Annotated in this window: 54 protein-coding genes and 4 pseudogenes (1 of these 58 only partly in view); 49 read left to right on the top strand and 9 right to left on the bottom strand. The window is 60.2% G+C overall.

What is annotated here, in order from left to right; genetic code table 11:
* Window positions 1-260: 260 nt before the first annotated feature.
* From QZ648_RS17980 to QZ648_RS17945, 9 genes are all read left to right on the top strand, one after another.
* Window positions 261-911, top strand: a complete 651-nt coding sequence (locus QZ648_RS17980; protein ID WP_291997869.1) for a hypothetical protein — start codon at window positions 261-263, stop codon at window positions 909-911.
* Window positions 912-1,849: 938 nt separating this feature from the next.
* Complete coding sequence (locus QZ648_RS17975) at window positions 1,850-2,101, top strand: DUF47 family protein (protein WP_291997868.1); 252 nt, start codon at window positions 1,850-1,852, stop codon at window positions 2,099-2,101.
* A gap of 598 nt (window positions 2,102-2,699) precedes the next feature.
* On the top strand, window positions 2,700-3,482 hold the full coding sequence (locus QZ648_RS25120; protein WP_366144181.1) for an inorganic phosphate transporter: 783 nt from the start codon (window positions 2,700-2,702) through the stop codon (window positions 3,480-3,482).
* A gap of 67 nt (window positions 3,483-3,549) precedes the next feature.
* The gene (locus QZ648_RS25115) at window positions 3,550-3,960 is read left to right on the top strand and encodes an inorganic phosphate transporter (RefSeq protein ID WP_366144180.1); all 411 of its coding nucleotides are present in this window, start codon (window positions 3,550-3,552) and stop codon (window positions 3,958-3,960) included.
* Window positions 3,961-4,078: 118 nt separating this feature from the next.
* Window positions 4,079-4,468 carry a hypothetical protein gene (locus QZ648_RS17965; protein ID WP_291997867.1) on the top strand — a complete coding sequence of 130 codons (390 nt, stop codon included), beginning with the start codon at window positions 4,079-4,081 and terminating at the stop codon, window positions 4,466-4,468.
* A gap of 790 nt (window positions 4,469-5,258) precedes the next feature.
* Window positions 5,259-6,368 (top strand): metallophosphoesterase, encoded by a 1,110-nt coding sequence (locus tag QZ648_RS17960; protein ID WP_366144183.1) that lies wholly within the window; start codon window positions 5,259-5,261, stop codon window positions 6,366-6,368.
* 587 nt (window positions 6,369-6,955) lie between these two features.
* Window positions 6,956-7,159, top strand: coding sequence for a SlyX family protein (locus tag QZ648_RS17955; protein WP_169067475.1), 204 nt, complete (start codon window positions 6,956-6,958; stop codon window positions 7,157-7,159).
* Window positions 7,160-7,395: 236 nt separating this feature from the next.
* Window positions 7,396-7,683, top strand: coding sequence for a hypothetical protein (locus tag QZ648_RS17950; RefSeq protein WP_169067476.1), 288 nt, complete (start codon window positions 7,396-7,398; stop codon window positions 7,681-7,683).
* Between the two features lie 305 nt (window positions 7,684-7,988).
* Entirely contained in the window at window positions 7,989-8,144 is a 156-nt protein-coding gene (locus tag QZ648_RS17945; protein ID WP_291997625.1) for a hypothetical protein, read from the top strand.
* Between the two features lie 206 nt (window positions 8,145-8,350).
* On the opposite strand, the pseudogene QZ648_RS17940 reads toward QZ648_RS17945, so the two are convergent.
* A pseudogene (locus QZ648_RS17940) lies at window positions 8,351-8,597 on the bottom strand (prevent-host-death protein).
* Window positions 8,598-8,784: 187 nt separating this feature from the next.
* Here QZ648_RS17940 and QZ648_RS17935 point away from each other — a divergent pair.
* Complete coding sequence (locus tag QZ648_RS17935; protein WP_291997626.1) at window positions 8,785-9,807, top strand: DUF4351 domain-containing protein; 1,023 nt, start codon at window positions 8,785-8,787, stop codon at window positions 9,805-9,807.
* A gap of 311 nt (window positions 9,808-10,118) precedes the next feature.
* A complete protein-coding gene (locus tag QZ648_RS17930) occupies window positions 10,119-10,619 on the top strand; it encodes a DUF4351 domain-containing protein (RefSeq protein WP_291997627.1) in 501 nt (166 codons plus the stop codon).
* 535 nt (window positions 10,620-11,154) lie between these two features.
* On the opposite strand, the gene QZ648_RS17925 is transcribed toward QZ648_RS17930, so the two are convergent.
* Together QZ648_RS17925 and QZ648_RS17920 are read right to left on the bottom strand one after the other, a co-directional pair.
* Window positions 11,155-11,541, bottom strand: coding sequence for a type II toxin-antitoxin system VapC family toxin (locus QZ648_RS17925; RefSeq protein WP_291997628.1), 387 nt, complete (start codon window positions 11,539-11,541; stop codon window positions 11,155-11,157).
* Window positions 11,538-11,786, bottom strand: coding sequence for a type II toxin-antitoxin system prevent-host-death family antitoxin (locus QZ648_RS17920; RefSeq protein WP_291997866.1), 249 nt, complete (start codon window positions 11,784-11,786; stop codon window positions 11,538-11,540). The genes QZ648_RS17925 and QZ648_RS17920 overlap by 4 nt, the downstream gene beginning before the upstream one ends.
* Before the next feature lie 294 nt (window positions 11,787-12,080).
* Between QZ648_RS17920 and QZ648_RS17915 the strand changes: the two genes are divergently transcribed.
* From QZ648_RS17915 to QZ648_RS17890, 6 genes are all read left to right on the top strand, one after another.
* On the top strand, window positions 12,081-12,401 hold the full coding sequence (locus QZ648_RS17915; RefSeq protein WP_291997629.1) for a DUF4351 domain-containing protein: 321 nt from the start codon (window positions 12,081-12,083) through the stop codon (window positions 12,399-12,401).
* Window positions 12,402-13,091: 690 nt separating this feature from the next.
* Window positions 13,092-14,054: a DUF4351 domain-containing protein gene (locus QZ648_RS17910; RefSeq protein WP_291997865.1), complete on the top strand. Its 963-nt coding sequence runs from the start codon at window positions 13,092-13,094 to the stop codon at window positions 14,052-14,054.
* Between the two features lie 246 nt (window positions 14,055-14,300).
* On the top strand, window positions 14,301-14,441 hold the full coding sequence (locus QZ648_RS17905) for a hypothetical protein (RefSeq protein WP_291997630.1): 141 nt from the start codon (window positions 14,301-14,303) through the stop codon (window positions 14,439-14,441).
* Between the two features lie 15 nt (window positions 14,442-14,456).
* Window positions 14,457-14,888, top strand: coding sequence for a DUF4351 domain-containing protein (locus tag QZ648_RS17900; protein WP_291997631.1), 432 nt, complete (start codon window positions 14,457-14,459; stop codon window positions 14,886-14,888).
* 592 nt (window positions 14,889-15,480) lie between these two features.
* Window positions 15,481-15,888 carry a DUF4351 domain-containing protein gene (locus QZ648_RS17895; RefSeq protein WP_291997864.1) on the top strand — a complete coding sequence of 136 codons (408 nt, stop codon included), beginning with the start codon at window positions 15,481-15,483 and terminating at the stop codon, window positions 15,886-15,888.
* Between the two features lie 400 nt (window positions 15,889-16,288).
* Window positions 16,289-16,696 (top strand): DUF4351 domain-containing protein, encoded by a 408-nt coding sequence (locus QZ648_RS17890; protein WP_291997863.1) that lies wholly within the window; start codon window positions 16,289-16,291, stop codon window positions 16,694-16,696.
* Window positions 16,697-17,223: 527 nt separating this feature from the next.
* Here QZ648_RS17890 and QZ648_RS17885 read toward each other — a convergent pair.
* Both QZ648_RS17885 and QZ648_RS17880 read right to left on the bottom strand, forming a co-directional pair.
* Window positions 17,224-17,610 carry a type II toxin-antitoxin system VapC family toxin gene (locus QZ648_RS17885; protein ID WP_291997862.1) on the bottom strand — a complete coding sequence of 129 codons (387 nt, stop codon included), beginning with the start codon at window positions 17,608-17,610 and terminating at the stop codon, window positions 17,224-17,226.
* On the bottom strand, window positions 17,607-17,855 hold the full coding sequence (locus tag QZ648_RS17880; RefSeq protein ID WP_291997861.1) for a type II toxin-antitoxin system prevent-host-death family antitoxin: 249 nt from the start codon (window positions 17,853-17,855) through the stop codon (window positions 17,607-17,609). Before QZ648_RS17880 ends, QZ648_RS17885 begins: the two co-directional genes overlap by 4 nt.
* Window positions 17,856-18,086: 231 nt before the next feature.
* On the opposite strand from QZ648_RS17880, the gene QZ648_RS17875 reads away from it, so the two are divergent.
* From QZ648_RS17875 to QZ648_RS17865, 3 genes are all read left to right on the top strand, one after another.
* On the top strand, window positions 18,087-18,482 hold the full coding sequence (locus QZ648_RS17875; protein WP_291997860.1) for a DUF4351 domain-containing protein: 396 nt from the start codon (window positions 18,087-18,089) through the stop codon (window positions 18,480-18,482).
* 690 nt (window positions 18,483-19,172) lie between these two features.
* Complete coding sequence (locus tag QZ648_RS17870; protein WP_291997859.1) at window positions 19,173-20,171, top strand: DUF4351 domain-containing protein; 999 nt, start codon at window positions 19,173-19,175, stop codon at window positions 20,169-20,171.
* 448 nt (window positions 20,172-20,619) lie between these two features.
* A complete protein-coding gene (locus tag QZ648_RS17865; protein WP_291997858.1) occupies window positions 20,620-21,051 on the top strand; it encodes a DUF4351 domain-containing protein in 432 nt (143 codons plus the stop codon).
* Between the two features lie 201 nt (window positions 21,052-21,252).
* On the opposite strand, the gene QZ648_RS17860 is transcribed toward QZ648_RS17865, so the two are convergent.
* Window positions 21,253-21,468 carry a hypothetical protein gene (locus QZ648_RS17860; RefSeq protein ID WP_291997857.1) on the bottom strand — a complete coding sequence of 72 codons (216 nt, stop codon included), beginning with the start codon at window positions 21,466-21,468 and terminating at the stop codon, window positions 21,253-21,255.
* Between the two features lie 21 nt (window positions 21,469-21,489).
* Between QZ648_RS17860 and QZ648_RS17855 the strand changes: the two genes are divergently transcribed.
* The 16 genes and pseudogenes from QZ648_RS17855 (at window position 21,490) to QZ648_RS17780 (ending at window position 38,617) form a co-directional block, all read left to right on the top strand.
* Window positions 21,490-21,885 carry a DUF4351 domain-containing protein gene (locus tag QZ648_RS17855; RefSeq protein ID WP_291997856.1) on the top strand — a complete coding sequence of 132 codons (396 nt, stop codon included), beginning with the start codon at window positions 21,490-21,492 and terminating at the stop codon, window positions 21,883-21,885.
* Between the two features lie 986 nt (window positions 21,886-22,871).
* Window positions 22,872-23,210 carry a MarR family EPS-associated transcriptional regulator gene (locus QZ648_RS17850; protein WP_291997855.1) on the top strand — a complete coding sequence of 113 codons (339 nt, stop codon included), beginning with the start codon at window positions 22,872-22,874 and terminating at the stop codon, window positions 23,208-23,210.
* Between the two features lie 387 nt (window positions 23,211-23,597).
* A pseudogene (locus QZ648_RS17845) lies at window positions 23,598-24,136 on the top strand (GDP-mannose 4,6-dehydratase); the annotation flags it as partial.
* Window positions 24,116-24,325 carry a hypothetical protein gene (locus QZ648_RS17840; protein WP_291997872.1) on the top strand — a complete coding sequence of 70 codons (210 nt, stop codon included), beginning with the start codon at window positions 24,116-24,118 and terminating at the stop codon, window positions 24,323-24,325. The pseudogene QZ648_RS17845 and the gene QZ648_RS17840, both read left to right, overlap by 21 nt.
* Window positions 24,326-24,345: 20 nt before the next feature.
* Window positions 24,346-25,563 (top strand): nucleotidyltransferase family protein, encoded by a 1,218-nt coding sequence (locus QZ648_RS17835; protein WP_291997854.1) that lies wholly within the window; start codon window positions 24,346-24,348, stop codon window positions 25,561-25,563.
* Window positions 25,564-26,112: 549 nt separating this feature from the next.
* Window positions 26,113-26,367: a hypothetical protein gene (locus QZ648_RS17830; RefSeq protein WP_291997853.1), complete on the top strand. Its 255-nt coding sequence runs from the start codon at window positions 26,113-26,115 to the stop codon at window positions 26,365-26,367.
* A 152-nt stretch (window positions 26,368-26,519) separates the two neighbouring features.
* Entirely contained in the window at window positions 26,520-27,626 is a 1,107-nt protein-coding gene (locus QZ648_RS17825) for a DegT/DnrJ/EryC1/StrS family aminotransferase (protein WP_291997852.1), read from the top strand.
* Between the two features lies 1 nt (window position 27,627).
* The gene (locus tag QZ648_RS17820) at window positions 27,628-28,197 is read left to right on the top strand and encodes an acyltransferase (protein ID WP_291997851.1); all 570 of its coding nucleotides are present in this window, start codon (window positions 27,628-27,630) and stop codon (window positions 28,195-28,197) included.
* A 709-nt stretch (window positions 28,198-28,906) separates the two neighbouring features.
* Window positions 28,907-30,409 (top strand): oligosaccharide flippase family protein, encoded by a 1,503-nt coding sequence (locus tag QZ648_RS17815; protein WP_291997850.1) that lies wholly within the window; start codon window positions 28,907-28,909, stop codon window positions 30,407-30,409.
* On the top strand, window positions 30,410-31,372 hold the full coding sequence (locus tag QZ648_RS17810; RefSeq protein ID WP_291997849.1) for a glycosyltransferase: 963 nt from the start codon (window positions 30,410-30,412) through the stop codon (window positions 31,370-31,372).
* Between the two features lie 75 nt (window positions 31,373-31,447).
* Window positions 31,448-32,500: an EpsG family protein gene (locus QZ648_RS17805; protein WP_291997848.1), complete on the top strand. Its 1,053-nt coding sequence runs from the start codon at window positions 31,448-31,450 to the stop codon at window positions 32,498-32,500.
* 40 nt (window positions 32,501-32,540) lie between these two features.
* Window positions 32,541-33,653, top strand: a complete 1,113-nt coding sequence (locus QZ648_RS17800) for a glycosyltransferase family 4 protein (protein WP_366144178.1) — start codon at window positions 32,541-32,543, stop codon at window positions 33,651-33,653.
* Complete coding sequence (locus QZ648_RS17795) at window positions 33,650-34,789, top strand: glycosyltransferase (protein WP_291997846.1); 1,140 nt, start codon at window positions 33,650-33,652, stop codon at window positions 34,787-34,789. Before QZ648_RS17800 ends, QZ648_RS17795 begins: the two co-directional genes overlap by 4 nt.
* Window positions 34,790-34,809: 20 nt before the next feature.
* A complete protein-coding gene (gene asnB, locus QZ648_RS17790; RefSeq protein WP_291997845.1) occupies window positions 34,810-36,798 on the top strand; it encodes an asparagine synthase (glutamine-hydrolyzing) in 1,989 nt (662 codons plus the stop codon).
* Window positions 36,795-37,925, top strand: a complete 1,131-nt coding sequence (locus QZ648_RS17785; RefSeq protein ID WP_291997844.1) for a glycosyltransferase family 4 protein — start codon at window positions 36,795-36,797, stop codon at window positions 37,923-37,925. Before asnB ends, QZ648_RS17785 begins: the two co-directional genes overlap by 4 nt.
* Window positions 37,922-38,617 (top strand): NAD-dependent epimerase/dehydratase family protein, encoded by a 696-nt coding sequence (locus tag QZ648_RS17780; RefSeq protein WP_291997843.1) that lies wholly within the window; start codon window positions 37,922-37,924, stop codon window positions 38,615-38,617. The genes QZ648_RS17785 and QZ648_RS17780 overlap by 4 nt, the downstream gene beginning before the upstream one ends.
* Window positions 38,618-39,145: 528 nt before the next feature.
* On the opposite strand, the gene QZ648_RS17775 is transcribed toward QZ648_RS17780, so the two are convergent.
* Entirely contained in the window at window positions 39,146-39,427 is a 282-nt protein-coding gene (locus tag QZ648_RS17775) for a hypothetical protein (RefSeq protein WP_291997842.1), read from the bottom strand.
* 101 nt (window positions 39,428-39,528) lie between these two features.
* Complete coding sequence (locus tag QZ648_RS17770) at window positions 39,529-39,996, bottom strand: hypothetical protein (RefSeq protein ID WP_291997841.1); 468 nt, start codon at window positions 39,994-39,996, stop codon at window positions 39,529-39,531.
* 1,352 nt (window positions 39,997-41,348) lie between these two features.
* On the opposite strand from QZ648_RS17770, the gene wecB reads away from it, so the two are divergent.
* The 10 genes and pseudogenes from wecB to QZ648_RS17720 all read left to right on the top strand — a co-directional run bounded on the left by wecB (window position 41,349) and on the right by QZ648_RS17720 (window position 51,241).
* Complete coding sequence (gene wecB, locus QZ648_RS17765) at window positions 41,349-42,443, top strand: UDP-N-acetylglucosamine 2-epimerase (non-hydrolyzing) (protein WP_291997840.1); 1,095 nt, start codon at window positions 41,349-41,351, stop codon at window positions 42,441-42,443.
* Between the two features lie 740 nt (window positions 42,444-43,183).
* A complete protein-coding gene (locus QZ648_RS17760; RefSeq protein ID WP_291997839.1) occupies window positions 43,184-45,394 on the top strand; it encodes a helix-turn-helix domain-containing protein in 2,211 nt (736 codons plus the stop codon).
* A gap of 70 nt (window positions 45,395-45,464) precedes the next feature.
* On the top strand, window positions 45,465-45,701 hold the full coding sequence (locus QZ648_RS17755; protein WP_291997838.1) for a hypothetical protein: 237 nt from the start codon (window positions 45,465-45,467) through the stop codon (window positions 45,699-45,701).
* A complete protein-coding gene (locus QZ648_RS17750; protein WP_291997837.1) occupies window positions 45,701-46,144 on the top strand; it encodes a TA system VapC family ribonuclease toxin in 444 nt (147 codons plus the stop codon). Before QZ648_RS17755 ends, QZ648_RS17750 begins: the two co-directional genes overlap by 1 nt.
* A gap of 106 nt (window positions 46,145-46,250) precedes the next feature.
* A pseudogene (locus QZ648_RS17745) lies at window positions 46,251-46,697 on the top strand (recombinase family protein); the annotation flags it as partial.
* A gap of 111 nt (window positions 46,698-46,808) precedes the next feature.
* A pseudogene (locus tag QZ648_RS17740) lies at window positions 46,809-46,940 on the top strand (nucleotidyltransferase); the annotation flags it as partial.
* A gap of 160 nt (window positions 46,941-47,100) precedes the next feature.
* Entirely contained in the window at window positions 47,101-47,667 is a 567-nt protein-coding gene (locus QZ648_RS17735; protein WP_291997836.1) for a recombinase family protein, read from the top strand.
* Window positions 47,668-47,844: 177 nt separating this feature from the next.
* Complete coding sequence (locus tag QZ648_RS17730) at window positions 47,845-48,852, top strand: NAD-dependent epimerase (protein ID WP_291997835.1); 1,008 nt, start codon at window positions 47,845-47,847, stop codon at window positions 48,850-48,852.
* Window positions 48,853-49,240: 388 nt separating this feature from the next.
* Window positions 49,241-50,563 (top strand): UDP-glucose/GDP-mannose dehydrogenase family protein, encoded by a 1,323-nt coding sequence (locus tag QZ648_RS17725; protein ID WP_291997834.1) that lies wholly within the window; start codon window positions 49,241-49,243, stop codon window positions 50,561-50,563.
* 387 nt (window positions 50,564-50,950) lie between these two features.
* On the top strand, window positions 50,951-51,241 hold the full coding sequence (locus QZ648_RS17720) for a GIY-YIG nuclease family protein (RefSeq protein WP_291997833.1): 291 nt from the start codon (window positions 50,951-50,953) through the stop codon (window positions 51,239-51,241).
* Between the two features lie 508 nt (window positions 51,242-51,749).
* Here QZ648_RS17720 and QZ648_RS17715 read toward each other — a convergent pair.
* Window positions 51,750-52,730, bottom strand: coding sequence for a hypothetical protein (locus QZ648_RS17715; protein ID WP_291997832.1), 981 nt, complete (start codon window positions 52,728-52,730; stop codon window positions 51,750-51,752).
* 422 nt (window positions 52,731-53,152) lie between these two features.
* On the opposite strand from QZ648_RS17715, the gene urtA reads away from it, so the two are divergent.
* The 3 genes from urtA to urtC all read left to right on the top strand — a co-directional run.
* Complete coding sequence (urtA, locus tag QZ648_RS17710; RefSeq protein ID WP_291997831.1) at window positions 53,153-54,421, top strand: urea ABC transporter substrate-binding protein; 1,269 nt, start codon at window positions 53,153-53,155, stop codon at window positions 54,419-54,421.
* Window positions 54,422-54,513: 92 nt separating this feature from the next.
* Window positions 54,514-56,112 carry an urea ABC transporter permease subunit UrtB gene (gene urtB / locus QZ648_RS17705; protein ID WP_291997830.1) on the top strand — a complete coding sequence of 533 codons (1,599 nt, stop codon included), beginning with the start codon at window positions 54,514-54,516 and terminating at the stop codon, window positions 56,110-56,112.
* Between the two features lie 10 nt (window positions 56,113-56,122).
* Window positions 56,123-56,140: the 5' portion of an urea ABC transporter permease subunit UrtC gene (gene urtC, locus QZ648_RS17700; RefSeq protein WP_291997829.1), read on the top strand. It continues 1,200 nt past the right edge of the window; 18 of the gene's 1,218 nt are visible here — the first part of the coding sequence; its start codon is at window positions 56,123-56,125; its stop codon lies beyond the right edge, outside the window.

Below are 56,140 nucleotides of genomic sequence, written 5' to 3'. Positions count from 1 at the left end.
CCCCGGCGCCCACGAATCAGCCGACACTACCGATCTCGATCTGCCCACCAGCGCCGCGGCCACTGCTTCGGCCACTCCCAGCGCTCCGGCGCGGCCGCCTGCTGTGAAGCGCCCTGTCACCGCCAGAAAAACGCCAGTGCAGGCGTCGGCGGTCGAGCCTGCCGCGGCGCCAGAGGCGCAGCCAGCTGGCGGCAGGAAAGGCGCCGCGACGGGTGCTGAGCCAAAGGCAAAGGGCTGCCAAGCCCGTGGGAACGGTCGAGATGCTCGAAAAAGTGGCCAAGCAGAAAGGCGACAAGCTGGTCAGCTACTCGGTGAAGTTGTTGAAGAGTGAGGAAGCAGCGATCGACGCCTTGCGCGATGAGCTGTCCAGGGTTGCCGGTTGGGCGGCGACCAAGTCTGATATTCTGCGCGCTGGCGGTGCAGGTCTTCGCGGAGCAGAAGTTGGAGCAAATGCAGGCCTTGCTCGGCTCGCTGGCCATCGCTGTGGATGCCAAGACGGCGAAAAAGCCAAGAGAAAGACAAGAAGAAAAAGAAGCGCTGACAGTCAGGCGTGGGTCTTGAAAAAGGCGGTGAGGCTCACCGCCTTTTTGTGCGTGCTGTTGTCTGCGCCTGGGGCGGCGGAGTGGCTGCGTGGTGGCCAGGCGGTAGGTTTCATGAATGAGTGGCAGGACGATGATGGAACGTTTCGTAGTCGGGAAAGAGGAAAAGCGTCGGCGTTTGGCTCAACGTTGGCTGGGGCTTGCTGTTCAGCGGGGCGATGGTCATCGCCATCACCGTCGGGCACGAACAGGATCCACAACGCTATAGCAGCTTTCTGTGGTGGTCGGTGGTCTGGATTTTCGGTGCGGCAAATCTTGGCAATTTATTGTTTTTGTGCGTTATTTGCGTACTGTCGACGATCACTGTATTGAGTTGGCACCTGGCAAGTTGCGCTTTCTGAGTGCCGGGAACTGGTCGGAGCTGGAGTTCGACGCAGGTTTCTGCGTTGCGTTTGTTCCGCAGCCGCGGGAAACTGCGGCACATCCAGTTGCTGCTCAAGAATCGTCGGGCATCCGCCTCCGATGTGTATCGATCTGACCTCCTGGTGGCCAGTGTTTGCAGGACCCGCAGCCTGACTGCCCGGGCAAGCTGATGTCCTAACGGTCGGCGGGTTAAAACTCGGTCGTTGCAGGCGCTGCAGTGTCGGCCGGCAGGCTTCGCTGTCGCTTGGCTCTGACGGCTGTGGCTTCTTTGCAGCGTGCGGCCCGGTTGAGCCAACGATCTCGCGTCCCACGGCCCTTGTCAATGTCTGTTTTCCCGCATTTTCGGCGTCTTCTGGTGGGCTGATTCGAACGGGCTGCGGAAATTGGTGCGAGATTCTTCGCACAATAAATCCTCTTTTTTCGCCCCGCCGCGCCGGCAAGTGGCGCTCTTTTTTCGTCCCGGTATCGTGCTGTCGCCATGCGCCGCCGCCGCTTAGTGACACACCGCTCCTTCGCATCTGCGGCTTGTATGGGCCGCTTGCATGTCATCCGTGCCGCCGTACTGTGGCTGTGCGCGCTTGTCTGTCGCTAAGACGCCCGACTTGCTCCGTTTGAATCAAAAAAGGTTTGAAAATTACTTGTACTTCTTCCGAACGGCCCCTGACACTGCCGCTTTTTGAGTATTTTAAGGACTGCCAAGTTGCCCAAAGTTCAGAGTTCAGAGTTTCAGAGTCAGAGTTCAGAGTTCAGAGTTCATAGTTCTAGGCGCGGAGAGGCGCTTCATCGGGGGCAGGGGTAGCTGTTTTTCGCTGTGCTCCCGAAAACTCGTGGAGCTGCTCGGTAGTGGTTTTGTTTCGTCTTATTTTCACAACCACACCGGATGACAAATGTTATCCACCAACCCGATTGCAGCTTTGTTCGGTAAGTCGCCGTTCAAGCCAATGCAGCAACACATGCGCATCGTCTGCGAGTGCGTGGCAGAAGTGCCTGGCCTGTTCAAAGCCGTAATTGCGCAGGACGCGGCGCAGGTCGAAGCGCAGAAAGACAAGATCTTCGTCAAGGAGGGTGAGGCAGACGCGCTGAAGAACGACCTTCGCGACCACATGTTTGCCGAAGAGTCGATGCTTTTGGCGACTTGAACCGTCGCGACCTGCTGGTCATTGCTGGCGATGCTGGTTTTCGATTGACCGAACCCGTGCTCAGGATACTCCTTGGCCCTTCTGGTCGAGACGCAATCATGAGTATTTTCCGCCGACATGGCCGATGCGCCTTAATGCTTTCGTGAATCGCGTTGCCGTCCGAACTCTGCGAGCAACGCGCACAAGCCATTACCTAGAGGTCCTCTCTCTTGGACGGACCTCCTGGGTGCTCGCTCCTTGGGGTTTTCCGGGGGGGGCGGCGGGAAACACAGTGACGCTCGGACCGGGTCAACGCGATGGTCCTCGAACTGGGCCAGATGGAAAGCGATACCGACCTGATGGGATTGCGCTCAGCGCTGTTCTTTTCGCTCAGGAAGACAATCAAACCGGTGTCGGTGATGTTCTGTACCAGCTGATCCAGTGGGTTGGCAATCTCGCTGACAACGCCGAGAAGGTCGGTGACCGCCTCCGTCTGCTGATCGCTCGCTGACCATAGAAGGTCGAGCGCGTGCGCAAGCCACTCAGTCAGACCAGCCTTCCCGATGCGGGGATTCAGGGCGCGTGGTCAACTGGCAAACTCTACAGTTAAGGTTATTCAATGGAAATTATTGAGCAGCATCAGACTATCTTCTTAATCATGGCCTTCGGTTTCGGCCTCTACATGACCTGGGGTATCGGCGCCAACGACGTCGCCAACGCCATGGGCACCTCGTCGGTTTCCGGCGCCCTGACCGTCAAGCAGGCAATCATCATCGCCGCGATCATGGAGTTCGCCGGCGCCTATCTGGCCGGGGGCGGTGTCGCGTCGACGATTTCGAAGGGGATCATCGATGGCAAGGCCTTCGAGCCGGTGCCGGAATTGCTGGTCATGGGCATGTTGTCCGCGCTGCTGGCCGCTGGTATCTGGTTGATGCTTGGCCACATGCGTGGATGGCCGGTGTCCACCACGCATACCATCATCGGTGCCGTCGTCGGCGTTGGTGTCGGCGGCAATTGGCACGGACGCCGTCAATGGAGCAAACTCGGCGAGATCGTCGCCAGCTGGTTCGTTTCCCCGGTGCTCGGCGGCTTTTTCGCCTTGCTGCTGACGCTCAGCATCCGCAAGCTGATTCTCAACACCGAAGACCCGATCGGCCAGGCGCGCAAGTGGGGACCGTTCTATGCATTCCTGGTTGGCTGGCTGGTGTCGCTGGTGACCATCACCAAAGGCCTCAAGCACATCAAGATCAATCTCAGTGACGTCGAGGGGCAGATCCTCGCGGTGATCATCGGGGTTGTCCTGGCCGGCGTCGCCAGGTACATGATGAACCGCATCAAGACCGACGAACGTGCGGACAAGGACTTCCACTACGCCAGCGTCGAGAACTGTTCATTCCGCTGATGGTGTTCACCGGCGCGGCCATGGCCTTTGCGCACGGGTCTATGACGTTGCCAACGGCATCGGCCCGATGGCCGCCGTGATTCAGCTGATCGAGACCAAGGCGGTATCGGCGAAGTCAGCGGTGACGCCCTTCATGCTGTTCATCGGTGGTATCGGCATCGTCGTCGGTCTGGCGACTTACGGCTACAAGGTCATGGCCACCATCGGCAACAAGATTACCGAACTGACGCCGACTCGCGGTTACTGCGCGACCATCGCCGCTTCGTTCGTGGTCGTGCTGGCTTCGGGTCTTGGCTTGCCGGTGTCGACCACCCATATCGCGGTGGGTGCCGTGATGGGAGTGGGCCTGGCGCGTGGAATTGGCGCCCTCGACCTGCGCGTCATCGGCGGCATCATTCTCTCGTGGTTCATCACCGTGCCCGTCGGGGCGATCCTGGCGGCGCTCATTTTCTACGTCATGAGGGCCATTTTCGTCTAGCCTAACGACGAAACACTCCCGGCGGCGCTCCCTTCCTTTTGGGGCGCCGCCTGTTCGTTTTTCGTCCTGGATACTTGTCTCTTTCCACTCCTGATCCTTGCCTTTCGAGCGCTGATTGATGCCGGATCTGCCTATACAGCCCGTAGAGTCCTTGCAGCACTTCAAGGGAGTCGCTTTCCCCAGCGATGTCCGTTTTCGCCAGATCCTGGTGACCGGCCCTCCCGGCGCCGGCAAGAGCACCATGATCCGCCGTCTCGGCGGTTGGTCCGAGGAAGGCTACCTCGACATCAGCCGCAAGTACTGGTGGCGCTCCGAACTGCTTTCCATCCGGCCGCGCGAGATTCATCTGGGGCTGCCGATGCTCGGACTGGCCGACGCGGTTGTCGGTCTACGATGCTGCGTTTCTCGACTGCGATCCCTTGCCGACGGTCGACCTGGCGCGCATCGCACTGCCGCCCCGGCAACTCTTCTTCCTCTCCGTCGACTGGTATCGACGCTATATTTTTGATTTTCTGCTGCCTCCGGCAGAGCTGGTTTTTCAGCGCCGCAGCGAACGCGCACGGCACAGTACGCATCCGGTAGACGCTCGGCTCAGCCTGCAGATCTGTACGGCACAGATCGAAGCCTTCCGCCAGGTGGCCGAGTACCTGCACCGCAAGGGCTTCAACGTCTACGTACGCGAGGCGCTGGAAAGCGCGCCGCAACGGTTTGTCGATCCCTCGGGAGTTCCCGCCGCGGCAAGTCCCAGGCGTCGACGCTTCACCTTGGCGAACCTGCTGGCCCGCCTGAAGGCAGCCTCGGCGCGATTGGGCTTCGGCGTCGGCCGTCACCTCCGCTTGCGCGGTGCCTATCGCCTGGGAGACAGCAAAGTCCGCGTGACGCTCGACGGTCTGCCCATCGAAATCACCCTGGGTCTGGATGACAAACGCCTTCGACTCTACCCCGAGACGCGCATCAACCACTTGGGCGAGGCGATCAAGGTCGGCAGTTTCGTCCTTGTCGACCCCGCCACCCACTTCCGCCAGATTGGTGGGTTTCTGCGTTTGAGCCCCAAGAACTGGCTGGTCCTCGGTTCCGACGACCGCATCCAGCAAGCAATCTTCGACTACCCGGAACCTGTTGATGGGCATCATCTGGCCTTGATCCACGGCCGCGACGGTTTGGTATTCCGCAACCTCAGCGACGCCGGTACGACCATCGCGCCGATCGTCGAGCAGCCGCAAGTGGTCCGCCTGAAGCGCTTGCGGCGGCTGCGCAAGCGTAGCCGGTTGCTGGACCAGGGTATCCCGATAGCGCCGATGCTCGACAAAGCCAGGGCGCTGCGCATGAACAGGTTGCAGCGCTTGCGCACGATCTTCGGCGGGCCGATCACCCTGGTGCCTCGGGACGAGGCGCTGGACCTCATCAATGAGGTCAATCGGCTGATGCACAACGAGGTCTATCGGGCCAGGGACGATAGAGGCTTGCCTGGCGGATTGCTCGTGCTGCCGCGCGGCTTGATTCCGATTGTGATCGCCGACATGCATGCGCAGATCGATAACCTGCTCACTGTCTTGACCCAGAACGCGTTCCTGGAAGCGCTGGAGGATGGAACTGGCGCCCTGGTGATTCTCGGCGATGCCGTGCATTGCGAGGTCGACGGTCAGCTGCGGGCGATGGAAAGCTCGATGATCCTGATGGACCTCATCTTTCGCCTCAAGCTGCGTTTTCCGGAGCAGGTGTTCTACGTCCGCGGCAACCATGATTCGTTTTCAGAGGAACTGGCCAAGGATGGGGTTCCGCAAGGCCTGCTGTGGGCCAGGGAGCTGAGCGAACTGCGCGGCGCGGTCTATCAAAGGGCCATGGGCGACTTTTACCGCCTGTTGCCCTACGTGGTCATGTCCCCGGATTTTTTCGCCTGCCATGCCGCTGCGCCAAAGAGCAAGGTCAGCAAAAGAATCCTGGTGCAGCTCTACCAGCGACCCGAACTCATCCTCGAACTGATCAACAACCGTTTGCAAAAGGCCAGTCGACCGCAAGGCTACAGCCGGCGCGATGTCAAGCGCTTCAGAAAAAACCTGAACCTTGACCGGGAGACTCCCTTCATCGTCGGCCACACGCCAATGGACCGTGAGGACACCCTGTGGCTGAATGTCGATGGTATTGACAATCACCATGTACTCTTCAGTGCCAACCCCCAACAGGTCGGCGTGTTCACCCTCGTCGGGGAGGTCATGGTGCCATTGACCTATCCGGTGGACGAATTGACCCCGATCCTGAACGCCATGGCATTCAGGAAGGCCGCCGAAACGACCGAGGCCAATGAGGCCAACGATGCCAACGATGCCAAGGTCGCGCCTGACGGCTCAGATCAGGAAGCAGCAGTAAAGCCGCAAGCCGTTGCCAAACGATGGCGGCGCGGTACCTAGTGTAGCGTTGCATTCTTGATGAGACTTTCGGCAAGCATCTCCCACCCTCCGTCATTGCGAGGAGGCGAAGCCGACGCGGCAATCCAGAGGTTTTGCTTTTTGCGTGCTCACGATGTCAATGCGACGGAAAATAGTGAGAGGTTGGAACTGGATTGCCACGTCGGCTGCGCCTCCTCGCAATGACGTTGGGGCTGCTGGTAGCGCCGCATTCACCATTCACCATTCACCATTCACGACGAGGCTTTCAGCAAGCCTGACAGGGGCGAGAAGCCCACGCGGTAGCCAGAATTTATAGGTTCCAGGCTGCGTGCAACACTACACTGCTAGTCAGTGGTGTAGAGCCGCCTCTCTGGCTGGCCATGCGTGCCGCGAAGGGCTAAGGCGATTTCTGTCAAATGCCTGGCATCTTGCTTGTCTTTTCGCCCGTCTTCCGTGTTGCGACAAGCGTTACATAGTTCGACTATGCGCCTGTTGTCGCGCCTTGAAGTCGACCGAAAATCCGGCGCAATCTGGTACGTTCTTTTCCGGCAATCGCCTAATCGTTTGTCAACTACCCGTCCGGGCCCACAGAATCAGCGGAGTCAAACTTGGAACATCGCCTTGCCGAGCTGGAAGTACGGCTAAACCTTACCGAAGAGCTGGTCGAGGCGCTGAACCTGACTGTCTATCGACAGCAGCAGCAGATCGATCTCTTGCAGCAGCAGTTGCGCCACCTTTACCGGCAAATACAGGAGGCTCCGCCTGCTGTCGAGAAGCGCGGTGCGGACCAGGAAATCCCGCCGCACTACTGATTGAAAGCTGCTCTTCCGGCTTGCCAGCAGGTGTCCGAGGCTTGCCTGTCCCGTTTTTTGAGGGCCGAGAAGGCCTTGCCAGAACTTGCTGCTGCCGTTCTATCCCTACCCGAGCGCTGCTGTGCCCGTGAGATGGCCGGTTTCTTGTTGATTCGTGTCAACCGCACTTCGACGCAAGCGTTATGCGCTGCATGGACAGGAAGCAAGAACGAACCTTCTACAGGAGAGAGAACAAAATGGGCAGCGTAAGCAACGAGTCTTTTGACCAGTTCCTGGATTCACTGAAAGAGGCTGGGGTTGAAATCAGCAACGAGCGTGAGTTGCGTGAGCGCCTCGCAGAAGCCCAGCGCTGGCGTTTCGCGTTCGCTACGCTGGCTGCCAATGGCCGCCAATTGGGGATTCGCTTTCAGGACGCCAGCAGCAGCGGCGTCAACGACGCCGACATCCACAACGCCTTCGCCCGCTTCGAGTTCCCGGCAAATCTGGAAACCTCCTTTGCCGCCAGCCTTCGGGCAGAGCACTAGCCGCCCGTTCTTGCCACGCTCAAGCCCGTGCTGGCCGTCTACCGAGCGCTGAGCAAGGCTGGTGTGAGGACGAAAGAAAGACCCGCTTCGGCGGACTTTTTTTTTCTTGGCGGCTATTCGCACAGCCGACACTGAGAGGCTGCGCAAGCAGCCCTGAAACATGAACGCTGCCGCCCCGTATTTCCAAGGCCCGGCGGTGCGTCGCAAGAAAAAACCTTCGCGCAAGGGGGGGCTAAACCGCCGCGCGGACTTCTGGCAGGATAGGTGGAGCGTAATCAATCGGCGCTGCAGCCGGAGGTTTTGCGATGCTTGCAACGAGTGCGGGGGAATGGGTGCACTGTGGTCGCGTGTTCAGCGCTACGCAGATTGCCGAGCTCTGCGCGACGGTCGCGTGGCTGCCGGGATTGGCACGCAAGGAGTTGGCAGCGACGGTTTGCGAACACCTGGTGTGGTCCCCCTGACGGGGACGGCGAAGATCAGCGCCTGCCTGGAGTTCCTGGCCGGTTTGCAGGCGGCCGGGCTCACCTCACCTCGGCACAGGCTGGATTTGATGCTGATTTCCCATACCGTCACGGCACTGCCCCGATCGCGCTGGCGGGAGCGAGGATCGCTTCGCCGGGATGATCGGTGCTGGCCCACGAGGCGACGTGGGTGTCGAGCAGCCGCCTCAAGATTCGGGCACCTGCAGAAATAGCCGAGCCACCTCGTCATTACTGGTTTTCGATGTTCTCTGGAACGTCGCAAGCCCCCTTGGCGACGCCGATGCGTCGCTCGGGCGGTTGCTCGGCGATCGGAACCCGGTGCGCAGCCGGCCGGCCGTTCCTGGCAATGGCCATCTCGTGTTCCTTCCCCTGTTCTATCGCTTCCACCAGGCGCCCGCCTAGGCTCACGATATCGCCCCCGATTTCTGCCACTCGATCAGCCTGCCAGACGGCTGGTCGATTGCGGTCTATTCCCGAATGCGGAGATCGCCAGCGAGGGCTCCTGATGTGTCGATGGCATTCACTCAGGGTCGAAGTCTGCGATGTCGATTTTCACCCACCGGATTCCCGCGCGCGGTATCGTGACCTTCCTGCGCAGAACAGGTGACAAGGCACAGCCATGGAAAACCAGACCTCAGCCAACGACGACTACGACACCCCGTGGAAAGACGCGATCACGCGCTACTTCCCCGAGTTCATGGCCTTCTACTTCCCGTCGGCGCACGCCGAGATCGACTGGCAGCAAGCGCACGTCTTCCTCGACCAGGAGCTCGCCCAGATCGTCCAGGACGCCGAACTCGGCAAACGCCTGGTGGACCGTCTGGTGCAGGTGGCGACGCGGGACGGAGGCGAACAATGGGTCTACATCCACGTCGAAGTCCAGGGCCAGCGCGACGCCAATTTTCCCGAGCGCCTGTTCACCTATAATTACCGCCTCTATGATCGCTATCGTCGCCCGGTCGCCAGTCTCGCGGTGCTCGCGGACGAAGGCGAAGACTGGAAACCCACCCACTTCGGCTACCAGCTATTTGGCTGTGAAGTCGGCATCCGCTTCCCGACGGTCAAGATTCTTGACTACGCCGACCAGGCCGAAGCCCTCCTGGCTGATCCCAACCCCTTCGCCCTGGTCACCGCGGCGCACCTGTTCACCCGCCAGACAAAAGGTGACCCCGAGCAACGCTATGCGGCAAAATGGCGCTTGGCCAAGCTACTCTACGAACGGAAGTGGGACAAACAGCGCATCATTGACCTGTTCAGCGTCATCGACTGGTTGATGCGCCTGCCGACTGAACTGGAAAAGCGGCTGATGCACGAGGTCTACACATTGGAAAGGAAGGTCACCATGCCCTACGTTACCTCTGCCGAACGCTTCGGCATCGAAAAAGGATTGTTGCAAGGTCGGCAGGAAGGCCGGCAGGAAGGTCGGCAGGAAGGTCGGCAGGAAGGTCGGCAGGAAGGTCGGCAGGAAGGTCGGCAGGAAGGGGAGTCTGCCCTCCTGCAGAGCCAACTCGCCCGACGCTTCGGCACTTTGCCGGATGCCGTCCGCGCCCGACTGGCCGGCGCCACAGTTGAGCAGCTCGAAAGCTGGGCGCTCAGGATTTTTGACGCCAAATCGCTGGACGAAGTCTTCGATCGGGACTGAGCGGCGAATTCCTGCCACATTGCCGGGCTTGGCGCACGGGCAAGGGCACTGGCCAATGGTAATGGCCCTCGCGATGGCGGTGACGCAGCGGGGTGATTGCAGTTGGCGTCGCCACTACAAACATAGCGTTTCCCAGCCCCCTTCGCCGTCATTGCGAGGAGGCGAAGCCGACGCGGCAATCCAGGGGTTTGGCTTTTCGCGTTGTCAAGAGGCCAATGCGGCGGCAAATAGTGAGAGGATGGAACTGGATTGCCGCGTCGGCTGCGCCTCCTCGCAATGACCAACTTGCCACGTCACAGCGCCTCCTCGCAATGACCAACGTCGTCGCCCTGGTCACCGCGGCGCACCTGTTCAACCGCCAGACAAAAGGTGACCCCGAGCAACGCTATGCGGCAAAATGGCGCTTGGCCAAGCTGCTCTACGAACGGAAGTGGGACAAACAGCGCATCGTTGACCTATTCAGCGTCATCGACTGGCTGATGCGCCTGCCGACCGAACTGGAAAAGCGGCTGATGCACGAGGTCTACACATTGGAAAGGAAGGTCACCATGCCCTACGTTACCTCTGCCGAACGCTTCGGCATCGAAAAAGGATTGTTGCAAGGTCGGCAGGAAGGTCGGCAGGAAGGTCGGCAGGAAGGTCGGCAGGAAGGGGAGTCTGCCCTCCTGCAGAGCCAACTCGCCCGACGCTTCGGCACTTTGCCGGATGCCGTCCGCGCCCGACTGGCCGGCGCCACAGTTGAGCAGCTCGAAAGCTGGGCGCTCAAGATTCTTGACGCCAAATCGCTGGACGAAGTCTTCGATCGGGACTGAGCGGCAAATTCCTGCCACATTGCCGGGCTTGGCGCACGGGCACGGGCACTGGCCAATGGCCAATGGCCAATGCCAATGGCCCTCGCGATGGCGGTGACGCAGCGGGGTGATTGCAGCTGGCGTCGCCACTACGAACGTCGTAGCGTTCCCCAGCTCCCTTCGCCGTCATTGCGAGGAGGCGCAGCCGACGTGGCAATCCAGAGGTTTGGCTTTTCGCGTCGTCAATAGGCCAATGCGGCGGCAAATAGTGAGAGGATGGAACTGGATTGCCGCGTCGGCTGCGCCTCCTCGCAATGACGTACGTGCCGGCTGATGTGGCGCCGCATTCCCCGCATTCCCCGCATTCCCTGCATTTCCCTTATTCGCCATTCCCGACGAGGCGCTTAGCAAGCCTGGCAGTGGCGCGAAACCCCTCGCCGTGGCCGGGATTCATAAGTCCCTACTGCGTGCAAGCCTACCCCGGGTACCCCTTCCTTGGACGGCCGCGTCGCGACGCCCGCGGCTGTGCCGATGAGGGCGTGAAGTCGCCGCCAGATCAGACGCAAACAACCGCGTCCCCGTAGCGAGCGACCCTGCTGTCGTGAGTGAGCAGGCGCATGCCTTCGCTCAGCGCTTGCGCCACCAGCAGCCGGTCAAAGGGGTCCTGGTGGTGCCCGGGAAGCTCCTCCACTGCCGCTGCATGTTCCGGCTCGACGGCAAGCAGTCGGTATCCCGCCTGGCGAAAGTGCTCCAGAGCACGCTTTCCGGAAACCGGCATGTCACCTCGGCCCAGACTCGATTTGATGCTGATTTCCCATACCGTCACGGCGCTGACCCAGATCGTGCTGGCGGGAGCGAGGATCAATTCTCTGGCTTTCGCCGACAAGCCTGGATGATCGGTGATGGCCCACAAGGCGACGTGGGTGTCGAGCAGCAGCCTCAAGATCCGTGCCGCCCCAGAAACAAACGAGCGACGTCTTCATTGCTGCCGTCGATGCTATCGGGAACCTCGAAAGCCCCCTTGGCGACGCCGATGCGTCGCTCGGGCGCTTGCTCCGCGATCGGCACCAGGCGTGCAGCGGGCCGGCCGTTCCGGGCAATGACGATCTCGCGTTCCTTCCCCTGTTCGATCGCTTCCACCAGGCGTGACAAGTTGGACTTCGCCTCGAGCATATTCACGGTTTGCATCGTCGCCTCCAATGTACGATTCGGTTAGTCTGGTCTGGCCAGAGTGCTATCTTACTCCGGCTGACGACGGGAGACCTGCTCGCATGCGTGCCACTGACTGTGCCGGCCAGGCGCAGTTGCGCGAGCACGGGGACAGCAAAGCCCGTCGCAAGCTCGCCAGCTCTCGCCACCCGCCGGCCCTTGAGCAACTCCCCGCCGCCCCCGCCGCCCCCGCCGTCATTGCGAGGAGGCGCAGCCGACGCGGCAATCCAGTTCCATCGCTGGGAGCGCCAGCGCATCCTCGACCTCTTTGCCGTGCTCGACTGGATGATGCGCCTGCCGGAAGGCCTGGAAGATAAGCTGTGGCAAGATATCGAACAAATTGAAGGAGAGCGCAAAATGCCCTACGTCACCAGCGTCGAACGCCGTGCCACCGAACGCGGCATCCAGCAAGGCATCCAGCAAGGCATCCAGCAAGGCGAAGAAAAGGTGCTCGAACGGCTACTTACCCGCCGCTTCGGCCCCCTCAGCGAAGCTACCCGGCAGCGGCTCAGGAGCGCCACGCTGGAACAGCTTGAACGCTGGACCGACAACATCCTGGATGCCGCCACCCTGGAAAACGTCTTCAAAGACTGATCATTTTCTTGTGCAATGGGTAACCCCCGCTCGTCCTCGCGGCGATGTAAGAGCACGACTCATCGGGCGATGACGAGCTATCGTGTTGTCGAAGCGCCCGCGATCAGCCAGCCGCCTATCGTCCGATAAATCGGGCTCCTGCATGTTGGCAGGCGCGCTGCCGAACGCCGAGCACCACCGCCGGCGCCCACCAAGGTGCGGATCTTTCCCGGCAACGCACCATCACCCGATCACGCGCACTGAGATAGATGTCACGGCGCATCCCAACGCCTCCGCTCGTGACTACCCACAAGCTGACAGTCAGTATCCAGATCCAAACAAAGCCCCTCCACTGCAGCCCGACGAAATCTACAACCTCGCCGCGCAAAGTCACGTTGCCGTAGTGTGTAGTGCTGCATTCCTGATGCGACTGTCCGCCAGCAGCTCCGCCCACCGTCATTGCGAGGAGGCGCAGCCGACGCGGCAATCCAGAGGTTTGGCTTTTCGCGTTGTCAAGAACCCGATGCGGCGGGAAATAGTGAGAGGATTGAACGGGATTGCCATGTCGGCTGCGCCTCTTCGCAATGGCATGCGAACTGGTGTGGCGCCGAATTCCCCATTCCCCATTCCCGACGAGTCGATTTTCACCCACCGGCTTCCCGCGCGCGGTATCGTGATCTTCCTGCGCGGAACAGGTGACAAGGCACAGCCATGGAAAACCAGACTTCAGCCAACGACGACTACGACACCCCGTGGAAAGACGCGATCACGCGCTACTTCCCCGAGTTCATGGCCTTCTACTTCCCGTCGGCGCACGCCGAGATCGACTGGCAGCAAGCGCACGTCTTCCTCGACCAGGAACTCGCCCAGATCGTCCAGGACGCCGAACTCGGCAAACGCCTGGTGGACCGCCTGGTGCAGGTGGCGACGCGGGACGGAGGCGAACAATGGGTCTACATCCACGTCGAAGTCCAGGGCCAGCGCGACGCCAATTTTCCCGAACGCCTGTTCACCTATAATTACCGCCTCTATGATCGCTATCGTCGCCCGGTCGCCAGTCTCGCGGTGCTCGCGGACGAAGGCGAAGACTGGAAACCCACCCACTTCGGCTACCAGCTATTTGGCTGTGAAGTCGGCATCCGCTTCCCGACGGTCAAGATTCTCGACTACGCCGACCAGGCCGAAGCCCTCCTGACTGATCCCAACCCCTTCGCCCTGGTCACCGCGGCGCACCTTTTCACCCGCCAGACAAAAGGTGACCCCGAGCAACGCTATGCGGCAAAATGGCGCTTGGCCAAGCTACTCTACGAACGGAAGTGGGACAAACAGCGCATCATTGACCTGTTCAGCGTCATCGACTGGTTGATGCGCCTGCCGACTGAACTGGAAAAGCGGCTGATGCACGAGGTCTACACATTGGAAAGGAAGGTCACCATGCCCTACGTTACCTCTGCCGAACGCTTCGGCATCGAAAAAGGATTGTTGCAAGGTCGGCAGGAAGGTCGGCAGGAAGGGGAGGCTACCCTCTTGCAGAGCCTGCTCGCCCGACGCTTCGGCACTTTGCCGGATGCCGTCCGCGCTCGACTGGCCGGCGCCACAGTTGAGCAGCTCGAAAGCTGGGCGCTCAAGATTCTTGACGCCAAATCGCTGGACGAAGTCTTCGATCGGGACTGAGTGGCAAATTCCTGCCACATTGCCGGGCTTGGCGCACGGGCAAGGGCACTGGCCAATGGCCCTCGCGATGGCGGTGACGCAGCGGGGTGATTGCAGCTGGCGTCGCCACTACGAACGCCGTAGCGTTCCCCAGCTCCCTTCGCCGTCATTGCGAGGAGGCGAAGCCGACGTGGCAATCCAGAGGTTTGGCTTTTCGCGTCGTCAATAGGCCAATGCGGCGGCAAATAGTGAGAGGATGGAACTGGATTGCCGCGTCGGCTGCGCCTCCTCGCAATGACCAACTTGCCACGTTGGCTGCGCCTCCTCGCAATGACCAACGTCGTCGCCCTGGTCACCGCGGCGCACCTGTTCGCCCGCCAGAAAAATGGTGACCCGGACCAACGCTAGGCCGCCAAATGACGCTTGGCCAAGCTACTCTACGAACGGAAGTGGGACAAACAGCGCATCATTGACCTGTTCAGCGTCATCGACTGGTTGATGCGCCTGCCGACCGAACTGGAAAAGCGGCTGATGCACGAGGTCTACACATTGGAAAGAAAGGTCACCATGCCCTACGTTACCTCTGCCGAACGCTTCGGCATCGAAAAAGGATTGTTGCAAGGTCGGCAGGAAGGTCGGCAGGAAGGTCGGCAGGAAGGTCGGCAGGAAGGCCGGCAGGAAGGCCGGCAGGAAGGGGAGGCTACCCTCTTGCAGAGCCTGCTCGCCCGACGCTTCGGCACTTTGCCGGATGCCGTCCGCGATCGACTGGCCGGCGCCACAGTTGAGCAGCTCGAAAGCTGGGCGCTCAAGATTCTTGACGCCAAATCGCTGGACGAAGTCTTCGATCGGGACTGAGCGGCAAATTCCTGCCACATTGCCGGGCTTGGCGCACGGGCACGGGCACTGGCCAATGGCCAATGGCCAATGCCAATGGCCCTCGCGATGGTGGTGACGCAGTGGGGTGATTGCAGTTGGCGTCGCCACTACGAACGTCGTAGCGTTCCCCAGCTCCCTTCGCCGTCATTGCGAGGAGGCGAAGCCGACGCGGCAATCCAGAGGTTTGGCTTTTCGCGTCGTCAATAGGCCAATGCGGCGGCAAATAGTGAGAGGATGGAACTGGATTGCCGCGTCGGCTGCGCCTCCTCGCAATGACGTACGTGCCGCGTCGGCTGCGCCTCCTCGCAATGACGTACGTGCCGCGTCGGCCGCCTCCTCGCAATGACCAACTTGCCGCGTCGGCCGCCTCCTCGCAATGACCAACTTGCCGCGTCGGCCGCCTCCTCGCAATGACCAACTTGCCGCGTCGGCCGCCTCCTCGCAATGACCAACTTGCCGCGTCGGTCGCCTCCTCGCAATGACCAACGTCGTCGCCCTGGTCACCGCGGCGCACCTGTTCGCCCGCCAGAAAAATGGTGACCCGGACCAACGCTAGGCCGCCAAATGACGCTTGGCCAAGCTGCTCTACGAACGGAAGTGGGACAAACAGCGCATCATTGACCTGTTCAGCGTCATCGACTGGTTGATGCGCCTGCCGACCGAACTGGAAAAGCGGCTGATGCACGAGGTCTACACATTGGAAAGGAAGGTCACCATGCCCTACGTTACCTCTGCCGAACGCTTCGGCATCGAAAAAGGATTGTTGCAAGGTCGGCAGGAAGGTCGGCAGGAAGGTCGGCAGGAAGGTCGGCAGGAAGGGGAGGCTACCCTCTTGCAGAGCCTGCTCGCCCGACGCTTCGGCACTTTGCCGGATGCCGTCCGCGATCGACTGGCCGGCGCCACAGTTGAGCAGCTCGAAAGCTGGGCGCTCAAGATTCTTGACGCCAAATCGCTGGACGAAGTCTTCGATCGGGACTGAGCGGCAAATTCCTGCCACATTGCCGGGCTTGGCGCACGGGCAAGGGCACTGGCCAATGGCCCTCGCGATGGCGGTGACTCAGCGGGGTGATTGCAGCTGGCGTCGCCACTACGAACGCCGTAGCGTTCCCCAGCTCCCTTCGCCGTCATGGCGAGGAGGCGAAGCCGACGTGGCAATCCAGAGGTTTGGCTTTTCGCGTCGTCAATAGGCCAATGCGGCGGCAAATAGTGAGAGGATGGAACTGGATTGCCGCGTCGGCTGCGCCTCCTCGCAATGACGTACGTGCCGCGTCGGCCGCCTCCTCGCAATGACCAACGTCGTCGCCCTGGTCACCGCGGCGCACCTGTTCCCCCGCCAGAAAAATGGTGACCCGGACCAACGCTAGGCCGCCAAATGACGCTTGGCCAAGCTACTCTACGAACGGAAGTGGGACAAACAGCGCATCATTGACCTGTTCAGCGTCATCGACTGGTTGATGCGCCTGCCGACCGAACTGGAAAAGCGGCTGATGCACGAGGTCTACACATTGGAAAGGAAGGTCACCATGCCCTACGTTACGTCTGCCGAACGCTTCGGCATCGAAAAAGGATTGTTGCAAGGTCGGCAGGAAGGTCGGCAGGAAGGTCGGCAGGAAGGTCGGCAGGAAGGGGAGTCTGCCCTCCTGCAGAGCCAACTCGCCCGACGCTTCGGCACTTTGCCGGATGCCGTCCGCGCCCGACTGGCCGGCGCCACAGTTGAGCAGCTCGAAAGCTGGGCGCTCAAGATTCTTGACGCCAAATCGCTGGACGAAGTCTTCGATCGGGACTGAGCGGCAAATTCCTGCCACATTGCCGGGCTTGGCGCACGGGCACGGGCACTGGCCAATGGTAATGGCCCTCGCGATGGCGGTGACGCAGCGGGGTGATTGCAGCTGGCGTCGCCACTACGAACATAGCGTTTCCCAGCCCCCTTCGAAGTCATTGCGAGGAGGCGCAGCCGACGCGGCAATCCAGGGGTTTGGCTTTTCGCGTTGTCAATAGGCCAATGCGGCGGCAAATAGTGAGAGGATGGAACTGGATTGCCGCGTCGGCTGCGCCTCCTCGCAATGACGTACGTGCCGGCTGATGTGGCGCCGCATTCCCCGCATTCCCCGCATTCCCCGCATTCCCCGCATTTCCCTTATTCGCCATTCCCGACGAGGCGCTTAGCAAGCCTGGCAGTGGCGCGAAACCCCTCGCCGTGGCCGGGATTCATAAGTCCCTACTGCGTGCAAGCCTACCCCGGGTACCCCTCCCTCGGACGGCCGCGTCGCGACGCCCGCGGCTGTGCCGATGAGGGCGTGAAGTCGCCGCCAGATCAGACGCAAACAACCGCGTCCCCGTAGCGAGCGACCCTGCTGTCGTGAGTGAGCAGGCGCATGCCTTCGCTCAGCGCTTGCGCCACCAGCAGCCGGTCAAAGGGGTCCTGGTGGTGCCCGGGAAGCTCCTCCACTGCCGCTGCATGTTCCGGCTCGACGGCAAGCAGTCGGTATCCCGCCTGGCGAAAGTGCTCCAGAGCACGCTTTCCGGAAACCGGCATGTCACCTCGGCCCAGACTCGATTTGATGCTGATTTCCCATACCGTCACGGCGCTGACCCAGATCGTGCTGTCGGGAGCGAGGATCAATTCTCTGGCTTTCGCCGACAAGCCTGGATGATCGGTGATGGCCCACAAGGCGACGTGGGTGTCGAGCAGCAGCCTCAAGATCCGTGCCGCCCCAGAAACAAACGAGCGACCTCTTCATTGCTGCCGTCGATGCTATCGGGAACATCGAAAGCCCCCTTGGCGACGCCGATGCGTCGCTCGGGCGCTTGCTCCGCGATCGGCACCAGGCGTGCAGCGGGCCGGCCGTTCCGGGCAATGACGATCTCGCGTTCCTTCCCCTGTTCGATCGCTTCCACCAGGCGTGACAAGTTGGACTTCGCCTCGAGCATATTCACGGTTTGCATCGTCGCCTCCACTATACGATTCGGTTAGTCTGGTCTGGCCAGAGTGCTATCTTACTCCGGCTGACGACGGGAGACCTGCTCGCATGCGTGCCACTGACTGTGCCGGCTAGGCGCAGTTGCGCGAGCACGTGGACAGCAAAGCCCGTCACAAGCTCGCCAGCTTTCGCCACCCGCCGGCCCTCGAGCAACTCCCCACCGTCCCCGCTGCCCCCACCGCAGCCCCCGCCGTCATTGCGAGGAGGCGCAGCCGACGCGGCAATCCAGTTCCAGGGCTGGGAGCGCCAGCGCATCCTCGACCTCTTTGCCGTGCTCGACTGGATGATGCGCCTGCCGGAAGGCCTGGAAGATAAGCTGTGGCAAGATATCGAACAAATTGAAGGAGAGCGCAAAATGCCCTACGTCACCAGCGTCGAACGCCGTGCCACCGAACGCGGCATCCAGCAAGGCATCCAGCAAGGCATCCAGCAAGGCGAAGAAAAGGTGCTCGAACGGCTACTTACCCGCCGCTTCGGCCCCCTCAGCGAAGCTACCCGGCAGCGGCTCAGGAGCGCCACGCTGGAACAGCTTGAACGCTGGACCGACAACATCCTGGATGCCGCCACCCTGGAAAACGTCTTCAAAGACTGATCATTTTCTTGTGCAATGGGTAACCCCCGCTCGTCCTCGCGGCGATGTAAGAGCACGACTCATCGGGCGATGACGAGCTATCGTGTTGTCGAAGCGCCCGCGATCAGCCAGCCGCCTATCGTCCGATAAACCGGGCTCCTGCATGTTGGCAGGCGCGCTGCCGAACGCCGAGGACCACCGCCGGCGCCCACCAAGGTGCGGATCTTTCCCGGCAACGCACCATCACCCGATCACGCGCACTGAGATAGATGTCACGGCGCATCCCAACGCCTCCGCTCGTGACTACCCACAAGCTGACAGTCAGTATCCAGATCCAAACAAAGCCCCTCCACTGCAGCCCGACGAAATCTACAACCTCGCCGCGCAAAGTCACCTTGCCGTAGTGTGTAGTGCTGCATTCCTGATGCGACTGTCCGCCAGCAGCTCCGCCCACCGTCATTGCGAGGAGGCGCAGCCGACGCGGCAATCCAGAGGTTTGGCTTTTCGCGTTGTCAAGAACCCGATGCGGCGGGAAATAGTGAGAGGATTGAACGGGATTGCCATGTCGGCTGCGCCTCTTCGCAATGGCATGCGAACTGGTGTGGCGCCGAATTCCCCATTCCCCATTCCCGACGAGTCGATTTTCACCCACCGGCTTCCCGCGCGCGGTATCGTGATCTTCCTGCGCGGAACAGGTGACAAGGCACAGCCATGGAAAACCAGACCTCAGCCAACGACGACTACGACACCCCGTGGAAAGACGCGATCACGCGCTACTTCCCCGAGTTCATGGCCTTCTACTTCCCGTCGGCGCACGCCGAGATCGACTGGCAGCAAGCGCACGTCTTCCTCGACCAGGAACTCGCCCAGATCGTCCAGGACGCCGAACTCGGCAAACGCCTGGTGGACCGCCTGGTGCAGGTGGCGACGCGGGACGGAGGCGAACAATGGGTCTACATCCACGTCGAAGTCCAGGGCCAGCGCGACGCCAATTTTCCCGAACGCCTGTTCACCTATAATTACCGCCTCTATGATCGCTATCGTCGCCCGGTCGCCAGTCTCGCGGTGCTCGCGGACGAAGGCGAAGACTGGAAACCCACCCACTTCGGCTACCAGCTATTTGGCTGTGAAGTCGGCATCCGCTTCCCGACGGTCAAGATTCTCGACTACGCCGACCAGGCCGAAGCCCTCCTGGCTGATCCCAACCCCTTCGCCCTGGTCACCGCGGCGCACCTGTTCACCCGCCAGACAAAAGGTGACCCCGAGCAACGCTATGCGGCAAAATGGCGCTTGGCCAAGCTACTCTACGAACGGAAGTGGGACAAACAGCGCATCATTGACCTGTTCAGCGTCATCGACTGGCTGATGCGCCTGCCGACGGAGCTGGAGAAGCGCCTGATGCAAGAGGTCTACACATTGGAAAGGAATGTCACCATGCCCTACGTTACCTCTGCCGAACGCTTCGGCATCGAAAAAGGATTGTTGCAAGGTCGGCAGGAAGGCCGGCAGGAAGGTCGGCAGGAAGGCCGGCAGGAAGGTCGGCAGGAAGGGGAGTCTGCCCTCCTGCAGAGCCAACTCGCCCGACGCTTCGGCACTTTGCCGGATGCCGTCCGCGCTCGACTGGCCGGCGCCACAGTTGAGCAGCTCGAAAGCTGGGCGCTCAAGATTCTTGACGCCAAATCGCTGGACGAAGTCTTCGATCGGGACTGAGCGGCAAATTCCTGCCACATTGCCGGGCTTGGCGCACGGGCAAGGGCACTGGCCAATGGCCAATGGCCAATGGCCGTCGCGATGGCGGTGACGCAGCGGGGTGATTGCAGCTGGCGTCGCCACTACGAACGTCGTAGCGTTCCCCAGCTCCCTTCGCCGTCATTGCGAGGAGGCGCAGCCGACGCGGCAATCCAGAGGTTTGGCTTTTCGCGTCGTCAATAGGCCAATGCGGCGGCAAATAGTGAGAGGATGGAACTGGATTGCCGCGTCGGCTGCGCCTCCTCGCAATGACGTACGTGCCGCGTCGGCCGCCTCCTCGCAATGACCAACTTGCCGCGTCGGTCGCCTCCTCGCAATGACCAACGTCGTCGCCCTGGTCACCGCGGCGCACCTGTTCGCCCGCCAGAAAAATGGTGACCCGGACCAACGCTAGGCCGCCAAATGACGCTTGGCCAAGCTACTCTACGAACGGAAGTGGGACAAACAGCGCATCATTGACCTGTTCAGCGTCATCGACTGGTTGATGCGCCTGCCGACTGAACTGGAAAAGCGGCTGATGCACGAGGTCTACACATTGGAAAGGAATGTCACCATGCCCTACGTTACCTCTGCCGAACGCTTCGGCATCGAAAAAGGATTGTTGCAAGGTCGGCAGGAAGGCCGGCAGGAAGGTCGGCAGGAAGGTCGGCAGGAAGGTCGGCAGGAAGGTCGGCAGGAAGGGGAGGCTACCCTCTTGCAGAGCCTCCTTGCCCGACGCTTCGGCACTTTGCCGGATGCCGTCCGCGCCCGACTGGCCGGCGCCACAGTTGAGCAGCTCGAAAGCTGGGCGCTCAAGATTCTTGACGCCAAATCGCTGGACGAAGTCTTCGATCGGGACTGAGCGGCAAATTCCTGCCACATTGCCGGGCTTGGCGCACGGGCAAGGGCACTGGCCAATGGCCCTCGCGATGGCGGTGACGCAGCGGGGTGATTGCAGCTGGCGTCGCCACTACGAACGCCGTAGCGTTCCCCAGCTCCCTTCGCCGTCATTGCGAGGAGGCGAAGCCGACGTGGCAATCCAGAGGTTTGGCTTTTCGCGTCGTCAATAGGCCAATGCGGCGGCAAATAGTGAGAGGATGGAACTGGATTGCCGCGTCGGCTGCGCCTCCTCGCAATGACGTACGTGCCGCGTCGGCTGCGCCTCCTCGCAATGACCAACTTGCCGCGTCGGCTGCGCCTCCTCGCAATGACCAACGTCGTCGCCCTGGTCACCGCGGCGCACCTGTTCGCCCGCCAGAAAAATGGTGACCCGGACCAACGCTAGGCCGCCAAATGACGCTTGGCCAAGCTGCTCTACGAACGGAAGTGGGACAAACAGCGCATCATTGACCTGTTCAGCGTCATCGACTGGTTGATGCGCCTGCCTACGGAGCTGGAGAAGCGCCTGATGGAGAAAGTCTACACACTGGAAAGGAATGTCACCATGCCCTACGTTACCTCTGCCGAACGCTTCGGCATCGAAAAAGGATTGTTGCAAGGTCGGCAGGAAGGTCGGCAGGAAGGTCGGCAGGAAGGGGAGGCGGCCCTCTTGCAGACCCTGCTCGCCCGACGCTTCGGCACTTTGCCGGATGCCGTCCGCGCCCGACTGGCCAGCGCCACAGTGGAGCAGCTTGAAACCTGGGCGCTCAAGATCCTTGACGCCAAGTCTCTGGACGAAATCTTCAATCAGGATTGAGCGCCGCATCGTGATCGCTGCCACCGTGCTGCGCAGCGGCGGTAGCGGTGACGGAGGGTGGCGGGCGGAGCCGCCATCCTGAGCGCAGATCCACCATCCACCGTAGCCGTCATCGCCAGCGCAGCGCCCCCGTCCGCCCCCGCAGCGACTATTCCGCCCCCGCCGACCAGCAGGAACTGCTCCACGCTATTGTCCGCATCCCCCACCCGCCGTGGCAAGCCCGCCTGATACACAGCGGCGCCAGCGCCAAGCAAACCCTACGAACGTAGCGCCGCATTCCTGATAAGCCCTTCCCCAACCATCCCCCCGCCACCCCCGCCACCCCCGCCACCCCCGCAGCCCCCGCAGCCCCCGCAGCCCCCGCAGCCCCGCAGCCCCGCAGCCCCCGCAGCCCCCGCAGCCCCCGCAGCCCCCGCAGCCTCCGCAGCCTCCGCAGCCCCCGCCGCAGCCCCCGCCACCGCCCCCGCCGTCATTGCGAGGAGGCGCAGCCGACGCGGCAATCCAGTTCCATCCACTCACTATTTCCCCCGCCGCATTGACCTCCTGACAATGCGAAAAGCCAAACCTCTGGATTGCCAAGTCCGCTGCGCCTCCTCACAATGACGTGCCGGCTGGTGTGGCGCCGCCTTCGCCGCCTTCGCCCCTTCGCCGCCTTCACTTCACCGCCTTCACTTCGCCGCCTTCGCCGCATTCCCCATATTCACCATTCCCGACGAAACTTTCAGCAAGCCTGCCAGCGGCGCCAAAACCCCGGCGGTAACCGGAATTCATAGCTGCCACACTGCTTGCAACCCTACGCCAGCGCCAGGCGAACCCTGGCTCTGGCCGCAGCCAAAGGCAACAGCATGCGAATATCGACGTCACCGCGCCCCAAGCGCCGAAGTTCACCTCACGAATCGGACTCCTACAGGGGAGGGCAGGCGCTCGCTCTTGCCCCTTAAGGAAACATGCCTTACCATCCGCGTTCATTTCTTGAACAAGAACGCATGACCCCGGCAGAAGAAGTCCACCTGCGTATCCTCCGGATCCTCGAGGAAGCGCCACAGATCAGCCAGCGACAGCTCGCCGAGCGTCTTGGCGCCAGTCTGGGGAAGACCAATTACCTGCTCAAGGCGCTGCTCGCCAAGGGCTACATCAAGGCGGGCAATTTTCTTCGCGCCGCGGACAAACTGAAATACGTGTACCTGCTCACTCCCGAGGGCATCCACGCCAAGCTGCGGCTGACACGCGACTACCTCGCCCGGAAAGAGCAGGAGTACATCGCGATGAAAGAGGACATTGATCACATGCGCGCCGAGCTGGGCGTGGATACTACTGATCATTGATAGCGCGCTGCAGGCAGCCGCAAGGACCCGACCAAGGTCGTGAGGCTTCCCAAGCCAGTAGCTGGTAGTAGCAGAGACGAAACACGATTTCGGCATGGTGCCGGAACAGGCCGATGGCACGGCGAAGGTGGCCCCCAGTGGGGCAGCCAAAGCAAAAATGCTGAATGTAAAAACATTCGGGCATGGCGGTAGCGTACCCAAATCGCACCGCCGGAAGCCGCCAACGCGGCGGCGTCGCCAGTATTGCAGCAGCTCGATTCTTCGGGTGATAACTGCATTAGCTTCTGTCACCCAGCCCTCCAGCACCCGTCAAACAGACGCAGACCCTTCGCCACTCACCCGCAACGTTCATCGAAATAACATGCCACAACCAACAAAGTAGCCCTCATCACCGGCCAGGACGGTGCCTATCTGGCCGAGGGTCCATGCCATTCAGCGACCCTCGTCGCTCTTCAACACCGACCGCGTCGACTACCGCTACCAGCAGGATCCGCACGAAAGCGACCGCAAGTTCATCCTGCACCACGGCGACCTCAGCGATTCCATCAGCCTGATCCGCATCATCTACCGGGTGCAGCGCGACGAAATCTACAACCTCGCCACGCAAAGTCACCTCGCGGTCAGCTTTGAAGAGCCCGAATGCATCGCCAACGCCGACGGCGCTCTGCGCATGCTCGCAGCGATTCGCATCCTCGGCCTGGGAAAGAAAAGCCGCTTCTACCAGGCCAGCACCTCCGAACTCTACGGACTGGTGCAGGAAACTCCACAAAAGGAGAAGATGCCCTTCTACCCGCGCAGCCCCTACGCCGTTGCCACGCTCTACGCCTGCTGGATCACCGACAACGACCGCGAGGCCTACGGGTATCTACGCCTGCAACGGCATCCTCTTGAACCAAGAACGCCCGGTGCGCGGCGAAACCCGTGTCATTGACCTGTTGAGCATCATCGACTGGCTGATGCGTCTGCCGAGGAAGGTGGAGAAGCGCGTGATGGAGGAAGTCCACACACTGGAAAGGAACGTCACCATGCCCTTCCTTAGCTCTGCCGAACGCTTTGGAATCGAAAAAGGATTGCCGCACGGGGACTACGGCAAGGACTGCAGCAAGGATTGCTGATGGCCCACAAGGTGACGTGAGTGCCTACCGCGCTCGGCATCGTGATCACTTCGCACCGAACAGGCGAAGGGATGGAGTTCTTTTCCGGTTACCCGCAAAGGCTATTGATGAAACGTACTACAGCTACAGCGACAGCAACTCCCTGCCGTACTCTTTGTCGGTGTTTGAGTGGCGCGCTCGGGCACCCGCTGACTTCGTCTGACTTGCCAGCAAGCGCGGCCCAGTGGGAGAAGGTGCTGCGCCTGTCGGGTGACCACCTGGTGACGCCCCAACTCCGTTGGGCGCTACGCGAGCAGGATCTGTTTTCGACGCTACCGACCGATGTGGCCGAGTATCTCGAGGCGGTCTATACGCTCAACCTCGACAAAAATACTCGGTGTGAAGAACAACTCGCTAAATTCATTCAGGCGCTGAACTCTCTCGGGGTACGGCCGCTCCTGCTCAAGGGAGCGGCGGTGATCGTGGGCGGACTGTATCCGACGCCTGGCGAACGGATGATTACGGATATTGATGTTCTTATTCCGTCCGAGCACTTGCCTAAAATCATCGACCGACTTGCCGTGGAGGGATACCGGCTAGCGGATGGCGACGGCAAACCGGAGAATATAGAGTGGCCCAAGCATCTCTCTCACCATCACTACCCACCCATCTACCACCCCGATTGGCCAGTAACCATCGAGCTGCATCTGCACCCGGTTCCGTTGCATTATGGACGACTCTTGGGGGCTGATGAGATGTTCCGTGAAGCCACGCCGTTAAAATGGCATGGAGGCGAATGTCTGTTGCCCGCACCAGTTCATTTTATCGTTCACAACTTTATCCACGGCTTTCTGCACGATACCAAGTATGCAATGAAGAACGTGTCGTTAAGGCAGTTGTTCGAGTTTGCCCTGGCCAGCCGTACCTACGGAAATCTGCTGGATTGGAATGCCATCCGACAGTGCTGCAAAATGCTCGGATACGAGATCGCCTTGCGGCAATACCTAACCTTGGTAGGCGTATGCTTTGGCTCACCCTTCACGCCTTCGGTTACCGCCGATTGGGTTGAGCGCGTGAGAATCGAGCCGTACTTGATACGGATGAATCTGCAGAACCGGGCAGTGCTCCGGATGGTGAACATCTCTTGCCTAGTTATTTCTCGTCTGTTTGTTCTGGTCAGAGACCCAGGAAAAATAAAGAGGCTGTTAGACAAAGATTCCTACTTGAAGCTGCGTGATAGAGTTTTCCCCCCGGGTTAGCGTGCAGGAAGCGCATCTGAAAGACGCACAAAGCCCTGATCGCCGGGGTTCATGCAACAGTGATTTCGCACTCGGATGATATTGTTTCTTTCGTCGTGCCAGGCACTGATCAGGCGAATCGCTCTGAGAGCAAATCCACGAGCCGTGGCGCGGCATCGTCGGACAAAAGCTCAGCCAGCCGTCGCTCGGTCGCCGCCCAGATCTCGGCCCCATGGGGGACTCCCATGAAGTGTGGCTCGTTGTTCGCAGCTGACGCGTACGAGCTGAGCCGCCGGTAGGCACCAGCTGCAGCAACCCCAGCGCGCCCACGGTGCAGGACGTAGCCACCGGAGTTGCTAGGAAACCGGGCGACCTTCTCGCCAGCCCGCCAGCCCGCCAGCCCGCCAGCCCGCCAGCGGCCGCGCTGTAGCCAGTAAGGCGGAGCGCCGTGTTTTGACCCAGGGTGCTCTCACACACCTGCCCCGGATTGACCCGGTCCGCGTAGATCATCCATACTCGCGGCCTTGTTTCGTTCGCTCGCTCGCCTTTACCAGAGCTGCCCAAATCACCATGCCCACCGCGAACAACAAGACAGCCCTCATCGCCGGCATCCCCCGCCAGGGCTGCGCTTACCTCGCCGCGTTGCGCCTTAATCCAACTCATCATGATTACGGTATCAAGCGTCACTCTTCACTTTTCAACCCCGATCGCTTTGACCCCATCGACCTGGCTCCTTACACCACCACGCTATTGCGAATCCACACAGGGATGAAAAGGCCACGTGGGATCGCGCGCCTCACCGACATGAAACGTCGCGCACCATAGAGTGGCGCAGCGGAGACCGCGCTGACCTTTGATAGCGTTGCAGCGGCCACATCTCGGAGGCAGGAGAGCCGATTTATTTCAAACCCTATCGTGTCAGGACGACGCATCAACTATTTCATTCACCACCTTGTCGATGTGCAAAGGCACCACCCATGAAAAAACCACTCTTTGTCACGCAGCCATACTTGCCGCCATTAGAGGAATTCATTCCCTATCTGGAAAAAATATGGGACACCAAAGTACTGACCAATGGTGGTCCAATGCACCAGCAACTGGAGCAGGCGCTTTGCGATTACCTGGGTGTTGAGCACCTGGCCCTGTTCGCCAACGGTACCGTTGCTCTGGTGACCGCACTGCAGGCGCTGCGCATCACGGGCGAGGTCATTACCACCCCGTATTCTTTCGTGGCTACGGCCCATTCCTTGCTATGGAACGGCCTGAAGCCGGTTTTCGTCGATGTGGATCACAATACGCTCAACATGGATCCGGCCCATATCGAAGCCGCCATCACCCCGCACACGACGGCCATCATGCCCGTGCACTGCTACGGGCATCCGTGTGATGTGGAAGCGATCCAGAAGATCGCTGAGACATACAATCTGAAGGTGATCTACGATGCCGCCCATGCTTTTGCCGTGCAGGACGAGCACGGCAGCGTGCTCAATCATGGCGATCTGTCGGTATTGAGTTTTCACGCCACCAAGGTCTTCAACACCTTCGAAGGTGGCGCTATTATTTGCCCCGACGCCAGGACAAAGAAGCGCATCGACCATCTGAAAAACTTCGGCTTCGTGGACGAAGTGACTGTAGTCGCCCCGGGAATTAACGGTAAGATGAGCGAGTTCAACGCCGCTCTTGGTCTTTTGCAGCTGCAACACATTGACAAGGCACTAGGGTGCCGGAAGTTAATCGACGCTTTTTACCGGGAGCAACTAGCCGGCGTGCAAGGAATTCACTGCTTGAATGACGCGGGCGAAAGAGTCGCCAATTACGCCTATTTTCCTATCCTGGTCCAGGCGGATTATCCGCTGAGCCGCGACGAACTTTTTCAGAAGCTGAAGGATCACAATATTCACACGCGCCGTTACTTCTACCCACTGATTTCTGACTTCCCGATGTACCGCGGCATGCCCTCCGCCCAGAGAGGAAACCTACCCGTGGCGGCCAGTGCGGCGGCCATGGTGCTGTGCCTGCCGATTTACCCAGCGTTGCAACCGCTGGAGCAGCAACGCGTAATCGACATTATTCAAGGAACCTGATATGGCGCTCCTCAGCCGCCAAGAAATCGAACAAATGGGCTTTGCATCGGTGGGTGATGATGTGCGGATTTCGGATCGCGCATCGTTCTACGGAATGGCTCGAATCGCCTTGCGAGATCATGTGCGTATAGATGATTTCTGCGTGCTCTCTGCAGGGGCCGGCGGTATTCTTGTCGGCAGATACACGCATATTGCCGTCTTCTCATCCCTAATCGGCGCTGGAAGGATTGCCCTGGAAGATTTTTGCAATATTTCCTCACGAGTCGCGATCTATTCAAGTAGCGACGATTATTCAGGTGCCGCCATGACCAACCCCACCGTGCCTAGCGAATATACGAACGTCACCCATGCAGATGTCTTTCTTGGCAAGCACGTCATTGTGGGGAGCGGTAGCGTCATCCTGCCCGGTGTCACCCTCGAGGAGGGTGTGGCAATAGGCGCGCTGAGCCTGGTAAACAAGCGTTGCGAAGCCTTTGGTATCTATGCTGGGAATCCGGCGCGGCGCCTCAAGGAGCGCAGACGTGACATTCTTGAGCTGGAGCGGCGCTTAACGGCGAACAAAGCGAGTTAAGTCGTCAGATGTGTCACGCAAGTTGAAGCGCTTTGCCTTTTACGTGCCGGGGTGGCAGGATTTCCTCTTCCTTGGTAGACGCCGCGCCCTTCGTGGCTGGGGACGTGCTCGCGACCGCAGCGAGCTGCGGTGGGTGGCGCTCCCGCAGTACTTTCCAGGTGCGTTTCTTATCCTCACCGAAGTGCGTAGGTCCTCGCTCGGTTCGTCGAATCTCTGCCACCGCTATCGCGGCGCGCGAGCCGGAACGGGAGGCCGTCACGGGGGGCGTAGTCGCCTTGATCAAAAGAGCCGTGCTAGTCGCAGCATTACCCCCGGCTACAAGTATCTTCACATTCACCGGTATGCGCATGGTTCGCTATATGCATCACTTATCGAGGTTGAGTCGATCAGGCTCGGCAATTATTGTAAGACGTCCTCTTGGGCTGTTTTTAGTCGGCCAAGGATCCCTGCTCTGGAGAACCCGACGTCACCTGGCGATTGCGCCGTGCCAAATGATGGAAACGTATCTATGCAAGAACGTGTGATTGTGGATTTCCGTAACGGTTTTTTTTCGAGATATCGCCTGAAAAAAACCGCTGTCTTGGCTGCGCTAGGCCCCGTGGTACGTGATTACGAAGGAAAGCCTGTCCGTTGTATTCAAGAAAGTAGCCGTGAGCCGGTGACAGTCGCCGAGTGCTTTCTGCAAAGTGGGGCAAGCTGAGTGAGAAGAGTGTCATTCAAGCGTAACGTTTTTGCCACGTACGTCAGCCAGCTCTACACCACTCTGATTGGAATCGCTATTCTTCCCGTGTATATCCAGTACATGGGGGCCGAAGCCTATGGGCTGATTGGTTTCTACGCCATGTTGCAAGCATGGTTCCATTTGCTGGACATGGGGCTGGCGCCGACCATGGCCCGCCAAACCGCTCAATTCAATGGCGGCGCGATCACCGCCCTGACTCTGCGGCGCTTGCTGCGCGCCCTCGAAGCCGTCTTCATCGGTGTTGCCATTGTCGGGGTGATCGCGCTGCTGGCCGGCGCCGATACGATTGCAACAAGCTGGCTCAAAGTCGAGCATTTGCCAGTGTCACAGGTTAGCGATTCGATCCGGCTGATGGCCGGCATTATTGGGCTGCGTTGGATAGCCGGCCTCTATCGCGGCGCAATCGGCGGCTTTGAGCAGCAGGTATGGCTGGGCAAGCTGAATGCCGGGGCCGCCACGGCGCGCTTTGTGCTCGTACTTGTGATCTTCGAAACCCTGGGCACAACCCCGCTGCACTTTTTTGCTTATCAGCTGCTCGTTGCCTGTGTCGAAACCGCCCTGTTGGCGCAGAAGGCCTATCGCCTGATGCCTGTACTAGGGGAAGGCGAAAGCGCACCCTGGTCGCTCACGCCGCTGCGTAATGTGATGAAGTTCTCGCTGACTGTCGCCTTCACCAGTTCCGTCTGGGTTTTCGTCACGCAGACCGACAAACTGGTCCTCTCAAAAATGCTGCCACTCAGCACCTACGCCTATTTCACTTTGGGTGTGCTCGTCGCCAGCGGAGTCACCATCATGAGCGGCCCGATCAGTACTGCGCTGCTGCCACGCCTGAGCCGCCTCCATGCCCAGGGCGACGAGCAAGGGTTGCTCGAGCTCTACCGTCAGGCCACCCAGTTCGTGGTTGCCATTGCCGCACCCCTCGCCATCATGCTGGCCTGCTTCGCCGAACCCCTGCTGGTGGCCTGGACGGGTAGCGCCGAAACCGCCCAGCAGGCGGCACCGGTTCTGCGCCTCTACGCACTTGGCAACGGCGTCCTCTCCCTGGGAGCTTTCCCCTATTACCTACAATTCGCCAAAGGTAACTTGCGGCTGCACATGATCGGCAACCTCCTGTTTGTGGTGCTGCTGATTCCTTCGATCGTCGCTGCAACCTACTGGTACGGTGCAACCGGTGCCGGCTGGGCCTGGCTGGGGGCCAATACAGCCTACTTCCTGCTCTGGGTGCCGCTGGTCCACCACCGACTGGCGCCGGGACTACACTGGCAATGGTTGGGGCGCGACATCGCGCCCGTTGTCGTGCTCACCGCTTTGGCTTCGATCGCCGCCTCGGAGCTGATCACGCTCCCGGCTGGACGGGGCTGGGCCATGGCTGCCATGTTCGCGACCGGGATGTTCGTCCTGTCGTTAGGGGCTGTAGGTTCTCAGAATTTTCGCAATCTCGTTCGCGAGAAACTGGCAGCCAATAAATGAATGATTTATGTGCTTGATACAGGAATGGCTAGCTTGAATAATCCGCGACCACGGGTTTCGGTCTGTGTGATGACCTATAATCAAAAAGACTATATTGGTCAGTGCTTGCAAAGCCTGGTTGATCAAGTCGTCAATTTCGATTTTGAAATTATCGTCGGTGATGATTGCTCCCAGGACGGCACGGCAGGAGTTGTGCGCGATTTTTCAAATAGGTATCCGAAATTAATTCACCCAATAATCCATGAAAAGAATATCGGCGTGTTCTGCAATTATTGGAGTGTGCATCTTGCTGCACGAGGTGAATATATAGCGCATATGGACGGTGATGACTACGCGCTACCCGGAAAGTTAGTCGAGCAAGTAGAATTTCTAGACGAAAATATTACGTGTGTAATGTGTGGCCATGATATGACTCTAGTCCGTGATGGGAGTGTAATAAAAACAAAGAGAGCTATTTACCCGGAAGTGTCGACTATCAAATCATTTCTGTTGTATGGGAATTTTGTTCCACATTCCTCGTCCATGTACCGTTCTGCTTTTAGACTAACCCCTAATCAGTTCAATGAGTTTATGATCGATTTTCAGCTTCATGTCGCTAGGGTCGGTAATGATTATATCGGTTATATAAATAAACCTCTTGGCGTTTATAGGATTGTGAATGACGGTATGGTCTCTGGGTATTATAATAGTGTAAAGAGTTTCAATAGCAATGTGGCTGCCATTGATCAAATAGAATCAGTTGTTGGGTCTGTTGCCCTGATTGATAGGGCGCTATTTAAGCTTTGTTTTGTTTGGATAAAGAATCTTATTGTGGCGCGCCGCCGCGACCTTGCTGAGGAGGTTTTCAACAATAAGTCGATTTCAAGGTTTTCCTTCTGGAGGCGGCTTTTTTTGAGGTCGGTGTTGTTTTTTTCACCAATTTTTGCTATCGCTTTTCGGATAAAAAGGAAGTTCCGATTTTGACCGGAATATTTTTTCTGAAGAATTTTTGTTCGGCGTTCGGGGGGGGCGGTTATCTTCGTTGGCGCCTTGATTTCTATGTTTAAGGAAAATATGTCTTCCTCTAACAGTTTTCGTCCAAAGAGTGGTCGTTGGATGTGGCTGGAAAACTTTGCCTATAGTTTGTTTGTTTTTCTTCTCTCGTATAATTTCAGCCCTCTTGATACTTATGATCGATACCGTCACGCTGAGCGTTATGAGTATATGGCGAGAGATCAAATTGGATTTTGGGATTACTATATATCGGGGGATCAAAAAGACTTTTTGTATTACGTTATAATGTATTTTGGCGATTATGTGGGATTGAGCGGTCAGGTATTTTTTGCTTTTGTTAATGCGTTTTCCGTTTTTGTTATTGTGCTTTCGTTTCAGTTGATAACGAAGTGCCGGTCGGAAAAAATCGTTTTGGTCTTGTTTTTGATAAGTTTTAGCTATATTTCTCTGTTTTCCGGGGTTAGATTTTTTTTGGCGCTTTCTTTCTTTTCGCTTTTTGTTGTTTTCTTCCATCGGGGGTCGTTGTTGGTCGCTCTGTTGTTGCTTGCGCTTGCTTCAGCTATACATTTTTCGTTTTCCATATTCATTGTTGCGTTCGTGGTTCGTATTGTTCCGCGGGTGATGTTGCCTATGTCCTTTCTGGCTTTATTTATGGTTGTTTTGTCGTTGGCCGGGGTTTTTGATGTTTATTCAACGATGAAGGTGCTGAGCGCGCTGTCTTCAAATGAGGCTTATGATAGAGTGTCACGTGCATATGATGAATTGCAAGGTGAGGCGCACAGAAACGTAATGTTTTACGTTTTTAACTTTTGGCTGTTTCTCCCGGCTTTTTACTATTTTATCGTGGATAGAACGAAGTCTCCACTGGTTATTGTGTTGTTTTTGACGATATTTGTCATGGTGTTTTATATAAATAATTATCCTATCTTTGGCAGGTTTTTTTTAGTAATGGTATTGGCTCTGTTCTTCTGTGTGGCCGATCGGGAGGATGATAAGTTCAAGAGGCGTTTTGTTTTTATTCTTGGGGTTTCCTCTGTGGTGCGTTTTGTGCTGGAGATTCACGACAATTTGGAAGTATATGTTCGAAGCTATTTTTGATTTTTGAAGGTTTTTTTGTCTGTTACTTTGGGGTTGTAGGTTGAAAATAGTTTTCTTGCTTAGCTCACTTAACGCGGGTGGCGCTGAGCGGGTGGCAACGACACTCTGCAATGCATGGGCCACGCGAAACGATTCGGTAACCCTGGTTCCAACCTTCTCCGGTGGCGGTGAGCCGTTTTTCCCAGTAGATAAACGGGTTAAATTGATTTACCTGTCGTCACTCGTTGGAGTTCGGACGGGTTCCGGCAAGCGCTATCTGGCTCGTCTGCTTGCTCTGCGGCGTCTGGTGCGCGAGGCAGCGCCCGATGTGGTGGTCTCTTTTCTGCCGAACGTGAATATTGCGGCGCTCGCGGCGACTGCATTCACCGGCGTTCCGTGCATTGTCTGCGAGCGCAGCGATCCATCTCAAATGCCGGTCAGTCGTTTGTGGCGCGTGGCATGTAACCGGTTTTACCGCCTTGCTGACCTGGTGGCGGTGCAGACCGAGGCGGTCGCCTCCGGGATTGGTTTGCTTTACGGCGGGCTTCGTCGGATCGTTGTGGTGCCTAATCCCTTGCCGGAGGCGGTGATGAAGGTGCGTGCTGAATTGGGGCTCGCCCGAGAGCGTCGCACCCTGTTGAGCTTGGGGCGCTTGTCGGCGGAAAAGCAGGTGGGGCAGATTGTCGAGATCTTTTCGAGCTTGGCGGAGGACTATCCCGACTGGGACCTCCATGTTCATGGTGATGGCCCGGAATGCGAGGCTTTGCAGGCGCAGATTGACGCACTTAGCCTACGCGAACGGGTGTTTCTTAAGGGGGGCAGTAACGAGCCTTGGTCGGTGATGGCTGAGGCGGATGCGTTTGTGATGAATTCTCGCTTCGAGGGATTTCCCAATGCGATGCTGGAAGCGATGGGGGTTGGCCTACCTTGCGTGGTTGCTGATTGCCCTAGCGGGCCGCGGGAGATTAGTGCCAACGGCCGCGATGCCTTGTTGTTTTCTCCGGGCGATGTGGAAGGTTTTCGTGGGGCGCTTGCGCGGATCATGGGTGAGCCGGCTATGCGCTTGAGGCTTGGCGACCAGGCGCGGGAGGGCGTGATTGAGCGTTATTCACTTGAAGCCGTATTGAGTATCTGGGATGGCTTGTTTGCCCGCGTTAGAAAGGATTCCTTGTGAGATGCGTAGTTCATGTCATCAGTGGTCTGGGGCGCGGCGGTGCCGAGAGGGCATTGACTCGGCTGCTCGAGGCTCAGCGCGGCAGCTTGGACTACGCGCACGTAGTCATTTCGCTGGCGGACATGGGATGTTATGGCGAGTCGATTCAACGGATGGGTGTGCCGGTTCATGTGCTGGGTATGACGGGGGTGCTGGGCTTACCGACAGGGCTGGTTTCGCTCGTGCGGCTGTTGCGGCGGCTGCGCCCCGATCTGGTACAAACCTGGATGTATCACGCTGATCTGTTGGGTGGTGTTTCGGCCAGATTTGCCGGCCGACCTCCGGTTTTGTGGGGAATCCGTTCTTTTGATCTGAAGCGCGGCGCCAAGTTGCGAACGCGGCTTGTTCAGAAGGTTTGCGCATGGACATCACACTGGCTGCCGACATTGATATTGTGCGTTGCGGAAGCGTCTCGGCGCAACCACGCTGCCTTGGGCTACGACGAACGCCGAATGCTGGTCATACCCAATGGTTTTGAGCTCATGCCGCCCGAGATTCCTGCACCCGATGTCGATGCACTGCGCGCCGCCCATGGCCTGCTGCCTAGGCATGTGGTAGTGGGTTGCGTGGGCCGCTTTCATCCGGCCAAGGATCACCGGAATTTTGTCGATGCGGCCGCACTGTTGGGAGAACGTTTCCCGCTCACGCGTTTCTTGATGGTCGGCCCGGGTCTGGATGCGGGCAACGCAGTGTTGCGCGGCTGGATCGAGGCGGGCCGAATGAGCGATCGATTCGTGCTGCTGGGGGAACGTACGGATATCCCACTGTGCCTGAAGGCAATGGAAATCTTTTGCTCGCCGTCGCGGACCGAGGCTTTCCCTCAGGTGGTGGGCGAGGCAATGGTGGTCGGGCGGCCCGCCGTGGTGACGGATGTGGGCGATACGGCGCGCGTCGTTGGCGACACGGCGGTTGTCGTGGCGCGCGAAGATCCTCAGGCGCTGGCGGCAGGTTTGGCATCGCTGCTGGAAGCTTCCCCGGGGCAGCGCGAGGAACTTGGTCGCCGGGCTCAGGCTCGGGTACGTCGGGAGTTCTCGATCGAAAAAACCGTTGAGCTCACCATCAACGCGTATGAACTGGCACTGGGCGCGGGAAAATAGTATTCAGGGAGAGTAATCCGATGTGTGGTTTTGCTGGTTTTCTCTCGCGTACCGACATGGGTGCTACCGATGTCGCTGGGCGTTTGCTCAACGCGATGGGTAATACGATTGCGCATCGTGGGCCGGATAGCGAGGGCATCTGGAGTGATCGAGAGGCTGGCCTAGGGATGGTGCATCGCCGGCTGGCTATCCTCGACTTGAGTTCTGCCGGGCATCAGCCGATGCTTTCGCAGGGTGGGCGTTATGTGCTTGCGTTCAATGGCGAGATTTACAACCATCCCCGGCTACGCGCTGAATTGGCAGCCGACGGTCATGCCGCCGCCTGGCGCGGGCATTCGGATACGGAAACTTTGCTGGCTGCCTTTCTTGCCTGGGGTATCGAGGCGGCGCTGAAACGTTGCATTGGCATGTTTGCCATCGCGCTTTGGGATCGCCGGGAGCGGGTGCTGACGCTGGCGCGCGACCGGATGGGTGAAAAGCCCTTGTACTTCGGTTGGCAAGGGGAGGGGCAAAAAGCTGTTTTTCTGTTTGGCTCGGAACTGAAGGCGCTCAAAAAGCACCCGGCTTTTACAGCGGCCATAGATCGTGGCGCCCTCGCGTTGCTGATGCGCCATAATTACATTCCGGCGCCTTATTCCATTTATCAGGGTATCGCCAAGCTGGAGCCGGGTTCCCTGCTTTCGCTGTCTTTGGCTAACCCTGAGCCGCACATCTGGAAGTACTGGGACACGGCTGCAATCGCGCACGCTGGCTTGGCGAATCGTTTTACGGGGAGTGCAGAGCAGGCGGTTGATGAACTGGATCAGCTAGCCCGGGATGCCGTGCGCCAGCAGATGATGGCCGATGTCCCTCTAGGGGCCTTTCTTTCGGGTGGGATTGACTCCAGCGTGGTGGTGGCGCTGATGCAGTCGCAGTCTACACGCCCGGTAAAAACCTTCACGATCGGATTTAACGAGGACGGTTATAACGAGGCCGTTCACGCCAAGGCAGTGGCCAGGCACTTGGGTACGGAGCACACCGAGTTGTACATAACTCCGGAGCAGGCCATGGCGGTGATCCCGCAATTGCCTTCATTGTATGACGAGCCCTTTTCCGATTCATCGCAAATTCCGACGTTTCTCGTTTCGAAAATGACACGACAGCATGTTACGGTGTCGCTTTCCGGTGATGCTGGGGATGAGTTGTTCGGTGGGTATTCCCGCTACACACAGGCGACTCGCGTCTGGCGCATATTGGAGCGCTTTCCAGCGGGGGTTCGTTCCGGGCTGGCGCATTTGATTTTGTCTATTTCAGTCAATAACTGGAATCGATTGGCAAGTCCGGCCCGCGCTTTCTTGCCCGCTCGAAAGCGCAATGTGGGCGACAAGGCTCACAAGTTGGCAGAATTGCTGAATCACTCAAATTCCTTGAGTTTTTACCGCCGATTGATTACTCATTGGCCATCGCCTGAGCTTGTTGTAATCGGCGGAGAAGAGCCTGCAAATTACTTTACGTCGCTCGAAAATGCCCGTGGCGCTGTGGGAAATTTCGAGTCCATGATGCTGGCTGATTCGCAGACTTATCTTCCCGACGACATCTTGGTCAAGGTTGATAGGGCGGCCATGGGGGTTTCGCTGGAAACACGAGTCCCTCTTCTGGACCATCGACTGGTCGAGTTCGCATGGCGCCTACCTTTGTCGATAAAGGTTCGCGATGGTCAGAGCAAGTGGGTGTTGCGGCAGGTGCTCTATAAATATGTCCCGCGGGCTTTGATCGAACGCCCCAAGATGGGCTTTGGCGTACCCATCGACAGTTGGCTGCGCGGCCCGCTTCGTGATTGGGCCGAGAGTTTGCTGGATGAATCGCGTCTGCGACAGGAGGGCTTTCTTTATCCGGCCCTGATTCGGCAGAAGTGGGCGGAGCACCTTTCTGGGCAGAGAAATTGGCAATATCACCTCTGGGATGTCTTGATGTTCCAGGCTTGGCTGGAGCGCCAGTCGCATTCGCTTTCCGAGCGGAGTGTGGAGTGAAAGTCCTGCTGTTTGCCAATACTGAATGGTATTTATACAACTTTCGCCGTTCGACGGCGCTGGCTCTGCGCGAAGCGGGCCATGAGGTGATTCTTGTTTCGCCACCGGGGCCCTATGGGGAGAAGTTGCAAGCGCTGGGCTTTCGCTGGATTCCAGCACCGATGCAACGACGCAGCCTGAATCTACTGCGCGAATTCGTGCTCTTGATGTGGCTTCGCCGACTCTTCGTCCAAGAGCGGGTGGATTTGGTTCATAGCTTTACCATCAAGTGCGCCGTATATGGGTCGCTGGCGGCGCGACTGACCGGAATTCCTGCTCGCGTCAATGCTGTGGCGGGGATGGGCTACGTGTTTACGAGCGATTCCGCAAAAGCCCGTTTGCTGCGGCCGGTGGTGCGAAGTCTGATGCGTCTGGCGCTGAACGGCAGCGGCACACGCCTGATTTTGCAGAATCCGGATGATGTGGCTCTGTTTGCGCACGCACAACTGGTGGATGCCGCGTCGGTGCGCCTGATTCCAGGGTCCGGGGTGAATTGCAATGAGTTCGTGCCGGGGGCGCCGCGGCGGGGGGCGCAGCGCTTTCGCGTGTTGCTGGCGGCGCGATTGCTGTGGGACAAGGGCGTGGGGGAATTCGTTGAGGCGGCTCGGCAGTTGCACGCGCAAGGGAGTGACATCGAGTTCTTGTTGGCTGGCGATCCCGATCCGGGCAATCCCGCTGCGGTGCCCGAGGCAGCTGTACGCTCTTGGGTGGAGGCGGGCTTGCTCCAATGGCTGGGACATGTGGACGATATGCCGGCTTTATTCCGGTCTGTGGATGTGGTCGTTCTGCCGAGTTATCGCGAAGGCTTGCCCAAGGGGCTGATCGAGGCTGCGGCGTGTGGTTTACCCCTTGTGACGACTGATGTCCCAGGTTGCCGCGAGGTTGTTACAGACGACGTGGATGGTCTGCTGGTGGCCGTGAGGAGTGCCGCCGCGTTGGCAAATGCTATTGACCGTTTGCACGGGGATCCGACGCTGTGCGCCAGGTTAGGCGCCGCAGCCCGTGACAAGGCGCTCGCCGAATTTGACGAACGTATCGTTGTTGAGCGCACCATGGCTGTCTATCGGGAACTCATTCCTCATGCTTGATAGCAGTTTCGCGAACATGCGCTGCACGTGCCAGCGCGGCCCTTGCGGCGGAGCGCTTCGAGCGCGTGATTCACCTCGCCGCGCAGGCCGGCGTGCGCTATTCGCTGCAGAACCCGCAGGTCTACGTCGATAGCAACCTGGTTGGCTTCGTGAATATTCTCGAAGGCTGTCGCCACAACCAGGTGCAGCACCTGGTCTATGCCTTGAGTTCGAGCGTTTACGGCGGCAACACCCGCATGCCGTTCTCCGAGCATGACAGTGTCGACCACCCGGTGAGCCTCTACGCGGCGACCAAGAAGGCCAACGAGTTGATGGCGCATACTTATAGCCATCTATACGGCTTGCCGACCACGGGTTTGCGCTTTTTTACGGTGTATGGGCCGTGGGGCCGGCCGGACATGGCGCTTTTTCTGTTTACCCGGGCGATCCTCGAAGGTCGGCCGATCGACGTTTTCAACCACGGCAGGATGCAGCGCGATTTTACCTACGTGGACGACATCGTCGAAGGCGTCATCCGGGTCATGGATCGCTGTGCCACGGCCAATGCAGGCTACCTCCCGGACGAGGCTGATGCGACGACCTGGGTCGATACGGCGCTGCTGGAGGACTGGGTCGGTTTTGCGCCCGCGACGCCGGTGGCGGAAGGGGTGAAGCCTTTCGTGGCCTGGTATGGGGACTACTACAAGGGTTGAGGTGGGCTGATTTTGCAGGGAATTCGCACAGGGGCTGGTCGGCGTGGTGAGAGAGTTCGGCTCTTCGGGTGCCTGGTCCGGATGCGGCGGAAGAGTAGTGAGAGCTAGTGAGAGGGTGGAACTGGATTGCCGCGTCGGCTGCGCCTCCTCGCAATGACGAAGTGGGGGAGGATGGTTGCGGGTGGTGGAGATGAGGGCCGTGGTGTGGGCGGTGCGAAGTCTGGCACCACAGTCACCCTGCGGCTTCACCCTATGGGGTCACGCGGCTTTCCGGTTGGCTTGAAGGTTTCGTCGAAGGCGAGCCACCCGCCTGGCCATCATCGCGAGGAGGCGAAGCCGACGTGGCGATCCAGAGGTTTGCTCTGAAAATCGTCACCGACGAAGACTTGGCGGTACCCATCGCCGACAGGCATACACGGCGACGCCGCGCCATGGATTCGGCCTACCGACGACAAGGAAAAATGCCGTCTGCAGGAAACGGCAATGCGATCTGACAACGTAGAATTAAGTACGCACGGCTGATCAAAGCTATTCGGCCAGGCATTTTTTGCCTGGCATTCGGTGTTCCACACTGGCGATGGAATGTTCCATCCGGGAGATGCATCGTTCCATGTTTTTGATGGAACGTTCTATCAGCGAGATGGAACATTCCATGTTTTTGATGGAGCGTTCTATCAGCGCGATGAAACATTCCATCTTTTTGATGGAGCGTTCTATCGCCGGGATGAAATGTTCCATCTTTTTCATGGACCGTTCTATCGCCGACATGGAACATTCCATGTTTTTCATGGAATGATCGATCGTCGGCATGGACCCTTGCTTCTCCGGCATCGATCGATCGATGCGTCCATGGCATGGGCACCCCTGTCCGGCAACGGCCGGGAGGGTCGTTGCCGGCTAGGCGGCTTGCTTTACGGGGCTTCGCTGCTCTTTCTGGCCTTGCGGGCAAAGCGGCGACCGAGGTCGTCGAGGGTTTCTTCGAGTGCGCCGGTGTTGAGGTTGTGTACTTTGGCGTACTGGTACACCAGCAAGGCGCTGACGTAGGCTTCGCTGCCGGCGGCGAAATAGCTGTCTTCAATCTTGCGGAAGAGGGTTTCGGCGGCGTGGCGAATGGGGTAGAGCGCTTCGATGAGCTGGACGTCGGCGCGGAATTCTTCGACGCTCAGGCCGCCGGGGAGAATTTCCGGATGTGCTTCGGCGATGGCCAGGGCCTTGACGACGAAGGAGCGGTTGGCTTCACCGAACTTCGGCATCGAGGTCCGCTCTTCGGAGCCAAGGTCGATCAGAAAAGGAAGGGCCTCGCTCAGCGTGGCCAGGGCGGTCTTGGCCTTTTCGCGCTGCTCGGCGGTCAAGGTGGCGTTTATGCGATTCACAGGCATGCTTGCTCTCCTCGGGTTTGGCCGTACGAAAACATTTCGTACGGTAATGAATTGAAGGAAATTTTTTGCCGCGAGTCAAGGCGATTCGCTGGCCACGTCGTTTGTCCGCAGGCGCGGCCTGGCGGCGGAGAGTGCTTGGTGGGGAATTTTTGGTTCGGCGTTCGGCGGTCGGCGGTCGGCGGTCGTTGCGAGAGAAGGCGGGACGCGGAGGGATCGTCGCTAGTGTCGTGTTTGACGCGATATTGCAGCTATGCATTCCGGCTGCCCGTGGGTTTGGCTCTGCTGTCAGGTTGGCTGAAGGGCTCGCCGGGAATGAGGAACGCGGAATGAGGAACGCACAGTACGCAGTGCGGAGTGCGGAATGCCGAATGCCGAATGCCGAATGCCGAATGCCGAATGCCGAATGCGAAGCGCGCAGTGCGGCACTACACCCGCCCGCACGTCATTGCGAGGAGGCGCAGCCGACGCGGCAATCCAGTGCCATCCTCTTACTATCGTCCGCCGCATTGAGCACATGAAAGGCCAAACCTCTGGACTGCCGCGTCGCTGCGCTCCTCGCAGTGACGGGGGGAGTGGACTGCCGCGTCGCTTTGTTCCTCGCAGTGACGGGGGGAGTGAACTACCGCGTCGCTACGCTCTTCGCAGTGACGGGGGGAGTGGACTGCCGCGTCGCTACGCTCTTCGCCGTGACGGGGGGAGTGGACTGCCGCGTCGCTACGCTTCTCGCAGTGACGGCGGCTCTGGACTGCCGTGTCGCTTTGTTCCTCGCCGTGACGGTGGTCGTGGCGGTGACGGGGGCGGCCGTGACGGCAGGTGTGGCGGCGGCGGTGACGGTTGTGGCGGCGGCGTTGTCCGGGCGGGCGCCGGGTTGTCTGGGTCGGATGCGCGCTCCGGCGTCAATGGCGCTCCGGCCGTCATTGGCGCTCCGGCCGTCATTGCGAGGAGGCGCAGCCGACGCGGCAATCCAGTGCCATCCTCTCACTATCGTCCGCCGCATTGAGCACATGAAAGGCCAAACCTCTGGACTGCCGCGTCGCTGCGCTCCTCGCAGTGACGGGGGGGGGAGTGGACTGCCGCGTCGCTTTGTTCCTCGCCGTGACGGGGGGAGTGGACTGCCGCGCCGCTGCGCTCCTCGTCGTGACGGTGGGGTGGGGGAGGATCGACGAAAGTCTGATCGAGAATGCGGGACGACAGCGTTACACTAGCGGCCGCTAATCTGGACTGTGTGCTTGACGCTGCGAGTTGAATTGCCCTATCGCGTCGCTGATTTTAGCGGCGCTTTTTTTTTGCCTGCGTTTGCCTGCGTTTGCAGAAAGCTTGCAGAAGGCTTGCAGGAATTTTGAGGATTTACGATGAAAACAATCGACATCATTGCCGGCGCGCGCCCCAACTTCATGAAGATCGCGCCGATCATCAAGGCGCTGACGGCGTCGCGGGCGCAGGGGGGCTCGTTGCAGCACCGTCTTATCCACACCGGCCAGCATTACGACAAAGCCATGTCCGGTGGCTTTTTCGAGCAGTTGGGGATACCGGAACCGGATATCAACCTGGAAGTGGGTTCAGGCACGCAGGCCGAGCAGACGGCGGCGATCATGGTGCGTTACGAGAAGGCCTTGATCGAGAAGCGCAGTGATCTGTGCCTGGTGGTGGGCGATGTCACTTCGACCATGGCCTGCTCGATCGTTGCTCGCAAGCTGGGGGTGCCCGTGGCGCATGTGGAAGGGGGCATCCGTTCCGGCGACTGGAGCATGCCGGAAGAGATCAATCGGGTGGTGACCGATTCGATTAGCAACTGGTTCTTTACGACCAGCACGACGGCCAACGAGAATCTGCGCCGCGCCGGGGTGGCGGAGGAACGGGTCTTCTTCGTCGGCAATACGATGATCGATACCCTGCTCGCGCAGATGCCGCGCTTGCAGCCCCCGGATTTCTGGGCGGCATTGGCTTTGCGGCCGGGGCAGTATTTCGTGCTGACCCTGCATCGTCCGGCGAATGTCGATGCCGAGCAGCAGTTGCAGCGCCTGTTGCAGGCCATTGCCGATGGCACGGGGGGGTTGCCGGTGGTGTTTCCCGTGCATCCGCGTACCGCGAAGAGCCTGCGCGAGCTGGCCGGTCAGATTCCGGGGCTGCACTATGTCGATCCGCAGGGCTATCTGGAATTCAACTATCTGGTGAAACACGCCAAAGGGGTGATCACCGATTCCGGCGGCATCACCGAGGAAACGACGGTGATGGGTGTGCCCTGCCTGACCTTGCGTGACAACACCGAGCGACCGGAAACGGTGACCGTGGGGACGAATGAACTGATCGGTACCGACCCGGCCAAGCTCGGCCCGGCACTGGCGCGCCTGATGGCGGGCGAGTGGAAGAAGGGCGCCGTGCCGGAAAAGTGGGACGGGCGCGCGGCCGAGCGGATCGTGGCGGAATTGCAGCGCTTGCTGGGCTGAGGTCGTTTTGCATTGGTGATGAGGCTTTCGGCTGCGACTTGCGGCGGCTGCCACTTGCGGCTGCCATCCCCGACCCACGGTCATTGCGAGGAGGCGAAGCCGACGCGGCAATCCAGAGGTTTGGCTTTTCGCGTTGTCAGGATGTCAATGCGGTGGGGGAAATAGTGAGGGGATGGAACTGGATTGCCGCGTCGGCTGCGCCTCCTCGCAATGACGTGCGGGCGGGGTGTGGCGCTGCATTCGCGTTCCTGACGAGCTTTTCAGCAAGCCTGACAGCGGCGCGAAACCGCCGCAGTAGCCGGATTCCATGGCTTCCATGGCTTCCATACTGCATGCGACGCGACACTCAACATCGCGGCGGCGAGGAACTGATGTACCGAAAGCTGGACGTGCTCGGCGCCCGGTGATTGAAGGGACCGCTTGATGGCGGCATGGGGGCCGACGCGCATCTGTCTTCAGGCCGAGTGAAGTTCTTCGCGGATCACTCTTCGTAGTGTGTCTTCGATCGTTTTTTTCTGCATCGCTTCTCGCAAGGCTGCATTGATGAGGGTCTGGTATGGACGTTTGGATAGGGGGGTGCGGCAGGTGTGGTGTGCTGATGGTGTATAATCTCAGATTTCCTGATCCCGACCGGGAATGTAGGTAGAATTCAGGAATTGCAAATGGCACTTTATTTTGAGGTCCGTAATTTGCGTATGACATAGAGCAAGCGTTGCTCGGGGTGCAAGGAGGGACGGGCGTTGAGGCAGTCGTGGCTTCCGGGGTTTCCCGATGGTGCGCAGAAAGTGGGCGAAGGGTTGGCGATTCTGGAGAAGGATGGCCGAGCGATCTACTTCGTTGGGGGAGACAATTACTTCTCGCACCCTGTAGGAGACGATGCTGGCCGCAGGTTTGCCCTGACCAGTCTGATGGAAAACGGGCACGTCAAGGCGGTCGAACTGGAAAGGCCGCCGCTGTGCATCCCGCACCGCACGTTGATGAACTGGGTGGGACAAAGCCGCAAAGCCGGGCCATCGTCTTTCTTTCGGCCGGCGGCGGCGAACCGGCCGCGGATCATGACGCCGGACAAGAGTGCCGAATGCGCGCGGCTGTTGAGCGAGGGCAAGCGTCCTGCCGAAGTGGCGCGGCAGGTAGGCGTCCAAGAGTCGACGCTGCGCAAGGCGATCCGGCGCCAGGGCGTGCCGCAGTTGGCCCCATTGCCGCAAGACGCAGGGGAGTTGGAAGCGGCGAGCACCAAGAGTGAGCGCAGCCGGGCGGACGCGGAAGCCGCCGCGGGGATGGGCACCGCCTGCACGCGCGCCGACGAGCGGATCCAAACGGCGCTGGGATTGGCGACCGGTGCGACGACGCGCTTCGAAGCGAGTCAAGATGTGGCGATGGGAGGGCTGTTGGCCGGCTTGCCGGCCTTGTGTGCGAACGGGCTACTGACCGGCCTGGATCGCCATCTCAAGCTGCCCCGGGGATTCTACAGCGCCTTGCACATCCTTCTCGTCCTCGGCTTCATGGCCCTGGGGCGAATCAAGCGGCCGGAACATCTGCGACAAACCTCGCCCGGAGAACTCGGCAAAGTCATCGGCCTGGACCGGGTGCCGGAAGTCCGCACTCTGCGAGAAAAAGTCCATCTGCTGGCCAAGACGGGTGACCCCGCCGCCTGGATGCGGGATCTGGCGAAGCTCTGGATGGAAAGTGAGCCAGAAGAAGCGGGTTACCTGTATGTCGATGGTCATGTTCGGGTGTATCACGGCGAGCAGGCCAGGCTGTCGAAGCGCTACGTCTCGCGCGAACGCCTGTGCCTGCGGGGCACCACCGACTACTGGGTTAACGATGCCCTGGGTCGCCCGTTCTTTGTGGTTTCGCAGCCGCTCAATGACGGACTCGCCGAAACCCTGCTCAAGGACATCGTCCCGCAACTGCTGGAGATTGTCCCGGGACAGCCGACGCCGGCCGAACTGGACGCCGACCCGACCCTGCACCGGTTTGTCATGGTCTTCGATCGGGAAGGAGCCACCCAGAGTCTCCTCGGCAGACTCTGGAAACAGCGCATCGGCGCACTGACCTACCGCAAGAACGTCAAGGACCTCTGGTCCGAAGACGCGTTTCAGGAACAGGAAGTCCATCTGCCGGCAGGCGGCAGCACCGGGATGAAACTCGCCATGCGCGAAACCCGACTCGGCACAGGCGATAGCAGCCTAGCCGTGACCGAAGTCCGTCGGCTGACCCAGACCGGACATCAAACAGCCGTCATCACGACCGCCCGGCAACTCGGAAACACCACCATCGCTGGGCGGATGTTTGCCCGTTGGTGCCAGGAAAACTACTTCGCGTACATGATGGAACACTATGATATTGATGGACTTCTCGAGTACGGAGACGAATCTCTTCCCGGCACTCACCAGGTCGTCAACCCCCGCTGGCGGGAACTCGACAAGGCCGTCAGGCAAACCCGCCAGAGCGAAAGAAAACTGCAGGCTGCAATTGCCAGGACGGCCTTGAATGACGGCGGCGAAATCCAGAAAAACGCCGAGTCTGTCGAAGCACTGCAAGCCGTTCAGGCGGAACTCAAGCAACTTTGCTCGGCGCGCAAGGCAAGCTCCCGAAAGGTGACGATCGACAGCCTGCCGGAGGCCGAGCGCCCGACCCAACTGCCGCCGCTGAACAAAATGCTCTGTGATGCCGTGAAAATGGTCGCCTACCGGGCCGAGACCGCCATGGTGGCGCTATTGCGTCGCCACTTGAAGAAGGAGGACGACGCGCGTGCGCTCATTCGCGAATTGTTCGTTTCTTCCGCCGACATCGAACCGAACGCTCTGGCCAACACCCTGACCATCAAAATTCACCGGATGGCCAGCCCAGCCCATGATCGAGCCATCGCCGCGCTCCTCGAGGAACTCACCCAGCAAGATTTCCCGCATCCGGAAACCGGGGCAAGAATGACCTTCGCCCTCGTCTAAAGTGCCAACCTGGTTTCCTCCGAGATCAGGAAGTCTGAATCTACACATCAAAACATCTGGAAATGCTTAGATGCGCACAACCCTGGACATTGAAGATGACGTACTGGTCGCCGCCAAGGAAATGGCACGTCGTGAGCACCTGACAGCCGGGCAGGTCATTTCCCGCCTTGCACGGCTGGCCTTGACGGCGCGGCTTGATCAGCAGCCGTCCGCGCCGACAGTGGCCGGATTCAGGCCGTTGCCTGCACGGGGCGTGTTGGTCAGCAATGACCAAGTCAATGCCCTTCGCGAGCGCGAGGGTGTTTGATGGCCGCGCTGCTGGATGTCAACGTGCTTATTGCCTTGCTGGATGCTGACCACGTGCACCACACGGTCGCAACGCATTGGCTGAGTGAGCACCTGGATGCGGGGTGGGCGTCGTGCCCACTTACCCAGAATGGGTGCATCCGCATCCTGTCACAAGCCGCGTACCCCAACCGTGCGCCCGCGGCCGAGGTGGCGGCGCGCTTGGCTGAGGCCACCCGCAACCCGGTGCACCATTTCTGGCCAGATGCCGTAAGCCTGCTGACACCTGGCTTGATGGAATGGAACAAGTTGCTCACCGGTCGCCACATCACCGATGCTTATTTGCTGGCGCTTGCGGTGAAAAACCATGGGGTGTTTGTCACGCTGGACCAAGGCGTTCCGCTATCTGCCGTGCAAGGCGCGCAAGGCGAACATCTGGTGGTGCTCAACGTGTCCAAGCAATGACAGCCCAGGTTGGTCATCGCGAGGAGGCGAAGCCGACCCGGCAATTCAGAGGTTTGGCTTTTCGCGTTGCCAATGAGTCAATGCGGCGGGAAATAGTGACAGGATGGAACTGGATTGCCGCGTCGGCTGCGCCTCCTCGCTGTCGTTTTCAGAAGACGAGTGCACCGGTTCATTCGACTGGCCGCCCGATCGGCTGGGCCGTTCGCTGCCGCACTTGATCGAAACAATTGGCGCTTTGGAAGGGTGTGGCGTCGGGTTCCGGTCGCCTGAGGCCATCGATACCACGACGCCGGGCGGGAGGCTCATCTTTCACGTATTCGGCGCATTGGGCCAGTTCGAGCGCGACTTGGTCGGGGAGCGCAGCAAAGCCGGGCTGGCCGCCGCTGCCGCTCGCGGGCGCAAAGGCGGACGCAAGTCCGTTTTCAGCGCAGAGAAATTGCAGCGTGCGCGAGATTAAATCGCCAACGGGCGGAACGTCCGCGAGGCCGCTGCATGGCTCAAAGTCGGCAAGACTGCCCTAACGGTTATGACATTCTGTGCATTCGCCTTCTGAAAACGACACGCGGCACGCGAAATCACGGCCTGGCGATTCTCGAAAATGGTTCTTGAACGGTTATTCTCGAACTCTTGCCATTGCAATGAGTTTCGATAAGAAAGAATGCCCATGCGACCATCCGTTGTGCTCGACATGAAGCGAAGTGCAGTGCGCGAAGCGGTAACCCGCTTTCGCACGGCGAATCCGCGCGTTTTCGGTTCGGTGCTGCATGGCACCGACCGGGACGGCAGCGACCGCGATTCTGATGGCCCTTCTTGTGTTCAACTACGCGGAGACGGGCACCAGTGGAGCGTGACCTTGTGGATGCATCCGCGAAGAGTGAATTGCTTGTCATGATGCACGGCCGGGCAGAGGCCACGCAGGTGGCGCACGAATACCTTGACCTGAGGCGAAAAAAGCCATGTTGATCGGCTATGCGCGCGTCTCGACGCAGGATCAGAACCTTGAGTTGCAGCAGGAAGCCTTGACCAAGGACGGATGCCAGAAGGTTTTTGAAGACACGGTAAGTGGTACGAGGGCTGACCGCCCCGGCTTGGCCAAGGCGATGGAAATGCTGCGCGAGGGCGATGCCCTCGTGGTCTGCAAGCTGGATCGCTTGGGCCGTAGCGTCAAGCAACTGGTCGATCTGGTCGGCGAGCTGCACCAGCAAGGCGTCCAGTTCAAGAGCCTGACCGATGCGATTGATACCGGCACGCCATCTGGCCGGTTCTTTTTCCCCGTTATGGCCAGCCTGGCCGAAATGGAGCGCGATCTGATCGTTGAGCGTACCCGCGCCGGCTTGGATGTCGCCCGTCAGCTTGGCCGCAAGGGCGGTCGCAAACCCAAGATGACCGACAGCAAGATCGAGTCAGCCAAAAAGCTGCTGGCCAGCGGCGTGCAACCCGGGGACGTCGCCAAGAACCTCGGCGTGTCCGTTCCTACGCTGTACCGCCGGGTGCCAGCGCCACGGGCGATGGTCATTCGATGATGGTCCGCTGCCTTCCCGCAAAGGGCGGGGTGTTGGGAGCCTTTCTGGCGGTGAGTGAACTGAACACTGCGGCCGCGAAAGAATGGCTTGCTGTAGGTCGGAGTTGGCTGTGACTGATGGCAGCATTGCGAACCTTTGGCCGACGTCGAATTGCCTTTTTTCCCCCGGAATGAGTCTATGAAAATCCTCGTTACCGGTGCCGCCGGCTTCATCGGCATGAGCACCGCACTGTGCCTGGTGGCGCGCGGCGATGAAGTCGTCGGAATCGACAATCTCAACGACTACTACGAGGTCTCGCTCAAGGAAGATCGCTTGCGGCAGCTCACCTCGCTGCCGGGTTTTCGCTTTGCGAAGCTCGATGTCGCCGATCGGCCGGGTATCGAGCAGCTGTTCGCGGCGGAGCGCTTCGAGCGCGTGATTCATCTCGCCGCGCAGGCCGGCGTGCGCTATTCGCTGCAGAACCCGCAGGCCTACGTCGATAGCAACCTGGTCGGCTTCGTGAATATTCTCGAAGGCTGTCGCCACAACCAGGTGCAGCACCTGGTCTATGCCTCGAGTTCGAGCGTTTACGGCGGCAACACCCGCATGCCGTTCTCCGAGCATGACAGTGTCGACCACCCGGTGAGCCTCTACGCGGCGACCAAGAAGGCCAACGAGTTGATGGCGCATACTTATAGCCATCTATACGGCTTGCCGACCACGGGTTTGCGCTTTTTTACGGTGTATGGGCCGTGGGGCCGGCCGGACATGGCGCTTTTTCTGTTTACCCGGGCGATCCTCGAAGGTCGGCCGATCGACGTTTTCAACCACGGCAGGATGCAGCGCGATTTCACCTACGTGGATGACATCGTCGAAGGCGTCATCCGGGTCATGGATCGCAGTGCCACGGCCAATGCCGGCTACCTTCCGGACGCAGCGGATCCGGCGACGAGCAACGTGCCTTACCGGGTGTTCAACATCGGTAATCACCAGCCGGTGCCGCTGCTTGATTTCATTGCCGCCATCGAAGAGGCGATCGGCAGGAAGGCGGAAAAGCGCTTGCTGCCGATGCAGGACGGCGACGTGCCGGCGACCTGGGCCGATACGGCATTGCTGGAGGACTGGGTCGGTTTTGCGCCGGCGACGCCGGTGGCGGAAGGGGTGAAGCGTTTCGTGGCCTGGTATCGGGACTACTACAAGGTTTGAGGTGGGCTGACCTTGCGGAGAACTCGCACCGGCGCTGGCCGATTTTGGTGAGAGAGTTTTGGGGGTTCGGGAGTTTGGGAGCCTGGTCCGGATGCGGCGGAAGAGTAGTGAGAGCTATGTAGTGTTGCATTCTTGACGAGACTTTCGGCAAGCATCGTCCACCCTCCGTCATTGCGAGGAGGCGAAGCCGACGCGGCAATCCAGAGGTTTGGCTTTTCGCGTGCTCATCATGTCAATGCGGCGGGAAATAGTGAGAGGGTGGAACTGGATTGCCGCGTCGGCTGCGCCTCCTCGCAATGACGTGGTGGGGTGGGGGGGGCGAGTTTGGTGGCGAGTGCGGCGGCGTTGGTCGATTGGTTTTTCTGGTGGTTTTGCGAGGTTGTCTTTAATGAAAATTACTGTCATCGGTACCGGCTACGTCGGTCTGGTTTCTGGAGCCTGTCTGGCCGACGTCGGCAACGATGTGCTCTGTCTCGACCTTGATGCGGACAAGATCCGTATTCTCAAGGAGGGTGGGATCCCGATTTTTGAGCCTGGGGTGGCGGCGATGGTCAAGGCGAATGTGGACGCGGGACGACTGCGCTTCACGACCGATGTCGAAGAGGCCGTCGCCCACGGCCTCCTGCAGTTCATTGCCGTCGGCACGCCGCCGGACGAGGACGGTTCGGCCGACCTGCAGTATGTGGTGGCGGCCGCGCGCAACGTGGGCCGCTTCATGAGCGGGTACAAAGTGGTGGTCGATAAATCGACGGTGCCGGTGGGTACTGCCGACAAGGTGCAGGCGGCCATTGGCGAAGAACTCGCGGCGCGCGGGGCGAGCATCGACTACAGCGTTGTCTCCAACCCCGAGTTCCTCAAGGAAGGGGCGGCACTGGAAGACTTCATGAAGCCCGACCGGATCGTCGTCGGCACCCAGGATCCGCGTGCGATCGAGGTGATGCGCGAACTCTATGCGCCTTTCCAGCGCAATCACGAGCGCTTGCTGGTGATGGATGTGCGCAGCGCCGAGCTGACCAAGTACGCCGCCAACGCGATGCTGGCGACGCGCATCAGCTTCATGAACGAACTGGCCAATCTCAGCGAACGGCTGGGGGCGGATATCGAACTGGTGCGCAAGGGGATTGGTTCCGACCCGCGGATCGGCTTTGATTTCCTGTACCCCGGGGCCGGTTACGGCGGCTCGTGTTTTCCCAAAGACGTGCAGGCGCTGATTCGCACCGCCAAGGGCGCGGGTCACGAGCTCAAGGTGTTGCAGGCGGTTGAAGAGGCCAACGACGCGCAGAAGAGCGTGCTCACGCAAAAGATCGCCAAGCGCCTCGGCGATGACCTCGCGGGCAAGACCATCGCCCTCTGGGGCCTGGCCTTCAAGCCGAACACCGACGACATGCGCGAGGCGCCCAGCCGGGTGTTGATCGCCGAGCTGCTGGCGCGTGGCGCGCGCGTGCGCGCCTACGACCCGGTGGCCCGCCATGAGGCGCAGCGCATTTTTGCCGGCGAAACGCGGATCGTGTTTGTCGACAAGCCGATGTTGGCCGTGCAGGGCGCCGACGTGCTGGCGATCGTCACCGAGTGGAAAGAGTTCCGCGCACCGGACTTCCCGGCCATCAAGGCGCTGCTCAAAACGCCGGCAATTTTCGATGGGCGCAATCTCTACGATCCGGCCGTGCCGCGGCGGGCAGGGCTGGAGTATTTTGCGATTGGGCGCCTGTAGGACGGCGCGAGGGGCGGGAGGGGCGGCGCGGGGGGCGGCTCCAGACAAACCCCTCCGTCATTGCGAGGAGGCGCAGCCGCTACCGCGATCCAGGCAACCCCTCCGTCATTGCGAGGAGGCGCAGCCGCTACCGCGATCCAGGCAACCCCTCCGTCATTGCGAGGAGGCGCAGCCGCTACCGCGATCCAGACAACCCCTCGGTCATTGCGAGGACGCGCAGCCGACGCGGCAATCCAGAGGTTTGGTTGTAGGCCTTATCGGTGCGACGACCGCCAAGTAGTCAGATGGTGTAACTGGATTGCCGCGTCGCTTCGCTCCTCGCAATGACGGAGGGAGGGGCTTGGCGGGGGTGGGGATTCGGTGTTTTTTGGGGAGAGATGCTTTCTGATGGGCAAGCAGCCAGCCGTTTACATTTTGGCCAGTCGCCGCAACGGGACGCTGTACAGCGGCGTGACGTCGAATCTGGTGCAGCGGGTCTGGCAGCACAGGAACGATGTCGTTGATGGTTTTTCGCGCAGATATGGGGCGCACCTGCTGGTGTTTTACGAGCTGCACGAGTCCATGCAGGCGGCCATTGTTCGCGAGAAACAGATCAAGGCGGGGTCGCGGCTCAAGAAGTTGCGCTTGATCGAGTCGATGAATCCCGAGTGGGAGGACTTGTATGCCGGCATTGTGTGAGCGGCAAGCGTGCATTGCCGAATGCGGCTCGGCTCGGCTTGGCTCGGCCCGGCCCGGCTCGGCTCGGCTCGGCTCGGCTCGGGCTTGCGCGTAGCGCTACGGTTCACTGCGCATAGTCGCATAGTGAGTGAAGCGCACGAGCCGCCGCAGCCATCCAGGCAGTCACCCCCGTACCCGTACCCCGCCATTGCGAGGAGGCGCAGCTGCTACCGCGATCCAGACAACCCCTCCGTCATTGCGAGGAGGCGCAGCTGCTACCGCGATCCAGACAACCCCTCCGTCATTGCGAGGAGGCGCAGCCGACGCGGCAATCCAGAGGTTTGGTTGTAGGCCTTATCGGTGCGACGACCGCCAAGTAGTCAGATGGTGTAACTGGATTGCCGCGTCGCTACGCTCCTCGCAATGACGGTGTCGGGGGACGGGGGACGGGGTGCGGGGTACGGGGGACGGGGGACGGGGGACGGGGGACGGGGGACGGGGGACGGGGGACGGGGGAGCAGGTGCTGGATCAGCACTTGCGGCCGTCGGGCACGCGCGCAAATCCGAAACCGCCGCCGCGATTTGGCTGGATGCAGATGGTGATGCCCAGCGAGCGGGCGGAGCGGGCGATGTCGGCCGGGAAGGCGCTGAAGGGGATGGCGCGTTCGACGACTGACTTGATGAAGGCAATCTCTTCCTGCTGGTCGCCTGCGTTGAGTACCTTGAAGGTTTTCAGGCTGCCGTCGGGATTGATGCGGAAGTGGACGGCGGCCATGCGCATGCCCTTGCTTCTGGGGTCGTTGCGCACGAAGGCGGCGCTGCGGTTGAGGCGTTTGACGACGCCGTCCACATAGAAATCGAGGCTGAACTGCGCGGGTGGCGGGGTGTTGGGGAGGCGCTCGAGAATGGCTGTGCCCTCTTCGTCGTTGCGCGCCTGTTGCTGGCCCTGGCTGCGCGCCATGGCCAGCGCGCTCTGCGCCAGCTTCGGTTTGGCTGCGGGTTTGGCCTCCGCTTCCAGATCGTCGAGAAAACGCTTCATCTCGTACTTCTCGCCCGTGAACCACCGCGGCCCCTGGGCGACCGCTGCTGCCGGCGCGGCGGGGACGGTGATCACCCGCGGCTGTGGCTGCGCTTGCGGCGGGGTCGGTTTGAGCGTCGGCTTTTTGACGGCGGCTGTGGCTGGCGGCTTCGGCGTTGGCTTCGGCGTTGGCTTCGGCGCTGGCTTCAGCGTTGACTTGGGTGCTGGCTTGGGCGGTGGCTTGGCCGCAACGCGTTTCGGTGGCGTAAGCGGCTGCGGCGGCGTCGCTGGACGCGGTGGGCTGGGTCGCGCCGCTTGCGGGGTGGGCGACAGCGTGGCTTCGAAGCGCGATGACATGGCGCGCAGGCGTGTCGGTTCTTGCTGGGGAAAGAACAGCACCACGCCGTGCACGATCAGCGACAGGGCGACGGCCCAGGTCAGCGAACGCGTCCTTGGTGAGCGGGGTGCGCAATCCATATCGATCGGGAGCATTCCTGGCTGGCTGCCAGGCGGGTTCGGAGGGGGCATTGTGGCGAGCTGTTTGGTGGGCCAGCCCATCGCCTCTGAGCAAGCGCTGCGGCCCGGTGGGCGCAGCCGCCGGCTGCGGCGCCGCGACTTGCGGCGGAGTGTATGCGCCCTTGGCGGTCGGCGTCAATCGACGTGATGCCCGGCTCCGCCTTGCGGCGGCGGGCTTGGCGCTTGTCTCGCCAGCCTCTGCCGGAGTGCGCGCGACGCTTCATTGTGGTGCGCGCAGAGGGCGAGCCGCGCCCCGCGAAAGTGCGTGCCGACGATAAACAAGCTTTGCGGCGCTCGTTTCACGCGCTTTTGTGAGCTGGCACGGTGATTGCTTAGTACCCCTCGCTGGAAGAAATTTTTCCCGATTACCCCGTTTCCAACTTTCGAGGAGCAATCAGATGCTACGTCGCAATTTCGTGAAGACCGTTTCCGCCGTTGCCGTTAGCGCGGCTTTGGGGCTGAGTTCCTTCAACGCGCTGGCCGCCGAGACGATCAAGGTCGGTGTCCTGCATTCGCTTTCCGGGACGATGGCGATTTCCGAGACGGCGCTCAAGGAAACCGTGCTCATGGCCATCGCCGAGATCAATGCCAAAGGCGGCGTGCTCGGCAAGCAGTTGGAGCCGGTGGTCGTCGATCCGGCGTCGAACTGGCCGCTCTTCGCCGAGAAGGCGCGGCAGCTGCTCAGCCAGGACAAGGTGGCGGTGACTTTCGGTTGCTGGACCTCGGTGTCGCGCAAGTCGGTGCTGCCGGTGTACAAGGAGCTCAATGGCCTGCTCTTCTACCCGGTGCAGTACGAAGGCGAGGAACTCGAGTACAACGTCTTCTACACCGGTGCGGCACCAAACCAGCAGGCGATTCCGGCGGTCGAGTATCTGATGAGCAAGGATGGCGGTTCGGCGAAGCGTTTCGTGCTCCTCGGTACCGACTATGTCTATCCGCGCACGACCAACAAGATCCTGCGTGCCTTCCTGAAGTCCAAGGGTGTGGCCGACGCCGACATCATGGAGGAATACACGCCTTTTGGTCATAGCGATTACCAGACGATCATCGCCAAGATCAAGAAGTTCTCCAGCGAAGGCAAGCGTACGGCGGTGGTGTCGACCATCAACGGCGACTCGAACGTGCCCTTCTACAAGGAACTGGGCAACGCCGGCATCAAGGCGACGGAAGTGCCGGTGGTGGCTTTCTCGGTTGGTGAAGAAGAGCTGCGCGGCGTCGATACCAAGCCGCTGGTCGGCCATCTGGCGGCCTGGAACTACTTCATGACCCTGAAGAACCCGGTCAACGACGGCTTCACCAAGGCTTACCGCGCCTGGGCGGTCAAGCAGGGTCTGCCGAACGCCGACAAGGCGGTGACCAACGACCCCATGGAAGCGACCTACATCGGCGTTTACATGTGGAAGCAGGCGGTCGAGAAAGCCAAGTCGACCGATGTCGACAAGGTCATCGCGGCGATGGCCGGGCAGACCTTCAAGGCTCCGTCCGGCTTCGATATCAAGATGGACGAGAAAAACCACCACCTGCACAAGCCGGTGTTCATCGGCGAGATCCGCGCCGACGGACAGTTCGATGTCGTCTGGAAGACCCCCGGCCCGGTCAAGGCGGCGCCGTGGAGCCCGTACATTCCGGGTAACGACAAGAAGAAAGGCGAGCCGGAAGGCAAGTGAGCGTCGTTTGCTGAATGCGTAAATAGTAGATGAGTGGTTGAGGGCACGGGCGGCGCGTATTGCGCAGGCCCGTGCCTGATCCTGGAGAGAGCATGCGTACGATTGGATTATTGGTTTTCGGCTGGCTGTTGAGCATGTCTTCTGCGCTCGCGGCGATTGACCCGGCGCTGCTCACGCCCCTGGCGTCCGCCGGCAACGACGCCAAGATCACCGCCATCACGGCCCTGACCGAGGGCGCGCAGCGCGAGGCGCTGCCGGTACTCAAGGCCATGCTCAAGGGATCGCTGGCGCTGGCCGGCGAGCGCGTGGTGATCGTCGATGGCGAGCGGGTGATCGATGCGGCGACCAATACCGCGATCCTCCCGGCGCCGGAAGTGACCGAGTCGATCGCCATCAACAACCGTCTGCGCCGCGAACTGACGTCGACCCTGGCGGCGCTGCGCCTGTTTTCCAGCGAACGCGAAGTGCGCTGGGAAGCGGCGCAGGAAGTGGCGTCGGGTGCCGACGCCGAGCTGCTGCCGCTGCTCGAAAAGGCGCTGGCCGCCGAAAGCGATGCCGAGATCAAGGCCACTCTGCAAATGGCGCATGCGCAGGGCAGCCTCGGTTCGAGCGACGCCGTCGTTCGCCTCGGTGCCGTGCGCCTGCTTGGCGACAGCGCTGATCCCAATCTTCTGCAGTTGCTCGCGCCGCTGACCGAAAAGCGCGATGGCAACTGGATCGAGCCGGACAGCGCGGTGCGCGCGGCCGCCGGCACCGCGATCCGTGCCATCGAAAAACGCCTGGCTTTCGCCGAGAACGTCGGGCGCGCCTTCACCGGTGTGTCGCTGGCCTCGATCCTGCTGCTCGCGGCGCTGGGCCTGGCCATCACCTATGGCGTGATGGGGGTGATCAACATGGCGCACGGCGAGCTGCTGATGGTCGGCGCCTACTCGGCGTGGGCGATGCAGAGCGTCTTCCAGGCCTATTTCCCGAATTTTCTCGACTGGTATCTGCTCGCCGCTATCCCGGCCGGTTTTCTCGCCGCGGCGCTGGTCGGTGTGCTCATGGAGCGCCTCGTCATTCGTCACCTCTATGGGCGGCCGCTGGAAACCCTGCTCGCCACCTGGGGCATCTCGCTGTTCCTGATCCAGGTCGCACGTACCGTCTTCGGCGCCCAGAACGTCGAAGTCGCCAATCCGGTGTGGATGGCCGGCGCCGTCGAGGTGCTGCCGAACCTGCTGCTGCCGTGGAACCGGATCATCATCATCGGTTTTTCGATTGCCGTGCTGGCTGCCATGTGGTCGATCCTCAATCTCTCGCGGATGGGCATGTTCGTGCGCGCGGTGACCCAGAACCGGCCGATGGCCGGCTGTGTCGGCGTGCCGACCGGGCGTATCGACACCATGGCTTTCGGCCTTGGCGCGGGCATCGCCGGGCTCGGCGGCGTGGCCTTGTCGCAGATCGCCAACGTCGGCCCGGACATGGGCCAGGGCTACATCGTCGATTCCTTCATGGTTGTCGTGCTCGGCGGCGTCGGGCAGCTCGCCGGCGCGGTCTGGGCGGCGCTCGGTCTCGGCGTGCTGACCAAGTTCCTCGAAGGCTGGACCGGCGCCGTGGTTGCCAAGATCGCTGTCCTGGTGATCATCATCATCTTCATCCAGAAGCGTCCGCAGGGGCTGTTCGCCCTCAAGGGCCGCTTCGTCGAGTCGTGAGGGAGCATCCATGAGTTCTTCGTCTGCC

Origin of the sequence: Candidatus Accumulibacter sp. ACC012, from assembly GCF_907163155.1 — a bacterium.
Taxonomy (GTDB): domain Bacteria; phylum Pseudomonadota; class Gammaproteobacteria; order Burkholderiales; family Rhodocyclaceae; genus Accumulibacter; species Accumulibacter delftensis.
Note: the sequence above shows the minus strand (reverse complement) of the source record. Positions and strands in the feature narration are given on the sequence as shown.

Coding starts and splice junctions, on each gene's coding strand:
- QZ648_RS17980 (WP_291997869.1), top strand. CDS start 261: ATGCTCGAAAAAGTGGCCAAGCAGAAAGGCGACAAGCTGGTCAGCTAC.
- QZ648_RS17975 (WP_291997868.1), top strand. CDS start 1,850: ATGTTATCCACCAACCCGATTGCAGCTTTGTTCGGTAAGTCGCCGTTC.
- QZ648_RS25120 (WP_366144181.1), top strand. CDS start 2,700: ATGGAAATTATTGAGCAGCATCAGACTATCTTCTTAATCATGGCCTTC.
- QZ648_RS25115 (WP_366144180.1), top strand. CDS start 3,550: ATGGCCGCCGTGATTCAGCTGATCGAGACCAAGGCGGTATCGGCGAAG.
- QZ648_RS17965 (WP_291997867.1), top strand. CDS start 4,079: ATGCCGGATCTGCCTATACAGCCCGTAGAGTCCTTGCAGCACTTCAAG.
- QZ648_RS17960 (WP_366144183.1), top strand. CDS start 5,259: ATGCTCGACAAAGCCAGGGCGCTGCGCATGAACAGGTTGCAGCGCTTG.
- QZ648_RS17950 (WP_169067476.1), top strand. CDS start 7,396: ATGGGCAGCGTAAGCAACGAGTCTTTTGACCAGTTCCTGGATTCACTG.
- QZ648_RS17945 (WP_291997625.1), top strand. CDS start 7,989: ATGCTTGCAACGAGTGCGGGGGAATGGGTGCACTGTGGTCGCGTGTTC.
- QZ648_RS17935 (WP_291997626.1), top strand. CDS start 8,785: ATGGAAAACCAGACCTCAGCCAACGACGACTACGACACCCCGTGGAAA.
- QZ648_RS17930 (WP_291997627.1), top strand. CDS start 10,119: ATGACCAACGTCGTCGCCCTGGTCACCGCGGCGCACCTGTTCAACCGC.
- QZ648_RS17920 (WP_291997866.1), bottom strand. CDS start 11,786: ATGCAAACCGTGAATATGCTCGAGGCGAAGTCCAACTTGTCACGCCTG.
- QZ648_RS17910 (WP_291997865.1), top strand. CDS start 13,092: ATGGAAAACCAGACTTCAGCCAACGACGACTACGACACCCCGTGGAAA.
- QZ648_RS17880 (WP_291997861.1), bottom strand. CDS start 17,855: ATGCAAACCGTGAATATGCTCGAGGCGAAGTCCAACTTGTCACGCCTG.
- QZ648_RS17870 (WP_291997859.1), top strand. CDS start 19,173: ATGGAAAACCAGACCTCAGCCAACGACGACTACGACACCCCGTGGAAA.
- QZ648_RS17850 (WP_291997855.1), top strand. CDS start 22,872: ATGACCCCGGCAGAAGAAGTCCACCTGCGTATCCTCCGGATCCTCGAG.
- QZ648_RS17830 (WP_291997853.1), top strand. CDS start 26,113: ATGCCCACCGCGAACAACAAGACAGCCCTCATCGCCGGCATCCCCCGC.
- QZ648_RS17825 (WP_291997852.1), top strand. CDS start 26,520: ATGAAAAAACCACTCTTTGTCACGCAGCCATACTTGCCGCCATTAGAG.
- QZ648_RS17820 (WP_291997851.1), top strand. CDS start 27,628: ATGGCGCTCCTCAGCCGCCAAGAAATCGAACAAATGGGCTTTGCATCG.
- QZ648_RS17810 (WP_291997849.1), top strand. CDS start 30,410: ATGATTTATGTGCTTGATACAGGAATGGCTAGCTTGAATAATCCGCGA.
- QZ648_RS17805 (WP_291997848.1), top strand. CDS start 31,448: ATGTTTAAGGAAAATATGTCTTCCTCTAACAGTTTTCGTCCAAAGAGT.
- asnB (WP_291997845.1), top strand. CDS start 34,810: ATGTGTGGTTTTGCTGGTTTTCTCTCGCGTACCGACATGGGTGCTACC.
- QZ648_RS17775 (WP_291997842.1), bottom strand. CDS start 39,427: ATGCCGACGATCGATCATTCCATGAAAAACATGGAATGTTCCATGTCG.
- QZ648_RS17770 (WP_291997841.1), bottom strand. CDS start 39,996: ATGCCTGTGAATCGCATAAACGCCACCTTGACCGCCGAGCAGCGCGAA.
- wecB (WP_291997840.1), top strand. CDS start 41,349: ATGAAAACAATCGACATCATTGCCGGCGCGCGCCCCAACTTCATGAAG.
- QZ648_RS17755 (WP_291997838.1), top strand. CDS start 45,465: ATGCGCACAACCCTGGACATTGAAGATGACGTACTGGTCGCCGCCAAG.
- QZ648_RS17750 (WP_291997837.1), top strand. CDS start 45,701: ATGGCCGCGCTGCTGGATGTCAACGTGCTTATTGCCTTGCTGGATGCT.
- QZ648_RS17735 (WP_291997836.1), top strand. CDS start 47,101: ATGTTGATCGGCTATGCGCGCGTCTCGACGCAGGATCAGAACCTTGAG.
- QZ648_RS17730 (WP_291997835.1), top strand. CDS start 47,845: ATGAAAATCCTCGTTACCGGTGCCGCCGGCTTCATCGGCATGAGCACC.
- QZ648_RS17725 (WP_291997834.1), top strand. CDS start 49,241: ATGAAAATTACTGTCATCGGTACCGGCTACGTCGGTCTGGTTTCTGGA.
- QZ648_RS17720 (WP_291997833.1), top strand. CDS start 50,951: ATGGGCAAGCAGCCAGCCGTTTACATTTTGGCCAGTCGCCGCAACGGG.
- QZ648_RS17715 (WP_291997832.1), bottom strand. CDS start 52,730: ATGCTCCCGATCGATATGGATTGCGCACCCCGCTCACCAAGGACGCGT.
- urtA (WP_291997831.1), top strand. CDS start 53,153: ATGCTACGTCGCAATTTCGTGAAGACCGTTTCCGCCGTTGCCGTTAGC.
- urtB (WP_291997830.1), top strand. CDS start 54,514: ATGCGTACGATTGGATTATTGGTTTTCGGCTGGCTGTTGAGCATGTCT.